Annotated in this window: 46 protein-coding genes and 1 pseudogene; 32 read left to right on the top strand and 15 right to left on the bottom strand. The window is 71.4% G+C overall.

The genetic code is table 11. The annotated features are described in order from the left end of the window. Window positions 1-393: 393 nt before the first annotated feature. Window positions 394-1593, bottom strand: coding sequence for a PQQ-dependent sugar dehydrogenase (locus ACZ5PB_RS35695; protein WP_468697048.1), 1200 nt, complete (start codon window positions 1591-1593; stop codon window positions 394-396). 105 nt (window positions 1594-1698) lie between these two features. Beyond that, window positions 1699-2721: an aldo/keto reductase gene (locus tag ACZ5PB_RS35690; RefSeq protein WP_468697046.1), complete on the bottom strand. Its 1023-nt coding sequence runs from the start codon at window positions 2719-2721 to the stop codon at window positions 1699-1701. Window positions 2722-2813: 92 nt separating this feature from the next. Between ACZ5PB_RS35690 and ACZ5PB_RS35685 the strand changes: the two genes are divergently transcribed. The 10 genes from ACZ5PB_RS35685 to ACZ5PB_RS35640 all read left to right on the top strand — a co-directional run bounded on the left by ACZ5PB_RS35685 (window position 2814) and on the right by ACZ5PB_RS35640 (window position 17236). Then, the gene (locus ACZ5PB_RS35685) at window positions 2814-3767 is read left to right on the top strand and encodes a 2-hydroxyacid dehydrogenase (protein ID WP_468697044.1); all 954 of its coding nucleotides are present in this window, start codon (window positions 2814-2816) and stop codon (window positions 3765-3767) included. 339 nt (window positions 3768-4106) lie between these two features. Further along, window positions 4107-7064, top strand: coding sequence for a putative bifunctional diguanylate cyclase/phosphodiesterase (locus ACZ5PB_RS35680; protein ID WP_468697042.1), 2958 nt, complete (start codon window positions 4107-4109; stop codon window positions 7062-7064). Between the two features lie 252 nt (window positions 7065-7316). Then, window positions 7317-9173, top strand: coding sequence for an acetolactate synthase large subunit (locus tag ACZ5PB_RS35675; RefSeq protein ID WP_468697040.1), 1857 nt, complete (start codon window positions 7317-7319; stop codon window positions 9171-9173). A 26-nt stretch (window positions 9174-9199) separates the two neighbouring features. After that, the gene (gene ilvN / locus ACZ5PB_RS35670) at window positions 9200-9727 is read left to right on the top strand and encodes an acetolactate synthase small subunit (protein ID WP_362416045.1); all 528 of its coding nucleotides are present in this window, start codon (window positions 9200-9202) and stop codon (window positions 9725-9727) included. Window positions 9728-9833: 106 nt separating this feature from the next. Further along, a complete protein-coding gene (gene ilvC / locus ACZ5PB_RS35665) occupies window positions 9834-10835 on the top strand; it encodes a ketol-acid reductoisomerase (RefSeq protein ID WP_468697038.1) in 1002 nt (333 codons plus the stop codon). Window positions 10836-11097: 262 nt separating this feature from the next. Further along, the gene (gene serA, locus ACZ5PB_RS35660; RefSeq protein WP_468697036.1) at window positions 11098-12693 is read left to right on the top strand and encodes a phosphoglycerate dehydrogenase; all 1596 of its coding nucleotides are present in this window, start codon (window positions 11098-11100) and stop codon (window positions 12691-12693) included. 79 nt (window positions 12694-12772) lie between these two features. Then, window positions 12773-13345, top strand: a complete 573-nt coding sequence (locus ACZ5PB_RS35655) for a TetR/AcrR family transcriptional regulator (RefSeq protein ID WP_468697035.1) — start codon at window positions 12773-12775, stop codon at window positions 13343-13345. Between the two features lie 143 nt (window positions 13346-13488). After that, on the top strand, window positions 13489-15921 hold the full coding sequence (locus ACZ5PB_RS35650; protein ID WP_468697033.1) for a Tox-REase-5 domain-containing protein: 2433 nt from the start codon (window positions 13489-13491) through the stop codon (window positions 15919-15921). A gap of 92 nt (window positions 15922-16013) precedes the next feature. Next, entirely contained in the window at window positions 16014-16709 is a 696-nt protein-coding gene (locus ACZ5PB_RS35645; RefSeq protein ID WP_468697031.1) for an Imm52 family immunity protein, read from the top strand. Beyond that, window positions 16706-17236, top strand: a complete 531-nt coding sequence (locus ACZ5PB_RS35640) for a hypothetical protein (protein ID WP_468697029.1) — start codon at window positions 16706-16708, stop codon at window positions 17234-17236. Before ACZ5PB_RS35645 ends, ACZ5PB_RS35640 begins: the two co-directional genes overlap by 4 nt. Window positions 17237-17271: 35 nt before the next feature. On the opposite strand, the gene ACZ5PB_RS35635 is transcribed toward ACZ5PB_RS35640, so the two are convergent. Beyond that, window positions 17272-18444 carry a PucR family transcriptional regulator gene (locus tag ACZ5PB_RS35635; RefSeq protein WP_468697027.1) on the bottom strand — a complete coding sequence of 391 codons (1173 nt, stop codon included), beginning with the start codon at window positions 18442-18444 and terminating at the stop codon, window positions 17272-17274. 174 nt (window positions 18445-18618) lie between these two features. On the opposite strand from ACZ5PB_RS35635, the gene ACZ5PB_RS35630 reads away from it, so the two are divergent. Both ACZ5PB_RS35630 and pruA read left to right on the top strand, forming a co-directional pair. Then, window positions 18619-19545: a proline dehydrogenase family protein gene (locus ACZ5PB_RS35630; protein WP_468697025.1), complete on the top strand. Its 927-nt coding sequence runs from the start codon at window positions 18619-18621 to the stop codon at window positions 19543-19545. A gap of 75 nt (window positions 19546-19620) precedes the next feature. Continuing rightward, entirely contained in the window at window positions 19621-21252 is a 1632-nt protein-coding gene (pruA, locus tag ACZ5PB_RS35625; protein WP_468697023.1) for an L-glutamate gamma-semialdehyde dehydrogenase, read from the top strand. 245 nt (window positions 21253-21497) lie between these two features. Here pruA and ACZ5PB_RS35620 read toward each other — a convergent pair whose 3' ends face one another. Beyond that, window positions 21498-22325: a DUF1206 domain-containing protein gene (locus ACZ5PB_RS35620; protein ID WP_468697020.1), complete on the bottom strand. Its 828-nt coding sequence runs from the start codon at window positions 22323-22325 to the stop codon at window positions 21498-21500. Window positions 22326-22541: 216 nt separating this feature from the next. On the opposite strand from ACZ5PB_RS35620, the gene ACZ5PB_RS35615 reads away from it, so the two are divergent. Then, entirely contained in the window at window positions 22542-23597 is a 1056-nt protein-coding gene (locus ACZ5PB_RS35615; RefSeq protein WP_468697018.1) for a S1 family peptidase, read from the top strand. A 62-nt stretch (window positions 23598-23659) separates the two neighbouring features. Here ACZ5PB_RS35615 and ACZ5PB_RS35610 read toward each other — a convergent pair whose 3' ends face one another. Beyond that, complete coding sequence (locus ACZ5PB_RS35610) at window positions 23660-24601, bottom strand: NADP-dependent oxidoreductase (RefSeq protein ID WP_468697017.1); 942 nt, start codon at window positions 24599-24601, stop codon at window positions 23660-23662. 62 nt (window positions 24602-24663) lie between these two features. Between ACZ5PB_RS35610 and ACZ5PB_RS35605 the strand changes: the two genes are divergently transcribed. Next, window positions 24664-25086, top strand: a complete 423-nt coding sequence (locus tag ACZ5PB_RS35605; protein WP_468697016.1) for a hypothetical protein — start codon at window positions 24664-24666, stop codon at window positions 25084-25086. On the opposite strand, the gene ACZ5PB_RS35600 is transcribed toward ACZ5PB_RS35605, so the two are convergent. Genes ACZ5PB_RS35600 through ACZ5PB_RS35590 form a run of 3 tightly spaced genes read right to left on the bottom strand, consistent with a single transcriptional unit; the run spans window position 25064 to window position 27815 of the window. Continuing rightward, entirely contained in the window at window positions 25064-26287 is a 1224-nt protein-coding gene (locus ACZ5PB_RS35600; protein ID WP_468697015.1) for a lysophospholipid acyltransferase family protein, read from the bottom strand. The two genes, ACZ5PB_RS35605 and ACZ5PB_RS35600, sit on opposite strands and share 23 nt — an antisense overlap. After that, window positions 26284-27213 (bottom strand): phosphatidate cytidylyltransferase, encoded by a 930-nt coding sequence (locus ACZ5PB_RS35595; RefSeq protein WP_468697013.1) that lies wholly within the window; start codon window positions 27211-27213, stop codon window positions 26284-26286. Before ACZ5PB_RS35595 ends, ACZ5PB_RS35600 begins: the two co-directional genes overlap by 4 nt. Continuing rightward, window positions 27210-27815, bottom strand: a complete 606-nt coding sequence (locus ACZ5PB_RS35590) for a CDP-alcohol phosphatidyltransferase family protein (RefSeq protein ID WP_468697012.1) — start codon at window positions 27813-27815, stop codon at window positions 27210-27212. The genes ACZ5PB_RS35595 and ACZ5PB_RS35590 overlap by 4 nt, the downstream gene beginning before the upstream one ends. Before the next feature lie 100 nt (window positions 27816-27915). Between ACZ5PB_RS35590 and ACZ5PB_RS35585 the strand changes: the two genes are divergently transcribed. Further along, complete coding sequence (locus ACZ5PB_RS35585; RefSeq protein ID WP_468697010.1) at window positions 27916-28506, top strand: GNAT family N-acetyltransferase; 591 nt, start codon at window positions 27916-27918, stop codon at window positions 28504-28506. A 13-nt stretch (window positions 28507-28519) separates the two neighbouring features. On the opposite strand, the gene ACZ5PB_RS35580 is transcribed toward ACZ5PB_RS35585, so the two are convergent. Both ACZ5PB_RS35580 and ACZ5PB_RS35575 read right to left on the bottom strand, forming a co-directional pair. After that, window positions 28520-29269 carry a hypothetical protein gene (locus ACZ5PB_RS35580; RefSeq protein ID WP_468697009.1) on the bottom strand — a complete coding sequence of 250 codons (750 nt, stop codon included), beginning with the start codon at window positions 29267-29269 and terminating at the stop codon, window positions 28520-28522. Next, window positions 29266-29613 (bottom strand): PadR family transcriptional regulator, encoded by a 348-nt coding sequence (locus tag ACZ5PB_RS35575; RefSeq protein ID WP_468697008.1) that lies wholly within the window; start codon window positions 29611-29613, stop codon window positions 29266-29268. The genes ACZ5PB_RS35580 and ACZ5PB_RS35575 overlap by 4 nt, the downstream gene beginning before the upstream one ends. Before the next feature lie 340 nt (window positions 29614-29953). On the opposite strand from ACZ5PB_RS35575, the gene ACZ5PB_RS35570 reads away from it, so the two are divergent. The 3 genes from ACZ5PB_RS35570 (at window position 29954) to ACZ5PB_RS35560 (ending at window position 32604) form a co-directional block, all read left to right on the top strand. Continuing rightward, entirely contained in the window at window positions 29954-30109 is a 156-nt protein-coding gene (locus tag ACZ5PB_RS35570; RefSeq protein ID WP_468697062.1) for a hypothetical protein, read from the top strand. A 103-nt stretch (window positions 30110-30212) separates the two neighbouring features. Next, window positions 30213-31256, top strand: a complete 1044-nt coding sequence (locus tag ACZ5PB_RS35565; RefSeq protein ID WP_468697007.1) for a 3-isopropylmalate dehydrogenase — start codon at window positions 30213-30215, stop codon at window positions 31254-31256. Between the two features lie 256 nt (window positions 31257-31512). Continuing rightward, window positions 31513-32604: a branched-chain amino acid aminotransferase gene (locus ACZ5PB_RS35560; RefSeq protein ID WP_468697006.1), complete on the top strand. Its 1092-nt coding sequence runs from the start codon at window positions 31513-31515 to the stop codon at window positions 32602-32604. A gap of 159 nt (window positions 32605-32763) precedes the next feature. Here the strand turns inward: ACZ5PB_RS35560 and ACZ5PB_RS35555 are convergent, their stop codons facing one another. Together ACZ5PB_RS35555 and ACZ5PB_RS35550 are read right to left on the bottom strand one after the other, a co-directional pair. After that, window positions 32764-33960 (bottom strand): amidase, encoded by a 1197-nt coding sequence (locus ACZ5PB_RS35555; protein WP_468697004.1) that lies wholly within the window; start codon window positions 33958-33960, stop codon window positions 32764-32766. Then, on the bottom strand, window positions 33960-34799 hold the full coding sequence (locus tag ACZ5PB_RS35550; protein WP_468697002.1) for an endonuclease/exonuclease/phosphatase family protein: 840 nt from the start codon (window positions 34797-34799) through the stop codon (window positions 33960-33962). The genes ACZ5PB_RS35555 and ACZ5PB_RS35550 overlap by 1 nt, the downstream gene beginning before the upstream one ends. A gap of 191 nt (window positions 34800-34990) precedes the next feature. On the opposite strand from ACZ5PB_RS35550, the gene ACZ5PB_RS35545 reads away from it, so the two are divergent. The 9 genes from ACZ5PB_RS35545 to ACZ5PB_RS35505 all read left to right on the top strand — a co-directional run bounded on the left by ACZ5PB_RS35545 (window position 34991) and on the right by ACZ5PB_RS35505 (window position 46009). Then, window positions 34991-36265, top strand: a complete 1275-nt coding sequence (locus ACZ5PB_RS35545) for a hypothetical protein (RefSeq protein ID WP_468697001.1) — start codon at window positions 34991-34993, stop codon at window positions 36263-36265. A gap of 83 nt (window positions 36266-36348) precedes the next feature. Beyond that, a complete protein-coding gene (locus ACZ5PB_RS35540; protein ID WP_468696999.1) occupies window positions 36349-37605 on the top strand; it encodes a TolB family protein in 1257 nt (418 codons plus the stop codon). A gap of 376 nt (window positions 37606-37981) precedes the next feature. Further along, window positions 37982-39592 carry a citramalate synthase gene (gene cimA, locus ACZ5PB_RS35535; RefSeq protein ID WP_468696998.1) on the top strand — a complete coding sequence of 537 codons (1611 nt, stop codon included), beginning with the start codon at window positions 37982-37984 and terminating at the stop codon, window positions 39590-39592. A 306-nt stretch (window positions 39593-39898) separates the two neighbouring features. Continuing rightward, window positions 39899-40015 carry a keywimysin-related RiPP gene (locus ACZ5PB_RS35530; RefSeq protein WP_380837121.1) on the top strand — a complete coding sequence of 39 codons (117 nt, stop codon included), beginning with the start codon at window positions 39899-39901 and terminating at the stop codon, window positions 40013-40015. An 18-nt stretch (window positions 40016-40033) separates the two neighbouring features. Next, window positions 40034-42016, top strand: a complete 1983-nt coding sequence (locus tag ACZ5PB_RS35525) for an asparagine synthase-related protein (RefSeq protein ID WP_468696996.1) — start codon at window positions 40034-40036, stop codon at window positions 42014-42016. Further along, window positions 42013-42306, top strand: a complete 294-nt coding sequence (locus tag ACZ5PB_RS35520) for a lasso peptide biosynthesis PqqD family chaperone (RefSeq protein WP_468696995.1) — start codon at window positions 42013-42015, stop codon at window positions 42304-42306. Before ACZ5PB_RS35525 ends, ACZ5PB_RS35520 begins: the two co-directional genes overlap by 4 nt. After that, window positions 42303-42719: a lasso peptide biosynthesis B2 protein gene (locus tag ACZ5PB_RS35515; RefSeq protein ID WP_468696993.1), complete on the top strand. Its 417-nt coding sequence runs from the start codon at window positions 42303-42305 to the stop codon at window positions 42717-42719. The genes ACZ5PB_RS35520 and ACZ5PB_RS35515 overlap by 4 nt, the downstream gene beginning before the upstream one ends. Further along, window positions 42712-44586: an ABC transporter ATP-binding protein gene (locus tag ACZ5PB_RS35510; RefSeq protein ID WP_468696991.1), complete on the top strand. Its 1875-nt coding sequence runs from the start codon at window positions 42712-42714 to the stop codon at window positions 44584-44586. Before ACZ5PB_RS35515 ends, ACZ5PB_RS35510 begins: the two co-directional genes overlap by 8 nt. A gap of 58 nt (window positions 44587-44644) precedes the next feature. Further along, window positions 44645-46009 (top strand): hypothetical protein, encoded by a 1365-nt coding sequence (locus ACZ5PB_RS35505; protein ID WP_468696989.1) that lies wholly within the window; start codon window positions 44645-44647, stop codon window positions 46007-46009. 17 nt (window positions 46010-46026) lie between these two features. Here ACZ5PB_RS35505 and ACZ5PB_RS35500 read toward each other — a convergent pair whose 3' ends face one another. Together ACZ5PB_RS35500 and ACZ5PB_RS35495 are read right to left on the bottom strand one after the other, a co-directional pair. Continuing rightward, on the bottom strand, window positions 46027-46293 hold the full coding sequence (locus ACZ5PB_RS35500) for a DUF397 domain-containing protein (RefSeq protein ID WP_468696988.1): 267 nt from the start codon (window positions 46291-46293) through the stop codon (window positions 46027-46029). Continuing rightward, a complete protein-coding gene (locus tag ACZ5PB_RS35495; RefSeq protein WP_468696986.1) occupies window positions 46290-47108 on the bottom strand; it encodes a helix-turn-helix domain-containing protein in 819 nt (272 codons plus the stop codon). Before ACZ5PB_RS35495 ends, ACZ5PB_RS35500 begins: the two co-directional genes overlap by 4 nt. Here ACZ5PB_RS35495 and ACZ5PB_RS35490 point away from each other — a divergent pair. Continuing rightward, window positions 47073-47582 (top strand): annotated as a pseudogene (locus tag ACZ5PB_RS35490) (ATP-binding protein); the annotation flags it as partial. The gene ACZ5PB_RS35495 and the pseudogene ACZ5PB_RS35490 sit on opposite strands and share 36 nt — an antisense overlap. Before the next feature lie 63 nt (window positions 47583-47645). On the opposite strand, the gene ACZ5PB_RS35485 reads toward ACZ5PB_RS35490, so the two are convergent. Beyond that, window positions 47646-48257, bottom strand: a complete 612-nt coding sequence (locus ACZ5PB_RS35485) for a YceI family protein (RefSeq protein WP_468696985.1) — start codon at window positions 48255-48257, stop codon at window positions 47646-47648. A 239-nt stretch (window positions 48258-48496) separates the two neighbouring features. On the opposite strand from ACZ5PB_RS35485, the gene ACZ5PB_RS35480 reads away from it, so the two are divergent. The 4 genes from ACZ5PB_RS35480 (at window position 48497) to ACZ5PB_RS35465 (ending at window position 57145) form a co-directional block, all read left to right on the top strand. Further along, window positions 48497-52417, top strand: coding sequence for an endo-alpha-N-acetylgalactosaminidase family protein (locus ACZ5PB_RS35480; RefSeq protein ID WP_468696983.1), 3921 nt, complete (start codon window positions 48497-48499; stop codon window positions 52415-52417). Between the two features lie 294 nt (window positions 52418-52711). Next, window positions 52712-55123: a polysaccharide lyase 8 family protein gene (locus tag ACZ5PB_RS35475; protein ID WP_468696982.1), complete on the top strand. Its 2412-nt coding sequence runs from the start codon at window positions 52712-52714 to the stop codon at window positions 55121-55123. A 183-nt stretch (window positions 55124-55306) separates the two neighbouring features. Then, the gene (locus tag ACZ5PB_RS35470; RefSeq protein WP_468696980.1) at window positions 55307-56890 is read left to right on the top strand and encodes an acyl-CoA carboxylase subunit beta; all 1584 of its coding nucleotides are present in this window, start codon (window positions 55307-55309) and stop codon (window positions 56888-56890) included. 45 nt (window positions 56891-56935) lie between these two features. Further along, window positions 56936-57145 carry an acyl-CoA carboxylase subunit epsilon gene (locus ACZ5PB_RS35465; RefSeq protein ID WP_468696978.1) on the top strand — a complete coding sequence of 70 codons (210 nt, stop codon included), beginning with the start codon at window positions 56936-56938 and terminating at the stop codon, window positions 57143-57145. Window positions 57146-57564 lie beyond the last annotated feature (419 nt).

Below are 57564 nucleotides of genomic sequence, written 5' to 3'. Positions count from 1 at the left end.
AAACTGGAGCCCCCTCCCAGAACCCCCTGTGGTGGGTGGGGGGTTTTTGGGGCCCCCCCCCCAGGCCCCGGACCGTGCGGCCGGACGTGGTGGGCGGGTTGCCGGCCCTCGGGGTGGGGCTGAGGTGGCGGGCCCGGCCGCGGCCGGTGGCCATGTGCGGCTCCGCCGTGGCTGGCCGCGCAGTTCCCCGCGCCCCTAAATGCCCCCGCCCACGCCCTGGCCCCGTGGGCGGGCGGGGCCGCCCCTGCCCCCTGCCCCCTGCCCCCGAGCCCCCTTGGGCGGCGGGGCCGCCCCCCGGGGGCGGGACGGGCGGGCAAGGGGGCGGCCCCCGGCGGAGCCGAGCCCCTCGCCCCGGCTCCGCCTCCGCCATGGCCCCCCAGCCCACCTCACCCCCTACCGCACCCTCACCCTCAGCACCCTGTCGTCCCCCGCCCCCGGCGACCCCCGAGAGTCCGTCTCGTTCGTGACGACGAGGAGTTGGTCACCTCCCACCGCCAGTACCGTCCTCAGCCGTCCGTACTTCCCCGTGAAGAAGGCCTCCGGCTCCGCCACCACCTTCGTCCCCGCCAGCGGCACCCGCCACAGCCGTTCCCCCCTCAGGCCCGCCACCCACACGGACCCCTCCGCCACCGCGATCCCGCTCGGGGATGCGTCCGACGTCTTCCACTGGGCGACCGGGTCGACGAAGCCCTCCCGGCCCGCCCTGCCCTCCACCGTCGGCCAGCCGTAGTTCTTGCCCGGCTCGATCAGGTTCAGTTCGTCCCAGGTGTTCTGGCCGAACTCCGCCGCCCACAGCCGGCGCTCCTCGTCCCAGGCGAGACCCTGCACATTGCGGTGGCCGAGCGAGTAGACGACCGAGTCGGCGGACGGGTTGCCGTGCACCGGCCGGCCGTCCGGGGTCATCCGCAGGATCTTGCCCGCGAGCGATGCCGGGTCCTGGGCGAGACCGCGCTCGCCCGTCTCACCCGTACCCGCGTACAGCATCTTGTCGGGGCCGAACGCGATCCGCCCGCCGTTGTGCACGGTCCCCTTCGGGATGCCCCTGAACACCGTGTTCGGCGCGCCCAGTTGCTGCCCCGCCGGGCGCTTCTCGTCGTAGATCATGCGGGCGATGCGGTTGTCGGACTCGGTCGTGAAGTACGCGTAGACCTGGCGGTCGGAGGCGTACGAGGGGGAGAGGGCCAGGCCCATCAGACCGCCCTCGCCCGCCGGGGACGCGCCGACCACACTGCCGACGACCGTCTGCTTGCCGGTCTTGGCGTCGACCCGGGTGATCGTCCCCTCGTCACGGGAGGAGACCAGCACGTCGCCGTCCGGCAGCACCGCCATGCCCCAGGGGGACTTGAGGTCCTTGGTGAGCGTGCCCGTCACCTGGGCCGAGCCCTTCGCGGGTGCCCCCTGCGGACCGGGGCTCGCCGACGGGGCCGCGCTGCCGGTCGGCTCGGCGTGGCCGGAGGCGGAACTGCCGGTTCTGGCAGGGGGTTTGGGGCCGCCGCCAGGACCCTCGCCGGGGCCGTTGCCGGCGCATCCCGCCGTGAGCAGGAGCGCCGCGGCGGCCAGTACGGCCGTCAGGGCAGGAGCAGGGCGTCGCACGATGTGGTCCCCTTCGGTCGGTTCGATCGCGAAAGCTCACACCAGTTCATACACCGACGGCGTCCGGGGAGCCCTCGGTTCCTCCGCTGACTCCTTTCAAAACCCTCAGTCCCACGAGCCCTGCGCGGCGGGCAGCGCGGCGATCTCCGCCAGGTCCCGTTCCGTCAGGGTCAGTTCGGCGGCCGACGCGTTGTCCTCGACCCATCGTGCGTGCTTCGTGCCCGGCACCGGGATCACGTGCCGGCCCCGCGTCAGCACCCACGCCAGGGCGACCTGCGCCGGGGTCACCGCCGGGCCGTGCCGCTCCGCGATCCGCCGCAGGCCCACGACCAGCGGCTGGTTCGCGGCCATCATCTCCGCCGTGAAGCGCGGATGACGGGCGCGTACGTCGTCCGGCTCGAAGCCCTGACCAGGCGTCAGGGTGCCGCTCAGAAAGCCGTTGCCCAGCGGCATCGCCGCCACGAAGCCCACCCCGCGCGCCTCGCACCACGGCAGCAGCCGCTCCAGGGCCTCCGGCGACCACACCGACAGCTCCGCCTCCACCGCCGCCACCGGGAACACCTGCTGCACCCGCTCCAGCTGGCGGACCGTACCGTCGTGCAGCCCGCCCGACACCGGCCTCCCGATGCCCGTGCCCGAGCGGCGCGAGGCCCGCGCCCCGACCGCGCACAGGCCCAGCGCACGTACCTTTCCGGCCCGTACCAGCTCGGCCATCGCGCCCCAGGTCTCCTCGACGGGTATCTCCGGGTCCGCGCGGTGCAGTTGGTAGAGGTCGATGACATCGGTCTGGAGGCGGCGCAGCGAGGCGTCGCAGGCCCGCTTGATGTAGCCGGGCCGCCCGTTGGCGACGATGTGCTGCTCGCCGACCAGCAGACCGGCCTTCGTCGACACGAAGGCGTCCCGCCGCCGCTCCCGCAGCACCCGCCCGATCAGCAGCTCATTGGTGAACGGGCCGTACATGTCGGCGGTGTCGAGGAGGTTCATCCCCCGGTCGAGCGCCGTGTGCAGGGCCCGTACCGACTCCTCGCCGCGCTGCCTGGAGCCGGTGTACGCCCAGCTCATCGGCATGCAGCCGAGCCCGACCGCGCCCACTTCGAGCGCTGTCGCCCCGATCGTCCTGCGCTCCACCTTGCCCGTACCCCTCCGTCTGCCGCGCCCCCCGGCCGCACCCCACCAAACTAACCGCTGCTGGTCAGAGCAGTTCGCATAGCCTCCTGGGCATGACTGCTGACGTATGGCTGCCCCTGCCGCCCGCCGAGTTCGAAGGCCTCCCCGACGCCGCTTCCGCCTCTCTCGCCTACCGGGTCTGGGACGGCGGGGACGAATTCCCCGCCGATCCCGCCGACTGCGTCTTCTACGTCGTCCCCTACATGAAGGGCCGCAAGGTCTCGCTGCGGCCGCTGGAGCGGATGACCTCGCTGAGCGTCGTCCAGACCCAGACCGCCGGGGTCGACGAATTCCTGGACGGGCTGCGCCCCGGCCTCCACACCGGGGTGCGGCTCTGCAACGCCCGTGGCGTCCACGAGGCCAGCACCGCCGAGCTCGCCCTCGCCCTGACCCTCGCCCAACTGCGCGGCATCCCCGGCTTCGTCGAGGGCCAGCAGCGCGAGGAGTGGCGCTCCGGTTTCTACCCGGCACTCGCCGACAAATCCGTACTGATCGTGGGATACGGGTCGATCGGTGCGGCCATTGAGGACCGGCTCACTCCGTTCGAGTGCGCGCGGGTGGCGCGCGTCGCGCGCTCCGCACGCACCACGGAGCGCGGCGCCGTGCACGCGTTCACCGATCTGCCCGCGCTGCTGCCGGACGCGGACGTGGTGATCCTCTCGACGCCGCTCACCGAGGGCACCCGGGGGATGGCCGACGCCGCCTTCCTGTCCCGGATGAAGGACGGCGCGCTCCTGGTGAACGTCTCGCGCGGGCCGGTCGTCGACACCAAGGCCCTGCTCGCGGAGACCGCGACGGGCCGGCTGCGGGCCGCGCTCGATGTCACCGACCCGGAGCCGCTGCCCCCGGGCCATCCGCTGTGGCACGCGCCCGGTGTGCTGATCAGCCCGCACGTGGGCGGCAGCAGCTCCGCGTTCCTGCCCCGCGCCAAACGTCTGGTGGCCGCCCAGCTGACCCGGTTCGCGGCGGGCGAACCCCTCGCGAACGTGGTCAGGACGGTGGACTGAGGGCGGGCCGGGTGACCTCCCCGACGCCCGAAAAGTCCCCCGCCGGACACTCTCCGGAGCGGTCCGAACGCACCCAGTTCCCGTAATCCTGCTGGTAGTTACGGAGAGTAGAGCAACTATGTCCCTGAGTGACGATCCTGGTGTATCGTCCCGACCTAGGGGCTTGCGCCATGCACCACCATCACGGCGCTGGGGAGCACGACGGACACCGCAAGGGGGGCGACGGACCATGCACTGCCCATGGAGAGACGATCCGACGCGGCTCGGTCACCGGCTCGCGGGCCGGTGGCCGGGGCGCCGTCCGAAACCTCCGTGCGGGGAGGCCCGGTGAGCGCCCCGGTGAGTACCCCGGGGGCCCTGATGGCCCCCCACCCGCCCGTCGAGGAGACCGAAGACGGCGGCAGCGGATCGAGCCTGCTGACCCAACTTCTCCTCGCGGTGGTCTGCGGAGGATACGCCGCCGGATCGGCCCTCGGCTGGGGATCACCCCAACTCGCGCTGATCATGGGCGACTTCGGACTCGCCGCCGCCGCACTCGCCGCCGCCGTCTCCTGTTTCCTGTACGCCCGGTCCAGGGAGAGCCGCTTCCGGCCCGCCTGGCTGCTGTTCTCGGTCTCCTCGCTGATGGCGGCCGGCGGGAACGCGGTCTGGGGCTGGTACGAAGTGGTGCTCAAGCGCCCGGTACCGGCCCCTTCGTTCGCCGACTTCTTCTTCCTCTGCTTCGGCCCGCCCGCCATCGTGGGCCTGCTGGTCCTCGCCAAGCGCCCCGTCACCAGGGCGGGCTGGCTCTGTCTGGCCCTCGACTCCTGGCTGATCGCGGGCTCCCTGCTCACCCTCTCCTGGAGCCTGGCCCTCGCGCACTCGGCCGCCTTCCAGGGCGCCAGCGTGGCGCACGCCGCACTCTCCCTGGCGTACCCGCTCCTGGACATCGCACTGGTCAGCATGGTGCTGGCACTGCACTTCCGGCGCTCGTCGGCGAACCGGGCCGCGATCAACACCGCCATCGCGGCCCTCGCGATGACCGTGCTCTGCGACGCACTGTTCACCTCGCCGCTGCTGCGCGACACCTACCACTCGGGGCAGATCCTGGACGCGGGCTGGTTCGCGGGCTCCCTGCTGCTCGCGTACGCCCCCTGGGGGGCCCGCCTGGCAGGCAGGCGGGCGGGCGGGCCCACGGGCCGGACGGGGCAGCACGCACCCCACCCCTCCCGGCCGCCGGTGCCCGGAGCGGCCGGCCGCGCACCCCGGAACCGGGCCACAGGACGCGGCACCAGCCGCCCCATCGCCGGTTCGCTCGCCGCCCTCACCCCGTACCTCGCCGCCGCGGTCTGCGTGCTGGGGATCCTCTACAACGTCATGGACGGCCACAAGCTCGACCGGGTGGTGCTCTTCACCGGCTGCACGGTCGTCCTCGCCCTGGTCGTCCGCCAGGGCATCATGCTCGTCGACAACATCTCCCTCACCCAGGAACTGGCCCAGAAGGAGAACCACTTCCGCTCCCTGGTCCAGGGCTCCAGCGACGTCATCATGATCGCCGCCCCGACCGGCATACTGCGCTACGTCAGCCCGGCCGCCTCCGGTGTGTACGGGCGCGACGCCGAGGAGCTGGTCGGCTCCGAACTGGCCTCGATCATCCACCCCGCCGACCTCGGCTCCGTCGTCCACGAGGTCCGCCGCTTCCTCGCCGCGTCCCCCCTCGAAGAGCCCACCACCCGCATCGAGTGCCGCGTCAAGTCCGGCACCGGCGACTGGCTGAACGTGGAGTCGACCGTCAACCGGCACCAGGGCGGCCTCATCTTCAACAGCCGCGACGTCACCGAACGGGTCCGCCTCCAGGCCCAGTTGCAGCACAACGCGGAACACGACCCCCTCACCGACCTGCCCAACCGCGCCCTGTTCACCAAACGGGTCCGCCAGGCGCTCGTCGGCCGCCGCGCCACCGACCTCGGCACCGCGGTCCTCTTCATCGACCTGGACGGCTTCAAGGCGGTGAACGACCGGTTGGGCCATCAGGCCGGCGACGAGCTGCTCATCCAGGCGGCCCGCCGGCTCCAGGACTCGGTACGGATCGGGGACACCGCCGCCCGCCTCGGCGGCGACGAGTTCGCGGCCCTCATCCTGGGCGACGGCACCCGCGACCAGACCGCCCGCGAGTACCAGGTGCACGAGATCGCCGACCGGCTGCGGCTCACGCTCTCCCAGCCGTACCAGGTGGACGGCAACGATGTCCGGGTCGCCGCCTCCATCGGCGTCGCCTTCGCGGAACCCGGCATCACCCCCACCGACCTCATGCGCAACGCGGACCTCGCCATGTACCGCGCCAAGGCGGCCGGCAAGGACCGCGTCGAGCTCTACGCCCCCCAGATGCAGGCGGAGGTGGTGCGCCGCACGGAGCTAGCGGCGCGACTCCGATCCGCCCTGCACGACGGCGAGTTCGCCCTGCTCCACCAGCCCGTGGTCAGCCTCGCCACCGGGCGCATCGCGGCCGTCGCCGCCCAGGCCCGCTGGCGTTCCGCGCAGGGCATCCTCTTTACCCCCGCCGAGTTCCTGCGGGTCGCCGACGACAGCGACCGGACCGCCGAGCTGGGCCGCTGGCTGCTTGAGGAGGCCGTCGAGCAGGCCGCCGAGCGCAACCGCGCGGGCCACCCCGTCCCCGTCACCGTCCGGATGACCGCCCGCCGCCTCCTGGACCGGTCCCTGCCGCTCGGCTCCGTCGAGGCCCTTCTGACCCGGCACGGGCTGCCCTCGGGGGCGCTGGTGATAGAGATCGCCGACAGCGACCCCCGGGTCTCCTTCGACGACCTGGAACAGCGGCTGTCCGCCCTGCGCAGGCTCGGCGTACGCATCGCGCTGGACGGGTTCGGCAGCGGGTACGCGGCCATCAACGCACTGCGCAGGCTGCCCATCGACGTACTGAAACTGGACCGGGGGCTGGTCGAGGGCGTCGTCGAGTCGGCCCGCCTCTACAAGATCACCAGCGGGTTGCTGCGGATCGCCACCGACCTCGGCATGCAGTCCGTCGCCGACGGGGTCGACCTCCCCGAACAGGTGGTCGCACTGCGCACGATGGGCTGCACCCACGGACAGGGCATGGCCTTCTCGGGACCCCTCGACGAGTACCGGCTGCGACGGGCGCTGGCCCGGGGAGACTTCCCCGTGCCCGGTGGCACCGGCAGTGCGCTGCCGGTCCTGACCGGCGGATCCCTGCCCGTACGGCATACCGGCACCCCCGGCGTCGACTCGTTCACACATCCGCCATTGCGCTCAAATAATGAGACGCCCGTCCCACCCACTTGACACACCCAGTGCGCCGGAGGGAGGGTCAATGCCATGCGCACCCGAATTCTCGTACTTGGAAAGCGCGTCGGCTGAAGCAGGGTTCATCGCTGAACCCGCTTGTCCCGCCCCGACGCGCTCCCCTCGCTTGCCTCACGGCACGGGGGGTTTTTTGTTGCACCAGCACCACCCAAACCCTGGCAAAACACCGCTCACGACGCCGTAAGACCCCGCTTCACCTCAGCAGCTCCCACCCTCAGCTTCGAGAAGAGAATGCCGATGACCGAGCAGGCCACCGGGGCCCACCATCCGCAGCCCCGGCCCCGAAACACCGGACCCCAGAGCAGCCCGATCGAGCACGTGACGGGTGCCAAGTCGCTCATCCGGGCGCTCGAAGAGGTCGGGGCCGACACGGTATTCGGCATTCCGGGCGGTGCGATCCTGCCGGCGTACGACCCGATGATGGACTCCACCCGGGTCCGCCACGTCCTGGTCCGCCACGAGCAGGGCGCGGGCCACGCGGCCACCGGTTACGCCCAGGCCACCGGCAAGGTCGGCGTCTGCATGGCGACCTCGGGCCCCGGCGCCACCAACCTGGTCACCCCGATCGCCGACGCCCACATGGACTCGGTCCCGCTGGTCGCGATCACCGGCCAGGTCGCCTCCAAGGCGATCGGCACGGACGCCTTCCAGGAGGCGGACATCTGCGGCATCACGATGCCGATCACCAAGCACAACTTCCTGGTCACCGACCCGGCCGACATCCCGCGCACCATCGCCGAGGCCTTCCACATCGCCTCCACCGGCCGCCCGGGCCCGGTCCTGGTCGACATCGCCAAGGACGCCCTCCAGGCACAGACCACCTTCTCCTGGCCGCCCGTCAACGACCTGCCCGGCTACCGGCCCGTCACCAAGCCGCACGCCAAGCAGATCCGCGAGGCCGCCAAGCTGATCACCGCCGCCAAGCGGCCCGTCCTGTACGTCGGCGGCGGCGTCCTCAAGGCACGGGCCACCGCAGAGCTGAAGGTCCTCGCAGAGCTCACCGGAGCGCCCGTCACCACCACACTGATGGCGCTCGGCGCATTCCCCGACAGCCACCCGCTGCACGTCGGAATGCCGGGCATGCACGGTGCGGTCACCGCCGTCACCGCGCTCCAGAAGGCCGACCTGATCGTCGCCCTCGGCGCCCGCTTCGACGACCGCGTCACCGGCAAGCTGGACAGCTTCGCCCCCTTCGCGAAGATCGTCCACGCCGACATCGACCCGGCCGAGATCGGCAAGAACCGGGCCGCCGACGTGCCCATCGTGGGCGACGCCCGCGAGGTCATCGCCGACCTGGTGCAGGCCGTCCAGGCCGAGTACACCGAGGGCAACACCTCGGACTACAGCGCCTGGTGGAACGACCTCAGCCGCTGGCGCGAGACCTACCCGCTGGGCTACGACCTGCCGGACAACGGCCAGCTCTCCCCGCAGCAGGTCATCCAGCGGATCGGCGAACTCGCCCCCGAGAACACCATCTACGCGGCCGGCGTCGGCCAGCACCAGATGTGGGCCTCGCACTTCATCCAGTACGAGCAGCCCGCGACCTGGCTCAACTCCGGCGGCGCCGGAACCATGGGCTACGCGGTCCCCGCCGCGATGGGCGCCAAGGCCGGCATGCCGGACCGTACCGTCTGGGCGATCGACGGCGACGGCTGCTTCCAGATGACCAACCAGGAACTCACCACCTGCGCCCTGAACAACATCCCGATCAAGGTCGCCATCATCAACAACGGCGCCCTCGGCATGGTCCGCCAGTGGCAGACGCTGTTCTACAACCAGCGCTACTCCAACACCGTCCTGCACAGCGGGCAGGACTGCGACGGCAACGAGGCCAAGGGCACCCGCGTCCCCGACTTCGTCAAGCTGTCCGAGGCGATGGGCTGCTACGCGATCCGCTGCGAGCGCCCCGAAGACCTCGACAAGTGCATCGAAGAGGCCAACTCCATCAACGACCGCCCGGTCGTCGTCGACTTCATCGTCCACGAGGACGCCATGGTGTGGCCGATGGTCGCCGCCGGCACCTCCAACGACGAGGTCCTGGCCGCCCGGGGCGTCCGCCCCGACTTCGGCGACAACGAAGACGACTAGAGCCAGACAAGAGCAGAGAGAGAATCATGTCCAAGCACACGCTCTCCGTCCTGGTGGAGAACAAGCCCGGCGTCCTCGCCCGCATCACCGCCCTCTTCTCCCGCCGCGGGTTCAACATCGACTCCCTCGCGGTCGGGACCACCGAACACCCCGAGATCTCGCGCATCACCATCGTGGTCAACGTGATCGAGGCCCTGCCGCTGGAGCAGGTGACGAAGCAGCTCAACAAGCTCGTCAACGTACTGAAGATCGTCGAGTTGGAGCCCGCCGCTGCGATCCAGCGGGAGCTCGTCCTGGTGAAGGTCCGCGCGGACAACGAAACGCGCTCCCAGGTGACCGAGATCGTCCAGCTGTTCCGCGCCAAGACCGTGGACGTGTCGCCCGACGCCGTGACCATCGAGGCCACCGGCGGCGCCGACAAGCTGGAGGCCATGCTCAAGATGCTGGAGCAGTTCGGCATCAAGGAGCTCGTGCAGTCCGGCACGATCGCCATAGGGCGCGGCGCCAGGTCCATCACGGACCGCTCGCTGCGCGCGCTGGACCGCAGCGCCTGACCGCAGCGCCCGACCCCCTGGGCTCTCGTATGGCGAGACCCGAAAACTTCCCTTCCCCCGCCCGCCGTACGGTGGGTCGCAACACCGCACACTTAGGAGAAACCCAGTGGCCGAGCTGTTCTACGACGCCGATGCCGACCTGTCCATCATCCAGGGCCGCAAGGTCGCGGTTCTCGGATACGGCAGCCAGGGCCACGCCCACGCGCTGTCGCTCCGTGACTCGGGCGTCGACGTGCGCGTCGGTCTGCACGAGGGCTCCAAGTCCAAGGCCAAGGCCGAGGAGCAGGGCCTGCGCGTCGTCACCCCGGCCGAGGCCTCGGCCGAGGCCGACGTCATCATGATCCTGGTCCCGGACCCGATCCAGGCCCAGGTCTACGAGGAGTCCGTCAAGGACAACCTCAAGGACGGCGACGCCCTCTTCTTCGGTCACGGCCTGAACATCCGCTTCGGCTTCATCAAGGCCCCCGAGGGCGTCGACGTCTGCATGGTCGCCCCCAAGGGCCCCGGCCACCTGGTCCGTCGTCAGTACGAGGAGGGCCGCGGCGTTCCGTGCATCGCGGCCGTCGAGCAGGACGCCACGGGCAAGGGCTTCGAGCTGGCCCTGTCGTACGCCAAGGCCATCGGCGGCACCCGGGCCGGCGTCATCAAGACGACCTTCACCGAGGAGACCGAGACCGACCTCTTCGGCGAGCAGGCCGTTCTCTGCGGTGGCACCGCCGCCCTGGTCAAGGCCGGTTTCGAGACTCTGACCGAGGCCGGTTACCAGCCGGAGATCGCCTACTTCGAGTGCCTCCACGAGCTGAAGCTCATCGTCGACCTGATGTACGAGGGCGGCCTGGAGAAGATGCGCTGGTCGGTCTCCGAGACCGCCGAGTGGGGCGACTACGTCACCGGCCCCCGCATCATCACGGACGCCACCAAGGCCGAGATGAAGAAGGTCCTGGCCGAGATCCAGGACGGCACCTTCGCCAAGCAGTGGATGGACGAGTACCACGGCGGCCTGAAGAAGTACTCCGAGTACAAGAAGGCCGACGAGAACCACCTCCTGGAGACCACCGGCAAGGAGCTCCGCAAGCTCATGAGCTGGGTGAACGACGAAGAGGCGTAAGCCTTACGGAAGAGGGGCCGCGCGCGTTCGACGCCGCGGCCCCTCTGCTCACCCGTAACGCCGCCCGGACCGCACTGGACAGAACGTCCACCACATCCGGGTGACCTTGCCGAAGGGGCGGACACCGGGTCCGCCAACAGCACTACACTGCTGAACCAATACACGCGTCAGGCCCACAGCGTCGTGCGTCTTCCACGCGGCTAGCCCCTCCACCGCTGCGGCCGTCGGGACGGCCGTCCGCAAAGGACCAGTGAGGACTCACGTGAGCACTGCCAAGCCTGTCGTACTCATCGCTGAAGAGCTGTCGCCCGCCACCGTCGATGCCCTGGGGCCGGACTTCGAGATCCGGCACTGCAACGGAGCCGACCGCGCCGAGCTTCTGCCCGCGATCGCCGACGTGGACGCGATCCTCGTCCGCTCCGCGACCAAGGTCGACGCGGAGGCCATCGCCGCCGCGAAGAAACTGCGGGTCGTCGCCCGCGCCGGGGTCGGCCTCGACAACGTCGACGTCTCCGCCGCCACCAAGTCGGGCGTGATGGTCGTCAACGCACCGACCTCCAACATCGTCACCGCCGCCGAACTCGCCTGCGGCCTGATCCTGGCCACCGCGCGCAACATCCCGCAGGCCAACTCCGCGCTGAAGAACGGCGAGTGGAAGCGCTCGAAGTACAGCGGCGTCGAGCTGGCCGAGAAGACCCTCGGCGTCGTGGGTCTCGGGCGGATCGGCGCGCTGGTCGCCCAGCGGATGTCCGCGTTCGGCATGAAGGTCGTCGCCTACGACCCCTACGTGCAGCCCGCGCGGGCCGCCCAGATGGGCGTCAAGGTGCTGACCCTCGACGAGCTGCTCGAAGTCTCCGACTTCATCACGGTGCACCTGCCGAAGACCCCCGAGACGCTGGGTCTGATCGGCGACGAGGCCCTGCACAAGGTCAAGCCGGCGGTACGGATCGTCAACGCGGCCCGCGGCGGGATCGTCGACGAGGCCGCGCTGTACTCCGCCCTCAAGGAGGGCCGCGTCGCGGGCGCCGGTCTCGACGTGTACGCGAAGGAGCCCTGCACGGACTCCCCGCTCTTCGAGCTCGACCAGGTCGTCTGCACCCCGCACCTGGGTGCCTCGACCGACGAGGCGCAGGAGAAGGCGGGTGTCTCCGTCGCCAAGTCGGTGCGCCTGGCGCTCGCCGGTGAGCTGGTCCCCGACGCGGTCAACGTCCAGGGCGGAGTCATCGCCGAGGACGTACGCCCGGGTCTGCCGCTCGCCGAGAAGCTCGGCCGGATCTTCACCGCGCTCGCGGGCGAGGTCGCGGCCCGGCTCGACGTCGAGGTGTACGGCGAGATCACCCAGCACGACGTGAAGGTGCTCGAACTCTCCGCGCTCAAGGGCGTGTTCGAGGACGTCGTCGACGAGACCGTGTCGTACGTGAACGCCCCGCTGTTCGCGCAGGAGCGCGGTGTCGAGGTGCGGCTGACCACCAGCAGCGAGTCCACCGAGCACCGCAACGTGGTCACCGTGCGCGGCACCCTCACCGGCGGCGAGGAGGTCTCGGTCTCCGGCACCCTGGCCGGCCCGAAGAACCTCAAGAAGATCGTCGGCATCGGCGAGTACGACGTGGACGTGGCGCTCGCCGACCACATGGTCGTCCTGCGCTACCAGGACCGTCCTGGCGTCGTCGGCACCGTCGGCCGTGTTCTCGGTGAGGCGGGTCTCAACATCGGCGGCATGCAGGTGGCCCGTGCCGACGTCGGCGGCGAGGCGCTGGCGGTGCTGACCGTGGACGACACGGTTCCGCCGACGGTGCTCGCCGAGCTGGCCGAGGAGATCGGCGCGGCTTCGGCGCGGTCCGTGAACCTGGCCGACTAGGGTTCGTACGCCTCTCTCGGTACCCCCTTCCTATACGCGCGTCTTACACGGGCGTATAGGAAGGGGGTACTCTGCGTTCATGGGACATCGTGAGGATCTGCTCGAAGGCGCCAAGAAGTGCCTGCTGGACAAGGGGTACGCCCGGACCACCGCCCGCGACATCGTCGCCGCGTCCGGCACCAACCTCGCCTCCATCGGCTACCACTACGGCTCCAAGGAGGCCCTGCTCAACCAGGCCTTCCTCGCCGTGACCGAGGAGTGGGGCGACGCGGTGGGGCCGGCCGGGCAGCCGGAGGCGGCGCCGCTGCCGACCGAGCCCTACGCACGGTTCGAGGCGGTCTGGGAACGGTTCATCGCCACCGCCGCGCAGAGCGTGCCGATCTGGAAGCTCCAACTGGAGGTCATCTCCCGGCTCGACACGGACGAGTCGCTGCGCGAGGCGATCCGCGAGCCGCAGAAGGAGGGCCGGGAGGGCCTCGCCGAGGCGTTCCTCGGGCTCGTCCCCGAGGACGACCCCGAAAAGGCCAGGGTGGCGGGCATGTTCACCCAGGCGCTGATGGCGGGCGTGATGATCCAGTGGATGGCCGACCCGGAATCGGCGCCGACCGCGAAGGAGCTGACGGCGGGGCTGCGGGTGGTCCTCGGGGGCTGAGGCCCCTCCTCGTGGCCGAGTCCACTTCTCGTATGGGCCCCGAGTGGGGTCCACGGGCCCATGACGCCCACCCCGGCCCGCCCTAGCGTGGGCCGTTCTCCGCCGGGCATTCCGCTTGCGGAGCACGGCAGTTGGGGTGGTGCATGTCTGCGGTCGGTGGCATACCTGCGGGGCCGGTTCCGGTACGCCCGGGGCGGCCGCCGGGTCCGCCGCTGCCCGGCTCGCTCTTCGCCGCGCGCGGGCTGCTCCTGCTCCTCTTCGGCATCACCCTGCTCGGCGGGCTCGGCCTCGTGGGGTCCGGGCTGGCGGCGGACGGGCCGGTCGCAGGGGTGTTCGGACTGGCGCTGTACGGGGCCGCGCCGGGGGTGGCCGGGCTGCTGCTCGTACGGCGGATGTACGTCGGCGGACGGCGGGTGCTCGGCGGGCTGATCGCCGTACAGGTGTGGCTGATCGTCGGGGGCATCGGCAACATCGGCGGCGGATCGCTGCGGGGCTTCAGTCAGTTGCTGGTGCCGGTGGTGGTGCTGTGGTTACTGACGCGGGCCGAGAGCAGGGCGTGGTTCGACCGCCCCGACAAACCCGAACGGCCCGAACGACCCGTCCGGCGTGGGTGGTTGAGCTTCTCGCTGCCCCGGATGATCACTTGGCGCCGGGACCGGGGCCAGTCCACGGCCGAGTACGCGGGCCTGGTCGTCATCATCGCCGGGATCGTGCTCGCCCTGACCCTGACCGGATTCGGCGGACGCATCGCGGACGGCATCGGCCGGGCGGTCTGCTCGATCACCGGCGGGACGAACTGCGGGGGAGGAGCCGGCCCCGGCGACACGGCCGGCGACCCTGGCGCACCGAAGGCGCCGACGGGGGGAGGGGGTGCCGGGGGCGCGGGCGCGGCGGGTGGTGTCGGCGGTGCCGGAGGTGCGGTCGGCGGAGCTGGTGGCGCCGAGGGTGCTGGAGCGGCGAGTGGTGCCGGTGGTGTCGGTGGTGCCGGTGGTGCCGGGGGCGCTGACGGTGGAGCTGGTGGTGCGGGCGGTGCCGGGGGAGCGGGCGGCGGTGCCGGAGGTACTGCCGGGAGCGGAGGTTCCGGCGAACCTGGTGGGACGCAGAACCAGGCCGGTCCCGAGGCCGAGGCCGAGTACGACGTACAGCCGGAGAAGGACACCGAGGGCGAGCCCCCTCAGGAGGAGGGGGAGGAAGAGGAGGACTGTTCCGGCTGGGGGTTCTTCGGCTGTGCGGGCGACCGCATCGTGCAGGTCGTCAAGGGCGTTGCCGTGGACGGCGTCTGGGGCGATGTCACCGGGTTCTTCGACCTCTTCAAGTCCGAGACCTGGGAAGGGATCGGCGAGTACGGCAAGCAGCTCGGCGGCCAGTGGCTCCAGGACTCCAAGGGTGCGGCCGACAAGTGGGGCGACGGCGACTACCTCGGGGCCATCGGCGACTGGGGCAAGGCGTCCTGGAACACCGCCGTCAAGGTCGGCGACGACCTCTTCGTCGGCGACGAGGTGCGCGACCGCTGGAACAACGGCGAGAAGACCCGCGCCGTCACCGACGTCATCTGGAACGTCGGCTCGCTCTTCATCCCGGGCTACGACGTCGCCAAGGTCGTCGGCAAGTTCTCCCACCTGGGCAAGGCCGCCAAGGAAGTGGCCGAGGCGGCGGACAGGGCGGGCGACGCGGCGGGCCGTGCCCGGAAGGCGGCGGACGCGGGAGACGTCGACGGCGCCCGCAAGGCGGCCAAGGAGGCCGACGAGGCGGCGGACCAGGCGGAGGAACGGGCCCGCAACACGGGCTGCTCGATCGCGAGCGGCCCGGGTGCGGGCGCCGGTCTCGGCGGGGTCCCAGGACCGGGTACGGGGCTCATCGCGGCGGGCCCCGCCCCCAGGGTCCGCTACCTGGCCGACGAGGGCTGCGACAAGACCGCCAAGGCCGAGGCGGAGAAGGCCCGCAAGGAGGAGCGGGACGCCCACCTGGCGCAGAAGCGCGCGGAGGAGCCCGCCCGCGCCGCCAAGGCGCTGAAGGACAAGAAGCAGTGGCCCGAGCCGAAGCACGGCGACACCAAGGACCCGCGCAACTACGAGAAGCCGGAGTGGGCCAAGGACCTCGGCACCCCGACCCTGGGCGACGCCGACAAGGGCGACGGCTACTGGGCCGGCCGCGACCGCAACCCCGAGCCCGTCTGGGCCAACGAGTCCTGGCTCCGCTACCAGGAACAGGTGACCGGCCAGGTCCGTGGCCACGAGTACGTCGTGCCGCACCCGGAGAAGGGCAAACCGGCGGTCGAGTACGACGGTTGGGACTCCTCGCGGCAGACCTACCTGGAGGCCAAGAACGGCTACGACAGCTACCTCTCGGAGCCCGGCAGGACCACGCTCACCGAGTCCGGCGAGGCGAAGTTCCTGAAGGAGGCGCGGGCACAGGTGAAGGCGGCCGGAGGACGCGCCGTCGAATGGCACTTCTCCAACGCGGACGTCGCCAAGGCCGCTCAACGGGCGTTCGACGACGCCGGGCTGAAGATCAAGGTCGTTCCGACCCCGCAGATCCATACAGTGGATCCGCGAAAGCCCGGGGCGTTCGACTGACCCCACTACCGTGACGACCGACAGCCGCCGCGTCCCGGCCCGCACACCGGCGGGCCGGAACGCGCACGCCACAGGAACGGAAGCGACGACGCATGCGACGAGTGGTACGAGCCTTCTGGGGCCCCCGCGAGGAAACGTACGACGAGCTGGCAGCCCGCTGGATCACCATGCTGGACCGGGTGGCGGCCCTCCTCCCGCAGGTGCGCCCGGCGGGCCCGGGCGCACCCTTGACCTGGAACCGCGTCACCGAGGACCGGACCTTCCCGCTGCCGCCGACCCCCGAGGCGCTGGCCGAGGCGCTCCGGGAGGAAGGGGAGAGCGACGGCAGCCTGTTCCTCGTGCTCGTGGGCCCTTCGGGCTGGAAGGCCGACCTGCGGGGCGTGGGCGGCCACGAGTCGGCGTACACGGAGAACTCGATGCTCATCACCGTCGTGTCACCGGCCGACGCCGCCGTGCCCGAGGCCGAACTGCTCACGACGGTGGTCGAGTTGTGGAACCCGGACCACGGCAACGTCATCGACCACGATGTCTTCGACCTCCTGCGGGAGCACGCCGGTTACGAGAGCGGCGACCTGGCCACCGGGTGGCTGACCTACCTCTCCCCGGCCCGCGCCGCCCTCGTTCCCGACGACCTCAAGGCCGGGCGCACCGCCCTGTCCACCGGCGGCGTACTCCTCGACGTCGCCCGGCCCGGCGACCCGGAGACCGTGCTCGCCGCCCATCTGCGGCTGCGTGACGCGGGCGCCCTGCAGTCCCTTCCCGTGCCCATGGACCGGAGCATGCTGTGAACGCGCGCAGCGGCGAAGCCTTCGAGGCGGCCCGCGCCCTCGCGGAGGTCGACGCCCTGCTCACGGGGCGGATCCCGGTGGACGGACCCGCCGAGTACGAGCTGCGGCCCGTCACCGAGGAAGTGCTCTCGGTGCGGGGCGAGGGGTACGCCCTCGCCGAACTCTGGGCCGGGCGCAGCCTGTCGGGCGTGTACGACGAGGAGTGGAACGCCGCCCAGGACCTGGCATCGGGGCACCTCGACGAGCTGACCCGGGCGCTCGACGCCCGCTGGGGCGCACACCGGGAGGTCGGTACGAAAGTGGCGGTGTGCTGGGCCGACGGGGACCCGCCGTTGCCGCCGCTGTACCGGGAGCTGCGCCACCTGGACGCCCTGGGGACGCTGCACGTCTGGGGTCCCGTACCCGCGCCGGGAGAGGGGGCGGACCGCTGGGTCGCGGTCTCACTGAACCAGATCGACGGCGACTGCCCGTTCTGGCTCGCCGCGATGGTCACCGACAGCCCCATCGAGGAACTGCCGGACCAATAAGGGTAGTTGACCTCTCGGCGGCCCTGCGGCCGGTGTCAGAGTCGCGCCGCTTTCAGCGACATGTGCAGCAGCAGCCGGTCCTCGCCCTCGTGGAGGTCGAGGCCGGTGAGCTGCTCCACCCGGGAGAGCCGGTAGTAGAGGGTCTGCCGGTGGATGTTGAGGGCCGTCGCGGTGCGGCCCGCCTGGCCCGCGCAGTCGAGGAACACCTCGGCGGTACGGGCCAGTTCGGTGTGCGCGGGGGTCAGGAGCGGGCCGACGGCCGGGTCCACGGGATGGCCGGGGCCACTGTCCGGGAGGGCCGCCAGCAGCCGGTACGGGCCGATCGCCGACCATTCCGCGACCGGACCCAGGTGCGGCCTGGCCAGCGCCGCACGCGCCGCCGCCGAGGCCTCGCGCCAGGCGGCGGGCAGGTCCGCGAGCGCACGGACGGCCCTGCCGATGCCGACGGCGGCGGGGGCCCCGGGATGGCCCGCCGCCGTGCTCGTCGCCAGAAGCGCCTTGCCCGCCTGGCGCCCGGGGCCGAGGTCCGCGGCGGCGCCCAGCCGTACGAGGGCGGCCAGCCGGGGGCCGGACGCACCGGGCACCGGGACGAGGGTGAGTGCCGAGGCGCCCGGCACCGTACGCAGACCGGGGGCGGGGGCCGGCCAGGGGGCGACGCACAGCAGCGCGTACGGGCCGCCGGACGTGCCCAGGGCGCCGGTCAGGGCGGTGAGGGAGGCCTCCCTGCGGTTCTCGGACTCCGTGGTGAGGAGGGTGAGGAGGTGGGGGCCCAGATCGGCGCGGGCCCTGGCCTCGTCGGCGAGCTGGGCGCCGATCCGGCCGCACACCGCCATCGCCGCGTCGAGCACGGAGTCGTCGGCCGTGTCGTCGGCCGCCAGCAGCCACACGTAGCCGTACACCTGCCCCCGATGGCGCACCGGCAGGCACAGCCGCCCCCGCAGCACCCCGGCCGCCGGGTCCGCCGGGATGTGCACGGGGTCGGTGGCGGTCGCGATGCCGAAGCGCTCGAACCAGGCGCGGACCTCCGCCGTGGAGCGGCGGGTCAGGATCGAGCGGGTGCGGACCGGGTCCATCGCGCCCGCGTCCTCACTGTCGTGGGCGCCGAACGCGATCAGCCGGAAATCGCGGTCCTCCAGGGTCGCGGGGGCGCCCAGGAGGGCGGAGATCTCATCGACCAGGTCTTGGTAATCGGCGTTCACGAGACCCATTCTCGCATCGCTTCAGACATCTGTATGAGGCGAGGCGCGCGGATGCGTGACAGCTGTCGATAGTCCAGGCTCAGCGCGATACCTAGATTTCACCGTGGTTATCCGTGCCGTCCCAGTTCTGTCACAAAAGAGCTGGTCACGGCCCCTTCGATTAATTTTTTGTGGAGGTGCCCCGTGCTGGGTCCCGTGATCCTCGCCGCATCGCGCAGCGACCAGATGCGCCGTTTCGTCTCGGCTGCTCCGGGCACCAAACAGGTCGTGAGCCGGTTCATCGCCGGTGAGTCCGTCGACCAGGTCGTGCCGATCGTCGTGGACGCCGCCGCCAAGGGCCTGGAAGTCACCCTCGACGTCGTCGGCGAGGACATCACGACGCGCGAGCAGTCGTACGCCGCCCGCGACGCGTACCTCGACCTGATCGCGCACCTGAAGGACCTGGGTCTGGGCACCAAGGCCGAGATGTCCGTGAAGCTGTCGATGTTCGGACAGGCGCTGGAGGGCGGCCACGAGCTCGCCCTCGCGAATGTCCGCCCGGTCGTCGAGGCCGCCGCCGCCATCGGCACCACCGTCACCCTGGACGCCGAGGACCACACCACCCTCGACTCGATGTTCGCCATCCACGAGGAGCTCCGGAAGGACTTCCCGCAGACCGGCTGCGTCATCCAGGCGTACCTCTTCCGCACCGAGGACGACGCCCGCCGCCTGGCCGCCAATGGCAGCCGCGTGCGCATCGTGAAGGGCGCCTACAAGGAGCCCGCCTCCGTCGCGTTCCAGGACAAGGCCGAGATCGACAAGGCGTACGTCCGGATCATGCGGATCCTGATGGAGGGCGACGGCTACCCGATGATCGGGTCCCACGACCCGCGGCTGATCGCCATCGCACAGGAGCTCGGCCGCGTCGCCGGGCGCAAGCTGGACGAGTACGAGTTCCAGATGCTGTACGGGATCCGCAGCGAGGAGCACATCCGGCTCGCCGCCGAGGGACACCGGATGCGCGTGTACACCGCGTACGGCACCGACTGGTACGGATACTTCATGCGCCGCCTCGCGGAGAAGCCGGCCAACCTGCTCTTCTTCGGCCGCTCGATCATCACCAAGAACTGACGATCCTCCGCGCCACCACCGACCGCCAGTCCGCACCCCAGGACTGAACCCTTGACGCAAGGAGCTATGGAAACCATGGACGCCGTAACCCAGGTCCCCGCCCCGGTCAACGAGCCGGTGCACTCCTACGCCCCCGGTTCGCCGGAGCGCGCCCGCCTCGAAGCCCAGCTCAAGCAGCTGGCCGAGAACCCGATCGACCTCCCGATGACCATCAACGGCGAGAAGCGGATGGGTGGTGGCGAGACCTTCACCGTCGTACAGCCGCACAACCACAAGGCCGTGCTCGGCACCGGCGCCCACGCCACCAAGCAGGACGCCCAGGACGCCGTCGACGCCGCGCTCGCCGCAGCTCCGGCCTGGCGCGCGATGTCCTTCGACGACCGCGCCGCGATCATCCTGCGCGCGGCCGAGCTCCTGTCGGGCCCGTGGCGCGAGAAGCTGGCCGCCTCCACGATGCTCGGCCAGTCGAAGACCGCCCAGCAGGCCGAGATCGACACCCCGTGCGAGCTCATCGACTTCTGGCGCTTCAACGTCAAGTACGCCCGCGACATCCTCGCCGAGCAGCCCCCGGCGAACGCTCCCGGCGTGTGGAACCGCATGGACCACCGCCCGCTTGAGGGCTTCGTCTACGCGATCACCCCGTTCAACTTCACGGCCATCGCGGGCAACCTGCCCACCGCCCCGGCACTGATGGGCAACGTCGTCGTCTGGAAGCCGTCCCCGACGCAGACGCACGCCGCCGTCCTGCTGATGGAGCTCCTGGAGGAGGCCGGTCTCCCCAAGGGCGTCATCAACCTGGTCACCGGTGACGGTATCGCCGTCTCCGAGGTCGCCCTCACCCACCGCGACCTGGCGGGCATCCACTTCACCGGCTCCACCCCGACCTTCCAGCACCTGTGGAAGACGGTCGGCGAGAACATCGCCAACTACCGCACGTACCCGCGTCTGGTCGGCGAGACCGGCGGCAAGGACTTCGTCGTCGCGCACCCCAGCGCCGACCGCGCCATCCTGAAGACCGCGCTGACCCGCGGCTCCTTCGAGTTCCAGGGCCAGAAGTGCTCCGCGTCCTCGCGCGCCTACATCCCGGCGTCCATCTGGAACGACGGCTTCAAGGAAGAGTTCGCGGCCGAGGTCGACGGCATCACCATGGGTGACGTCACCGACCTGGACAACTTCATCGGTGCCGTCATCGACGAGCGCTCGTTCGCCAAGAACAAGGCCGCGATCGACCGTGCCAAGGCGGACTCCTCCTGCACGATCGTCGCCGGTGGCACGTACGACGACTCGGTCGGCTACTTCGTCCGCCCGACCGTCATCGAGTGCACGGACCCGGCCAACGAGGTCTTCACGACCGAGTACTTCGGCCCGATCCTCGCCGTCCACGTGTACGAGGACGACAAGTACGACGCCATGCTGGAGCAGATGGAGTCGGCCTCCGACTACGCGCTGACCGGCTCGGTCATCTCCGGCGACCGTGCCGCCGCCGCGTACACGATGGAGAAGCTGCGCTACGCCGCGGGCAACTTCTACATCAACGACAAGTCGACGGGCGCCGTCGTCGGCCAGCAGCCGTTCGGCGGAGGCCGCGCCTCCGGTACGAACGACAAGGCCGGCGCCCCCCAGAACCTCCAGCGCTGGACCCTGACCCGCGCCATCAAGGAGACCCTGGTCCCGCCGACCGACTACCGCTACCCGCACCAGGGCTGAGCCCTCCGGTAGCCCCCTGATCCCCGCCCCCGTCCGACCCCACATCGGACGGGGGCGGTGTTGTGTCCGGGCCCTGGTCCGTTACGGGTGCGGTGGAAGCGGTGCGCGGGGCGGGTGCGGCGGTCTGTGGAGGGCGGCGGTCAGGCGGTCCGCGGGCGGGCGGTGCCGGGCCGGGAGAGCGGCCAGTTCGAGGGTCGTCGCGGGTGTCGTCACGGTGAGGAGGTGGCCGTCCCGGAAGGCGGAACCTACAGCTTGCGCCAGCGGGCCATCGCGAACGAGAAGACGCCGAACAGCATCAGGCCGACCGCCAGCACGACCAGCAGCCACGGGCCCGTCCCGGTCTCCTGGAAGGAGCGGATCGTGTCGTCCATGCCCTTGGCCTTGTCCGGGTCGTACGTCACCGCCGCCGCCACAGCGAAACCGCCCGCCACCGCGAAGACGAGGCCCCGGGACGTACCGCCGCCGACCCCCGCCACGTCCACCAGCCGCTCCGTACGGTGCGACATCTCGTGCGTCTTCAGATGCTTGCGGTACTTGCGCATGACCGCGCGGACGGCGATCCACACACCTGCGCCCGCCACCACCACTCCGGCCGCGCCGACCAGCCACTGACCGGCCGGGAGCTCCATCGCCCGCGCCGTGGCGTCCTGCGACTGCTTGTCGCTGGAGCCGCTGCCGCTGCCGCTGCCACCGGCCGCGAAGGCCAGCACCGAGTAGGCGACGAAACCGTAGAAGACGAAGCGGGCCGCCGAGAGCAGCCGCTTCTTCGCCTCGTGGCCCTCGGGGCCGGCCGCGCCGAACACCGCCTCCGAGAGCCGCCACAGCGCCATGCCCACCAGACCGATGCCCAGCGCCCACAGCAGGAACTTCCCGAACGGCTGCTCGGCGATCTCCGCCAGTGCCCCGCCCCGGTCGGCGGACTTCTCGTCGCCGCCCAGGGCGATGTTCAGGGCGAGCAGGCCGACGAGGAGGTAGATGACCCCGCGGGCCACGAAACCCGCCCTGGCCGCGTGCTTCAAGGTGTCGCTGCGGGCCGCCCGTCGGGCCGAACCCGTGGCGCTCGTGGCGTCCATCCGCCTCGCCTCCTCCTTCGTCGGCCGGTCCTTCGCGCCGGTAGGTCGGCGTGTGCCCCGGGTGGAGGTACGGAAACGAGGCAGCGGGGCAGGGAAGTTGGGGCGGGCCGAGCGGAGTGCGGTCTTGTGGGTTCGTGATGGGCATGTCAAATTCGGTGCGGGTGTCCCCACCGGACCCACCTCCGTGCACTCCTCCCTCCAGAAGGAGCTCCCCCCATGAGACGCACCGCCACCGCCGGACTCTCCGCCCTCCTCCTGCTCACCGGCCTCGGCTTCGGGGCCACCCCCGCCGGGGCCCAGCCGACCCCCGCGCCCGACCCCACCCCGCGCGCGGGCCTCTACGCCCTGGACCGCACCGCCCGTGCCGAGCTGGGCGCCGAGAGCGCCGGGACGTACCTGGACGCCAGGACCGGCGGACTCGTCGTCACCGTCACCACCGAGCGGGCCGCCGCCAAGGTCCGCGCCACCGGTGCGACCCCGAAGATCGTCAGCCGAAGCGCCGACCAACTCGCCCTCGTCGTCAGCGAGTTGGAGCGTACGGCGAAGATCACCGGTACCTCCTGGGGTATCGACCCGCGCAGCAACAAGGTCGCCGTCGAGGCCGACCAGTCGGTGTCCGCCCGGGACATGGCACGGCTGCGGGCCGTCGCCGCCGCGTCCGGCGGCGCCGTGAGCATCAGCCGCGTCCCCGGCACCTTCCACCGCGAGTGGGCGGGCGGCGACGCCATCTACGGCGGCGGCTACCGCTGCTCCTCCGCGTTCAACGTCACCAAGGGCGGCGCCCGCTACTTCCTGACCGCAGGACACTGCACCAACTCCGCCACCGACTGGTCGGCCACCTCGGGCGGCCCGGTCATCGGCAAGCGCGAGGGCACCAGCTTCCCGACCAACGACTACGGCATCGTCAAGTACCTCAACGGCTCCGCCGCGACCGGCGACGTCAACCTCTACAACGGCAGCCGCCAGGACATCAGCTCGGCCGCCGACGCCGTGGTCGGCCAGGCACTCAAGAAGAGCGGCTCCACCACCAAGCTCACCAGCGGCACCGTCACCGCCGTCAACGTCACCGTGAACTACGGCGACGGACCGGTCTACAACATGGTCCGCACCACCGCCTGCTCGGCCGGCGGCGACAGCGGCGGCGCCCACTTCGCGGGCTCGGTCGCACTCGGCATCCACTCCGGCAGCTCCGGCTGCACGGGCACGTCGGGCTCGGCGATCCACCAGCCGGTGAAGGAAGCCCTGTCGGCGTACGGGGTGACCGTCTACTGACGTGGGTGCGCCGGGTGGGAGGGGCGGACCCCCTGCCCGGCGCCCCTCGCACTGCCGCAGGCCTAGGCGGTCACGTCCAGCACGATCTTCCCCGACGTCCGCTTCGTCTCCAGCAGCTCCGCCGCCTTCGCCGCCTCCCCGAACGGCAGCACCGCGTCGATCCGCACCTTCATCCGCCCGTCAGCCAACAGCGCGGCAAGCTCGCCGAGTTGGTCCCCATTCGGCTGTACGAGAAGCGGTGCGAAGCGCACCCCGGTCAGCTTCGGTACGTCCTCCCCGAAGCCCGGATTCCACACGATCGCCGACACCAGAAGACCGCCCGGACGCAGCGTGGCCAGGGTGCGCGGGCCGTACTCGCCGCCGATCAGGTCCAGCGCGATGTCCACGTCCCTGGCGACCGCCACGAAGTCGTCCGTCGTGTAGTCGATCGGCTCGTCCACCCCCAGTGAGCGCAGGAAACCGTGCTTGGCGGCACGGGCCGTCCCGTACACGAACGCCCCCCGCGCCTTCGCGATCTGTACGGCGAGGTGCCCGACACCGCCCGCCGCCGCGTGCACCAACACCTTCTGGCCCGGCTGGAGTTGCCCGAGGGTGACCAGTGCCTGCCAGGCCGTGAGCGCGGCCGCCGGGACCCCGGCGGCCTCTACATGGGAGAGCCGCTCCGGCTTCCGCGCGAAGGCGTCGGCGGGCGCGGTCAGGTACTCGGCGTACGCTCCGCCGGGGAACATCCCGAAGACCTCGTCGCCGGTACGGAACCGGGTGACGCCCGCCCCGACCGCCTCGACCGTGCCGGAGGAGTCCCAGCCCGGGAAGTAGGGCGGATCGCCGGGCAGCGGCGCCGCGCCCAGCCGGGTCAGGGAGTCCACCGGGTTGACGCCCGCCGCGCGGACCCGGACGAGGATCTCGCCGTCGGCGGGCTCGGGGCGGTCCCCCTCGACCAGTTCGAGGACTTCGGGGCCGCCGAAAGTGCGGTGCAGATAGTGCCGCATGCGTGGTGGAGTCATGGGCCGAGTATGGGTGTGGGGCGAGCGGCCGGAGAAGGTACGGGGGGAGGGGAGGGGTTACGGTGTTCGAAGTATTGCCGGGTCGCGGACTGGTGCTGCCGCACGGCGTGGGGACCCTCGCCCTCGGCATGGGGGAGCGCGCCGCCCAGTGGGCCGTCGCCACCCTCTGCGACGTACGCGAGTCCTGGGTGTGCGGGCTCGAATGGTCCTTCGGCGCGACGTACGAGGGGCTCTGTCTGCTGGTGGGCGGGGAGCACGAGGGCGGTCTCGACACCGTCTACCTGGAGCGGGCGGCGGGCCTGCCGGACGCACCGGCCGCCGTGCCCGTGGTCCTGGCCGGGGTGGACGTGCTCGGTTACCCGCAGGACGAGGTGGTAGACGCCCTGGGTGGCCAACTGCCCTGTGAGGGAGTGAAGTTGTGGCGCGGCCACCTCCCCGGCGGCTACCTCCACTCCGTACACCTCACCGCCAGGACAGCACGATGAGCGTCAGCCCCGCCGCGAACCCCGACCCCAGCAGCACCAGATACCCCGGGTAGAGCCTGCGCCAGCGCCGCATCAGCATCCCGAACGCCGCGAAGCCGAGCCCGACCGCGACGGTACGAGTCCCCCGCGCGGTCGCCGCCTCGGCCAGCCAGTCGCCCACCGGGACCTCGGACCGGCCCGCCTCGGCCGCGTACACCTTGAAGGGGATGCCGTTCCACGGCTGGTGACGGACCGCGCGCGCACCCTCGGCGACGAGTTGCACACGCACCTCGGCGCGCATCCGCTCCGTCGTCAGCGGAGCGGGCAACTGCACGCCGGAAGAAGCGAGTTGGAGGGCCAGCAGACTCCCGGCGAGACTGCCTGCCAGGGCGGTCAGGGACAGTTTCAGGGCCGCGCGCGGGGCCGCCACGCACGCCACCGCCAGGAACAGTTCCGGCATCAGCGGCCAGCTCAGCGCCTCCGCGCCCGCCCACACGAAGCCCAGCGCGAGCCCCCAGCGGGAGGCCGCGACCGCCGCCACCCGGCGCCGTACGGACGAATCGCGCAAGGACTCGGCGTTCGTACGGTGATGGAGCGCGGCCACCGCGTCGCGCGCCTGCTCCGGGGTGACCGTCGGGGGCAGCGGGTCGCCGATCCGGATGCGGACCAGCGCGGAACGCAGCCTGCCGTGCTTGGGGAGCAGCCGGTCCGTGCCCGCGATGCCGACCGGGACGACCGGCACCCCGGCCCGCTCGGCGAGCAGCAGCGCACCCCGGTGGAACGAGCCGACCTCGCCACCGCTCCCGCCGCCCCGGGTGCCCTCGGGGAAGAGGACCACGGCGCGGCCCGCGCGCAGTTCACCGCTCATGGCCAGCAGGTCGTCCAGGCCACCGCCCTTGCGGCGCACCGGGAACCCGGCCGCGAGCCGGCGGCAGATCCGGCTGCGCCACGGGGACGAGAACCAGTAGTCGGCCGCCGCCCCGATCGCCGGGGTGTGCCGGGCGTCGAGTCCGGCCAGCAGGGCGGCGGTGTCGGCGTGCGAGGAGTGGTTCGCGACGACGACGCAGCCGCCGCGCGGGAGCCGGCCGCGCCGCTCGACGCCGCCGGTGAGGGTGAGCACGCCCCACCACAGGGCGCGGCGCAGGAGGGAGTGGGTGCGGGAGGGGGCCGGGGCCCGTACCGCTGCGGAAGTCGTCGGCCTGGACGTACGTACGGAAATCACAGGGTCACCACCATCGCGAGCAGCAGGGCGAGGAGCAGGGAGTCGATCCGGTCGAGCAGCCCGCCGAACCCGGGCAGCCAGCTGCCCGCGTCCTTCACCCCGGACTCCCGTTTGACCATCGATTCGAGGAGGTCGCCGAGCAGGCAGCCGAGGAACACGGCGGCCCACAGGACGGGCGAGAAGACCCCGACTGCCGCCAGGGCAAGGGCAGTTGCCGCCGCGCAACCGGCCACCCCCGCCCAGGTCTTGTTCGGCGACAGCGGCGACAGCGGCCGGGCGAGCGGTCCGCGCCGCCCGAACGCGGTCCCGCCGCACCAGGCGCCGACGTCCCCGAGCGCGACGGCCAGCCCGACCGCCATCGCGGTGTCGGGACCCAGCAGCACGAGCCCGGTGAGCGCCACCGGAATCCACACCATCCCGAAGGCGTTGCGTGCGCTGCGGGTGAAACCCCGCTCGGCGTCCCCGCCGAGCAGCGCGGGCAGCGCGGCGACGATCAGCAGCAGCGCGGCGGCCCGCAGATCGAGCATCCCGGGCGCCAGCCAGGCCAGCGCGGGCAGGACGAGGGCGGCGGCGACGAGGACGAGGAGGTCACCGGGGGAGTACCGGCCGGTGGACGGCGCGTCAGGACCCCCGTCCCCCACGCGCACACCGCCCCCCGCGCCCGCCCCGGCCCCCACCCGTACCGCCACCGGCGCCGCCATCCGCGCGTACTCCGCCACGGCGATCCCCCCGAGCCCCGCCGCCAGCGCGAACGCCCCCGCAGCGCCCAGCCACAGCGCACCCAGGTACACCGGCGCCGCCAGCGCCCAGGTCTGCCACCGCTTGCGCAGTTCCGCCCGCATGGCGACCCGGGCGGGAACCGCCGCCACCGCGAGCCCGCTCACCGCCAGCACCCCGGCCACGATCACCGGTACGCGCGCGCTCACAGCGACTTCCACAGGCGTACGCACCGCACGACGCCCGTCAGCGCCGAACCCGCCGCCAGCACGGCCAGCACCGCCACCGCCCACCCGGGCACCGCCGCCGCGACCACCACCAGCAGACACCGCTCCGTCTTGCCGACCGGACCGCCGTTCAGCCGCTCGCCACCCGCCGCCGCGCCCGCCAGGGACATCCAGGACGGGAGTGTCGCGGCCAGCCCCGCCACCGCCACCAGCCACAGCGGGGCCAGCGCCAGGAACCCGGCGAGCACGGTCAAGTCGGCCGCCCGGTCGCCCAGTTCGTTGACCAGTGCGCCGCGCCGGGTGGTGCGCCCGGTGTCGCGGGCCAGTGCCCCGTCCAGGTTGGCGAAGGCGAGCCGCGCCGCGAGGAGCACCGCGACGGGCAGCGCCGCGTACGGCGCGGGCAGCCAGGCCAGCACCGCCGCCGCACCCGCCGCGCACACCACACCGGCGGCGGTCAGCGCGTCCGGCGACACCTGGCGCCGGACCAGCGCGGCACGCACCCCGGACAACCGGGCCGCGTACCAGGGCTTGAGTGCGTACAGTCCGGCCCCGGAAGGGCGGGCGGACGAGGTCTTGGTGGGCATGGGTCCCACTCTGCTGCGGCGCCCGGCAGTCCGACACGGCACAGGTACTCAAAGAGGTACTGAGTACCTGTTACGGCAGGGGACAGCGAGAATGCGGAGCATGACCCCGAGTCCGAACACGCCCTCCAGCCCGGGCACGCCCCCGGCCGTGCGCATCGCCCACACCGCCCAGCTCACCCCCGCCGAACTCACCGGCATCCGCGCCCTCCTCGACGACGCCTTCGACGGCGACTTCTCGGACACGGACTGGGAGCACGGCCTCGGCGGCATGCACGCACTCATCACCGACGGCGCCTCCGACGGCGCCGCACTGATCGCCCACGGCAGCCTGGTCATGCGGCGGGTCCAGCACCGGGGCAGCTCCCTGCGGATCGGGTACGTCGAAGCGGTCGCGGTCCGCGCCGGCCACCGCAGGAAGGGCCACGGGGGCCGGATCATGGCCGCCCTGGAGGAGATCGTCGACCGGGCGTACGTCCTGGGGGCCCTGTCGGCATCCGACGCGGGAGCCGCGCTCTACGCGTCCCGCGGCTGGCAGGTGTGGCCGGGCGGCCTCGCGGCGCTCGGCCCGCTGGGCGCCGTACCACTGCCGGAGGAGGAGGGCACGACGTACGTACGCCCTGCGGCGGGCCGGACCCTGCCGGACCCGGAGGCGGCCCTCTTCTTCGACTGGCGGGACGGGGACGTGCTGTGACGCGGTGCGCCGTCTAGTCCTCGATCCCCCTGGCTACGTCCCGCTTGGTCCCGTACCACCCGGCCAGGCCGCCCACCAGGCCCGCGACCCCGAACACCGCCCAGAGCAACGGGTGTTCGGCGACGAACGTGCCGTACCCGAGGACCACGGCCACCGCGCCCGCCAGCAGCATCAGCCCCACCGCCAGCAGCATCCGGCTCACCCGCCCGCCGAACATCACCTGCTTCTCGGGCACTTCCGCCAGCTCGGACAGCTCCGCCGCCGGTCCGGCGCTGGCCGCCTTCGGCCTGCGGAAGTACATGTAGAAAACCCAGTGCCCGCAGGGTTCCCAGGCGTCCGGCGCCAGTTCGGCGGTCCGTGCCGCCCGCTCGGCCGCGTTGTTCGCCATCTCGCGCCGGTACTCCCAGCGCAGCGCGGCCGACGGGTCGCGGCGGCAGACGAACCGGCCGAGCCGGTCGATCCGCTCGACCTCCCAGCCCTCGTCGCCGTACCGGGCGAGCAGCCGACGGTCGTTGTAGACGTCGGTGGTCCACTTCCAGGTCTCGGCCTCCGCCACCGGTTCCTCGACCGGCTCGGCACCGGTCAGCCGGGCCGCGAACTCCTCGGGCGTCCCGAACTCCTCGGCCGGATCGGTCCCTTCGCCGTCGTTCACGTACGCCGTGAGATCAGCGACGGTCGCGGCGACCGCGTCCTCGGCCATCCCGGTGGCGCGCAGTGCGGTGGTCAGCCGAGCGAAGTAGGTGGTGTCCTCGGCAGTCATCATGATTCCCCCGTGCTGAGTGATGCGGTGAGTGTGGTCCTTACGGACGTGTGGAAGTCCAGCCAGGCATCCGTCTGTTCGGCGAGGGCCGTGCGGCCCTGACCGGTCAGCCGGTAGTAGCGGCGGCCGGGGCCGCGCTCTGCGGCGCGGAACTCCCCGACGACGTAACCGGCTTCCTCCAGCCGGTTGAGCACCGGATAGAGCGTGCCGCCCTTGATGTCGCCGAGGCCCGCCCCGGCCAGTGCCTTGGAGATCTCGTAGCCGTAGCTCTCACCGCCGGTGAGGCAGGAGAGGACGAGGAGGTCAAGGACACCCTTGAGCCAGCTGGATCTGCGGTCTGCGGCCATGACTCAACTTCACCACTACCTAGATAGGAATGCAACCTAGGTGGCGAAGTTGATTCCAGTCCACGCAAGGGATCCGCGAGGGATCCGCAAAGGGCCCCGCAAGATCGCGTCTCAGATAGTAGGAAGTCCGAGTAATTGTGGAGACAGTCGCGCCGACCTGTCCTAGCTTTGTAGGAGCCGAACGTCTCGCTCCATCAGCGAACGGCGGTCGCGAGCCGGTGCCCCGAAGCAGGCAACCCCTGCGGCATCCCGCTCCCCGCCACTTTCCGGCGCCTCACAGATGCAGCGCTCCCGCCTTTCGCGCGGCGCTTTCCCTCATGCTCTGAAGGAGTCGATTTCCGTGTCCGAGACGACGATGAACCGCCCGGCAGCCCCGCACGCCCGCCGGGTCCGCCACGCTTCCCGCAGCACCGAGGCCGCCGACCGCCGCCTGGCCGCCGCCGCACTCCAGCGCGCCCTGGACCGCCGCGACAACGGCGGCGAGACGGGTCACTGAGGCCACCGCGACCACCGCGGAAACCATCGAGGCAATCACCGAGGCGCGTCCACATGGCGGACGCGACGTGTCATGGGCTGGGACGCGGAGTAGGGTCCCAGCCATGTCTCGCAGCATCAATCTCGCAGTGATCCCCGGTGACGGCATCGGCCAGGAGGTCGTGGCCCAGGGCCTCAAGGTCCTCAACTCCGTCCTTCCGCAGGACGTGAAGCTGGAGACCAAGGAGTACGACCTCGGCGCCAAGCGCTGGCACCGCACCGGGGAGACCCTCCCGGACGCGGAGATGGCCGCGCTGAAGCAGCACGACGCGATCCTCCTCGGAGCGATCGGCGACCCGTCCGTGCCGTCGGGCGTACTGGAGCGCGGGCTGCTGCTCAAGCTCCGCTTCGCCTTCGACCACTTCATCAACCTCCGCCCGTCGAAGCTGTTCCCGAACACCTCGACCCCCCTCGCGGGCAGCCCCGACATCGACTTCGTCGTCGTACGGGAAGGCACCGAGGGCCCGTACACCGGCAACGGCGGCAGCCTCCGCACCGGCACCCCCGCCGAGGTGGCCACCGAGGTCTCCCTCAACACGGCGTACGGCGTGGAGCGCGTGGTCCGCGACGCCTTCGAGCGCGCGGCGGCCCGCCCCCGCAAGAAGCTCACCCTCGTGCACAAGAACAACGTGCTCGTCTACGCCGGCCACCTGTGGAAGAACACCTTCGACCGCATCGCCGCCGAGTACCCGTCCGTCACCACGGACTACCTGCACGTCGACGCCGCGACGATCTTCTTCGTCACCCAGCCGGAGCGCTTCGACGTCATCGTCACCGACAACCTCTTCGGCGACATCCTGACCGACCTGGCCGCCGCCGTCTCCGGCGGAATCGGCCTGGCCGCCTCCGGCAACATCAATCCGACGGGCGCGTTCCCGTCCATGTTCGAGCCCGTGCACGGCTCCGCGCCCGACATCGCGGGCCAGGGCAAGGCGGACCCGACGGCCACCGTCCTGTCCGTCGCGCTCCTCCTCCGTCACCTCGGTCACGAAGCCGAGGCCGAGCGCATCGAGGAGGCCGTCTCGGCCGACCTCGCCGAGCGCGACCCCGCAGAAGTCCGTACGACGGACGAGATCGGCGACGCGCTCGCCCTGCGAGTAGCGGGCTGACCCGACGACTCTCCGTACATCCGTACACACGACAGCCGCCGGGTTTCTCCGACACCCGGCGGCTGTTCCTGTGCGGCTGCCGGGTGCGACCATCGACCCCTGGGCCGCACCCCGCACCTGACGTCAAAGCCACCATTTCGTACCAGCCACCCCGCGCGCGATAATCGAACTCAGGGTCGCGGTATGAGAGGAAGCTCGGACGTCCTACAAGGCGTGACGCGGCCCTTCCCAGACAACCGGTGAAGGACACGCACTCATGACGACGCCCCTGACGATCGAGCTCAAGCCCTCTTCCAGCCCGCTGGCCGACGCGGAGCGCGAGGCGAACATGACCAACCCCGGTTTCGGCCGCTACTTCACCGACCACATGGTGACCATCAAGTGGACCGAGGGCCGCGGCTGGCACGACGCGCAGCTCGTCCCGTACGCACCGCTCTCCATCGACCCGGCGAACATGACCCTGCACTACGCGCAGGAGATCTTCGAGGGCCTCAAGGCCTACCGCCGCCCCGACGGCTCGGTGGCCACCTTCCGCCCCGAGGCCAACGCAGAGCGCTTCCAGCGGTCCGCGAAGCGGCTCGCGATGCCGGAGCTGCCGGTCGAGACGTTCATCGCGGCGTGCGACGCCCTGGTCAAGCAGGACGAGGCCTGGGTCCCGCCGCACGGCGGCGAGGAGTCCCTCTACCTGCGCCCCTTCATGATCGCCACGGAGATCGGGCTCGGCGTCCGCCCGGCCAACGAGTACCTCTTCCTGGTCATCGCCTCCCCGGCCGGCGCCTACTTCCCCGGCGGCGTGAAGCCGGTGTCGGTCTGGCTCTCGGAGAACTACGTCCGCGCCGTCCCCGGCGGCATGGGCTACGCCAAGACCGGCGGCAACTACGCGGCCTCGCTGCTCGCCCAGGCCGAAGCCGCCGAGAAGGGCTGCGACCAGGTCGTCTGGCTGGACGCGCTCGACCACAAGTGGGTCGAGGAGATGGGCGGCATGAACCTGTACTTCGTGTACGGCGACAAGATCGTCACCCCGGAGCTCACGGGCTCCCTCCTCGCGGGCGTCACCCGCGACACCCTCCTCAAGCTGGCCGGTGACCTCGGCTACACCGCCGAGGAGGGCCGCATCTCCACCGACCAGTGGCGCGCGGACGCCGAGTCCGGCGCCCTGACGGAGGTCTTCGCCTGCGGCACGGCGGCGGTCATCACCCCCGTCGGCCACGTGAAGTCCGCCTCGGCGGAGTGGACCACGGCAGACGGCGAACCGGGACACGTCACCATGTCCCTCCGCAAGGCCCTCCTCGAAATCCAGACGGGCAAGGCCCCCGACACCCACCACTGGATGCACAACCTGGCGTAACCCAAAGCCCCCTCGGGCGGCGGGGCCGCCTATGCCCCAGCCCCCTCGGGCGCGGGGCTACGCCCCCGCCCCCTTGGGCGGCGGGGCCGCCCCCCGGGGGCGGAACGGGCGGGCAAGGGGGCGGCCCCCGACGGAGTCGCCCCCTCACCCCGGCCCCACCTACGCCATGGCCCCCGCTCCGCAGGACACCACCCGCTCCACCCCTCCCGCCCACCCAAGAACCCCCTCGTCCTCCCCACCCCGCCCCACACACTGAATCCCCAACGGCATCCCACCCCCCGCCCTCCCCGCCGGCAGCGAAACCGACGGCCACCCCGCATTGCTCCAAGGCACGCACATCACCGAAGACCCGGTAGTGGAAAGATCCCGCGGAGCCGCCCCCGTGGCCGCCGGAGTGATCCACAGATCGACCCCGGCCCCCACCATGACCTCGGTCAACTGCTCGACGAACACGTCCCGTCGGGCCCGCGCCCGCGCGTACTCCGAGTGCTCGATCGCCGCCCCCTCCCGCAGCACCGCCACCGTCTCCGCCCGGTAGAGATGCCCGTACGCCCCGAACCACGGCTCGTGCGACCGCACCACCTCGTACCGGTTCATGGTGAACAGCTGCCGCCGGACCTCCTCGAAGTCCGCCATCACCGGCACCCGCCGCACCTCGTACCCGGCCGCCCGCAAGGCCTCCACCTGCGACTCGAACGCCGCGAGCGCCTCCGCCCCGGCCTGCGCCAGATAGGGCCCCTCGGGCACACCGAGCACGGGCAGCCGCAGCCCCTCCGGCCCGGCCTCCCGCCAGTCGTCGCAGACCACCGCCGCCGCCGGTACGACCCCCGCCACGTCACGCGCGTAGAGCCCCAGCGTGTCGAAGGACGGCGCGTTCGGAATGACCCCGTCGACCGGGATGCGCCCGAAGCTGGGCCTGAAGCCGACCACCCCGCAGTACGCTGCGGGCCGGATCATCGAGCCGACCGTCTGCGTGCCCACCGCCAACGGCACCATCCCCGCCGCGACCGCCGCCGCCGAGCCGCTGCTCGAACCCCCGGGCGTGTGGGCCAGGCCGTGCGGGTTACGGGTCGGCCCCGGCGCCAGGATCGCGAACTCCGCCGTCACCGTCTTGCCCGCGACGTACGCCCCGGCCGCCAGCAACCGCGAGACCACCGTGGCCTGTTGACCGGCGAGCGCCTCCACCGGCAGTGCCGAGCCGCCGCCGGTCGGCAGCCCGTCGACCCGGATGATGTCCTTCACCGCGACCGCGACCCCGCTCAGCGGTCCGTCCTCGAACGGCCCGGCCGGATCCTCCGCGAGCGTGACGAACGCCCGTATCTCCACGTCCAGTCGAGCGATCTCCGCAGCGCGCATCACTCTGCCCCCTCGGCTCTCCCCGTCCCCTCCGACAGGTCCACCCGTACACCCGCGTGGTCCGAGGGCCACACCCCGTCCACCGCGCCGTGCCCGAACCGGGCCACGCCCCGCACCTCGCCCTCGCCGCGCCGGCCGGGACGTCCCAGGTGGATGTAGTCGATGCGGACCGTCGGACCGGGCGTGTGGTACGCGTTCGAGGAGTCCCAAGTCGCCGAAGGGGCACCGGGATCGGCGTACTCCCAGGCGTCGATGAAGCACTGCCCCGGGACCGGCGGCGCGGTCTTGTAACCGCCGAGCAGCCGGATCTCGTCCGAGTCGGGCCAGGCGTTGAAGTCCCCGGTGATCACCGGCGGGAAGTCGCAGTCCCAGCCCTTCTCCTTGACGAAGTGCGCCAGCGCCGTGACCTGCCCGCACCGCACACCCGAGTCGTACGGCGGGGAGTTGAGGTGCGTGGTGAAGACCGGGACGGTCCCGCTGGGCGCGTCGATACGTGCGTACAGCGCCACCCGCCCGTTGTCGGCTCCGCCCTCGGCGGGCAGCGGCAGCACCGCCTCCGCGCTGATCGGCCACCGGCTCAGGACCGCGACCCCGATGTCCGAGACGTCGCCGTCGGTACGCCGCTGCCAGTGCCCGGGACGGGCGAAGGGGGCCCAGGCCCAGTGCGCCAGCCCCAGCTCCTGCGCGAGCCAACCGGCCAGGTTCTCCTCGTCGTTGCCCCACACCTCCTGCAGCGTCACCACGTCGGGACGCTGCTCCCGCAGCACGGCGAGGATCGCCTTGCGACGGGCGTCCCAGGGGCCGAACCGCCACCACACATTCCATGTCAGTACGCGCATGAGCCGAACCTACCGGCACCCCACAGGCCCGGACTGCGGAGTCCGACTTCCGTAGAACGGACGGGGGTTGTACCTCACTTGTGGGCAATCCGCATCGCCGGAATGCGTTGACCTGCGTGGTTGCGATGGGCTTCGATCGAGGTGCGTCCGGCGGCCGCCGGACGGCCGCACGTTCCATGGGGGGAACCGAAATGCGCTCCACCACCCGAAGATCCGCCGCGACCGCCGTGGCGCTGGCTGCCGCACTCGCCGCACTCGCTCCGCCCGCCGCATCCGCCGCAGCCGGCGCTCCCGCCGGGCCCGCCCCGCTCACCGAGCGTGTCAGCGTGAGCGAGGCCGGCCTACAGGGTGACGGCTATGCCACGGATGGGCTGATCAGCGAGGACGGCCGGTACGTGGCGTTCAGCTCGACCTCGACCCAACTGCTGCCGGAGGCACTGGAGTTCCCGGGCCGGCAGCTGTACGTGCGCGACAACAGCACCGGCAAGGTCCAGCTGGCGTCGGCCACACCCGACGGCTCCCCGGGCAACGGCCCGGTCTTCGACGTGGCGCTGAGCCCCGGCGGCCGGTACGCCGCCTTCGCCACCGGCTCCACCGACATGGGGCAGGGCGCGCCGGGCGGCATCAGCATCTACCTGCGCGACATGGAGAAGGGGGTCACCGAGCTGGTGAGCGTCGGAGTGGCCGAGGGGTACGCGGGCCAGACCGGCGGGATCTCGGTCAGCGCCGACGGACGCCACGTCGCCTTCGTCGCCGACGTACAGCCCACCCACCCCTACCGGCCCACCGAGAACCGCCGCGTGTACGTGCGCGACCGCGTCAAGAAGACCACCACGCAAGTGAACCCCGCGCTCCCGCAAGGCACTTGGGCCACCCGCCCGGAGCTGAGCGACAGCGGCAGGTACGTCTCGTACCTCACCACAGGGAAGGGCCCCGGGCCGGACGCCCCGGAGCGGAACTCGCTCTTCCGCCGCGACCTGTGGACCGGCGCACTCCAGCAGGTGGACGTCACGCCACAAGGAGAGCCGTCCACCACCGCCTCCGTGTACCCGGTCAAGGACGCCCTCAGTGCCGACGGCCGTCACCTCGTCTTCACCTCTCCGGACTCCGACCTGGTCGCGGGTGACACCAACGGCAGGGACGACGTCTTCGTGCGTGACCTGCGGACCGGCAGGACCCGGCTGGTCGACCTCTCGGCACAGGGCGGTACCGCCCACGCCCCGGTGCTCAGCCCGGACGGCCGCAAGCTGGCGTTCTCCACTCCTGCCGGGCTCAACTGGCTCCTGGACCTGCCGACCGGCCAGGGCCGGGTGCTCGACATCGGACCGCAGGGCCCGGACGTGCTCGTACCACGTCTGACCTCGCTCGACCTGCACGGCCGCCGGGCGGCGCTGGAGAGCTTCTCGCCGCTGGTGCCCGACGACACCAACGGTGAGCTGGACGTCTTCGTCAGCCACCTGAAGTAGCTCCGGCCCCGCGAACCGAACCACACCCTTTCGCGTCTCTCGTTACGTACGTCAACCACCGCACCAACAGGGGGAGTCACACCTTGCGCACCACGATCCGCACCACCACCCGCACCGCCCTGGGCACGGCGCTCGTCGCCACGCTCACCGCACTGACCCTGCCCGCCGCCGCCCAGGCCGCATCCGCACCCGCGGCCGCGCCCCGTACCGAGAAGGTCAGCACCGCACCCGACGGGGGACAGGCCGACAACTCGTCCGGCGAGCCGGTGCTGAGCGCCGACGGCAAGGCCGTCGCCTTCCACTCGTACGCCTCCAACCTGGTCGCCGGGGACACCGCGAACACGGGGGACGTCTTCGTCCGGACCGCACCGGGCAAGCCGCTCCAGCGGATCACCGTCGCCGGGGCCACCGGCACCTCGGGCCCGCAGCTCAGCACGTCGGGGCGGTACCTGACGTTCTACGCGGACACCCCGACCGGGTACACCGTGCACGTACGGGACCTGACCACCGGCCGCACCGAACGGATCGCGCCCACCCTGGACGACGCCTACGCCGTGTCGTACGGCATCGCCCCGGTCAGTGCCGACGGCCGGTACGTGGCCTTCACCGCACGGCCCACCGCAGCCACCCCGCAGGCGGCCGACGACGGTTCCCGCGTCTACCTCTACGACCGCACGGAGAAGAAGGCCGTACGGGTCAGCCGCACGCCCGACGACGCCGACGGCGCCCAGGGCTGCTCCGCGCAGTCGATCAGCGCGGACGGCAAGAAGGTCGCGTACCAGGACTCGTACACCAACGGGCCGCGCGGCGACGACTGGGGCGACATCTTCGTGTGGGAGCGCTCCACCAAGAAGATCGTCCACGCGGACGCCACGTACAACGGGGCAGAGGCGGACAAGGCGTCCACCACCGCACACCTGAGCGCCGACGGTTCGACCGTCGCGTTCCAGTCGTACGCCACCAACCTCGTCCCCGGCACCGACCCCAACCGGGGCTGGAACCCCTTCGTCCGAGACCTGCGCACCGGCAAGCTCAGCCGGGTCGACGGGATAGCGCCCACCGACATCTCCGGGCTGAGCGGCATCTCCCGGGACGGCCGCAAGCTGCTGATCACTTCGACCAGCGCCACCACGAGCGAGTCCGGGACCTACGTCCGTGACCTGGTCACCGGGGCGAACACCCTGGCCAGCCCCAGCGTGGACGGAAAGCCGGAGGGGACGGGATCGGCGGCGATGAGCGCGGACGCGTCGACCGTCGCCTTCAGCGGGTACGACGAGAGCCGGTTCGTGGAGGGGGACACCAACTCCCAGTCGGACGTCTTCCTGCGTCACCTGAAGTAACAGGAGCGGAGCCCGGCCCCGAGCCCGGACCTGAACCCCGGACCCGAGCTCGGACCGCACCCGTGCCGACCGCATCCTGAGACGCCCTGAGACGCGGGGGCAGTCGTGTGCCAGACTGCCCCCGTGTTCTCGTTCGCCATGATTATGGGCAGCAGGCGCGCCGGTCCGCAGTGACCGCCCCGTACACCACCACCCCGTACGGCGCGGCCACCCAGCTCCAGACCCGCGCGCAGACCTCTCGCACCCGCGAGAGGTTTTTTCGTTTTCCGCCCCCACCCCGGTCGGACAGCGTGGCGCACGCGAGAATGGAGGCAAGTGGAGCCAGTCATTCCGCAGCCTGGAATTCACCGCCAGGATCCGACAGGAGTCAGACCGCATGACCGCAGAGAGCTTTGACGACAGCTTCCACGTCTTCGACACCACGCTGCGCGACGGAGCGCAGCGCGAGGGCATCAACCTCACCGTCGCCGACAAGCTGGCCATCGCCCGTCATCTGGACGACTTCGGGGTGGGCTTCATCGAGGGCGGCTGGCCGGGCGCCAACCCCCGCGACACCGAGTTCTTCTCCCGTGCGCAGAAGGAGATCACCTTCCGCAACGCCCAGCTGGTGGCCTTCGGCGCCACCCGCCGGCCGGGAGCCAGGGCCGCCGACGACCCGCAGGTCCGCGCCTTGGTCGAGTCCGGCGCCCCCGTCGTCACCCTGGTCGCCAAGTCCCACGACCGGCACGTCGAACTCGCCCTGCGCACCACCCTCGACGAGAACATCGCGATGGTCCGCGACACCGTCGAGCACCTCGTCGCCCAGGGCCGCCGCGTCTTCGTCGACTGCGAGCACTTCTTCGACGGCTACCGTGCCAACCCCGAGTACGCCAAGGCCGTCGTGCGCGCCGCCGACGAGGCCGGGGCGGACGTCGTCATCCTCTGCGACACCAACGGCGGCATGCTCCCCGCCCAGATCCAGGCCACCGTCGCCACCGTCCTCGCGGACACCGGCGCCCGTCTGGGCATCCACGCCCAGGACGACACCGGCTGCGCCGTCGCCAACACCCTCGCCGCCGTCGACGCGGGCGCCACCCACGTCCAGTGCACCGCCAACGGCTACGGCGAGCGCGTCGGCAACGCCAACCTCTTCCCGGTGGTCGCAGCCCTGGAACTGAAGTACGGCAAGCAGGTCCTGCCCGAGGGCTCGCTCCGCGAGATGACCCGCATCTCGCACGCCATCGCCGAGGTCGTCAACCTCACCCCCTCCACCCACCAGCCGTACGTCGGCGTCTCCGCCTTCGCCCACAAGGCCGGACTGCATGCCTCCGCCATCAAGGTGGACCCCGACCTCTACCAGCACATCGACCCCGACCTGGTCGGCAACCGCATCCGCATGCTGGTCTCCGACATGGCGGGCCGCGCCTCCATCGAGCTCAAGGGCAAGGAGCTGGGCGTCGACCTCGGCGACGACCGCGAGCTGGTCGGCCGGGTCGTCGACCGGGTCAAGGAGCGTGAGCTCAAGGGTTATACGTACGAGGCCGCAGACGCCTCCTTCGAACTCCTGCTGCGCGAGGAGGCCGAGGGCCGGGCCCGCCGCTACTTCCGCGTCGAGTCCTGGCGCGCCATCGTCGAGGACCGCCCCGACGGCACCCACGCCAACGAGGCCACCGTGAAGCTGTGGGCCAAGGGCGAGCGCATCGTCGCCACGGCGGAGGGAAACGGCCCGGTCAACGCCCTGGACCGGGCACTGCGCGTCGGCCTTGAGCGGATCTACCCGCAGCTCGCCAAGCTGGAGCTGGTGGACTACAAGGTCCGCATCCTGGAGGGCACCCACGGCACCGAGTCGACCACCCGCGTCCTGATCACCACCGGCGACGGCGGCGGCTCCGACGGCGACTGGTCCACGGTCGGCGTCGCCGAGAACGTCATCGCCGCGTCCTGGCAGGCCCTGGAGGACGCGTACACCTACGGCCTGCTGCGCGCGGGCGTGGAGCCCACGGAGTAGCCCCTGCACGGACGGGGAGAGCGCGGGCGGGTGCGGGGGTCGATCGCGCGCCCGGGGGCATAGTCGGCCCGAATATGTACAACATGCAACGAGTAAGCGCTCGTTCACCCTCCGTCAAGGCCGCTGAATCCGCCAGGTGTGCAGTTGATCAAGCCACAAACCGTGGCCAGGGGTGCACAGGAGTGTGCGGACTGCGATCAACTGTCCCCGGCCGTCAGGGAGTTCACACGAGCAACACCGTGCACTCCCGTATCGGCGCCCATATGTGCTCGGTGTACCCCCAACTACGGAGAGGACGTGACGACGATGAAGAAGACCTACGTCAAGCCGTCGCTGTTCAACCAGGGCGACTTCAGCAAGAAGACCGCGGGCATGTTCTATGCCTCGTGCAAGGAGTTCTGGTCCCGTCGGCTCTGTATCTGAGTCAGCGGGTACTGAGCGATGAAGATGCCCGGTCACCTGCCTCTGCGTGACTTCTTCGTGGTCCTTCCCGACACGGCCGAAGGCGAGGCGGCGGCCGGGCTTCTTCGCTCGGCGGCCGAGGCCGCCGACGCCGCCGAGGCTGCCGGTTCCGCCGGTTCCGGTTCCGGTACGGACAGTGGCGCGCCCCACCGGGGGAGCTGGCAGACGGTCACCCATCCGTCCGGCCGCCCCTGGATCCTGGCCCGCCTTCTCGTACGCAAACTCGTCCAGGTCACCCGCGACGGCGACGCCCTCGTGCTGATCGGACCCCACCACACCCCGGCCGCGACCCTGGACGCCGTCCTCGGCCCCGCCCGCACTACCCTCGACCTGCACCAACGGCTCACCGAGCTGCCCGGTCTCGGGCACGCCGTCTCCCGGCTGGGCGACGAGGTCTGTGTACGGGGGACCGCTTCCGGTCACCGCCGTGTCTACCACGCCGCGTACGCCGGACAGCGCATCGCCGCCGACCGCCCCGCCGTGCTCGCGCACCTCACCGGTGCGGGCATCGACGAAGGCGCGCTCGCGCTGCGGCTGCTGGACTTCGTACCGCACCCGTTGCGGGAACGGCCCGTCTGGCAGGGCGTCGAGGAGATCGACCCGGCGTACGCGCTGCTGCTGCACGGGGGAGCCCTGGGCGCCGGCCCCGGTTTCTCGATACGCCGCTGGTGGCAGCCGCCGGTTCCCCGGCTCACCATGGCGGAGGGTGCGCCACTGGTCGCCGCCGCGCTGGCCGCGTCCGTGGCCGCGCACCTGGAGGGACGTACCCGGATCAGCGGCGAACTCTCCGGCGGCATGGACTCCACCTCGGTCACCTTCCTCGCCCAGCGGGCCGGGGCCCCCGACACCACCCTGCTGACGGTGGCGGCCAGGGACAGCCGGTCGGAGGACGAGATGTGGGCGGAGCGGGGGGTACGGGAGGCCAGGAAGGAGAGCGGTGGTGCGCGGAAGATCGAGCACACCGTCGTCCCCGCCGAGGACGCCCCGCTCTTCTACGCCGACCTGCGCTCCACCGGCGACGAACTCCTCGACGAGCCGTTCCCCGTCGCCCCCGCCCGCGCCCGCGCCGCCATGCTGCTCGGCCGGGCCGCGGCCACCGGCTCCGAGTACCACCTCACCGGGTACGGCGGCGACGAACTCTTCAACGGGCTCGCCTCCGCCTGCCAGGACCTCCTCCCCGGCAAGCCCCTCAAGGCCTGGAACCGCATCAGCGCCCTGCGCCACCAGTCCGGCTGGCCACTGCTGCCCACCCTGCGCGGCATGCTCTTCCCGCCCTCCTTCGGCAACTGGCTGGCCGGTTCGCTGATCGACACCGCGACCGCCGACTCCCGTACCCCGCAGGTCTCCTGGGGGATGCGGCAGGCGATGCGGCCGTGGTTCACGGAGAAGGCCAAGGGGCTGATCAGGGAGGAGTTCCGCAAGGCGGCGGCGAGCGCCCGGCCGATCGCGCCGCGCCCCGGCCGCCACATGGACATCGACACGGTCCGGCTCGGCGCCCGCTACTTCCAGGCCATGGAGGACGTGGGCGCGGGACTCGGGCTGCCGGTCGCCGCGCCCTTCTTCGACGACCGGGTGGTGGAGGCGGTGCTGGCCGTACGGGTCGAGGACCGGGTCGTGCCCTGGCGGTACAAGCCGCTCCTGGTGGAGGCGGTGCGCGGGGTGGTGCCCGACAGTCTGCTCGCCCGTACCACCAAGGACCACATGTCCGCGGACGACATCCAGGGCCTACGTCAACACGCGCCGGAACTGCGGCAGTTGTGGACGGACTCCCTCCTCGCCGAACGCGGACTCATCGACGCCACCCAGCTCCGCCGACTGGCCGACGACCCGTACTCGCCACTCCTCCAGATGCACCCCGTCGACTCGACGGTGTCCTGCGAGGCGTGGCTGCGCACGGCCGAGGACGGCTGGGCCACTTCCACTTCCCCTTCCTCCGACGCGAACAGCGAGGCCCGCCCATGAACGGTCAGCCCGACCCCAGGCCCCCACTCCGGCTCCGCAAGGGGATAGCCGTCACGACCACCGAGTACGGCGGCGTCCTGCTCGACGAGAAGGACGGCACCTACTGGCAGCTCAACGAGTGCGGGACGCTCGTGGTGACCGCGATCTCGGAGGGGCGGGCGCCGGCGGACGCGGTGGAGCAGCTTCTCGCGGAGTACGAGGTGGAGCGCGCGGAGGTGGAGGCGGACGTCGCCGAACTCACCGAGCAGCTCCTCCAGGCGAAGATCGTCGTACGGGGCGCCGCCCGATGACCACCGAGATGACCATGCCGAGACGGGGCGCGGGCCCCGGCGGCCCGAAGATCCGCACGGCCATCGCCCTGGCCCTCCTCCTCGCCAAGCTCAAGCCGGGCAGGCTGCGGAAGCTGCTCACCCGGCTGAGTGCGGGGGCGCGGCCGGCGTCGTACGACCAGACCCTGGAGACGTACGACCGCGTGGTCGCGACCAGCCGCAAGTGCGCGGGCTGGTACGGCTGTCTGCCGCGTTCGATCGCCATCGCGCTGGTCTGCCGCATGTCCGGCACCTGGCCGGACTGGCACGCGGGCGTGCGCAACACCCCGCCCTTCCAGCCGCACGCGTGGGTCGAGGCGGACGGCCGCACCGTCGGCGAACAGAACGTGACGGACTTCCGGCCGCTGATGAAGGTGTCCGTGCGTGGTGAGTAAACCGGGGAACGGGCCCGGGGCCGGGACCGGAAAGGGAGCGGCCCCGGCGGGGGCCACCCCCCTCAACCTTCTCCTGGACCAGATCCGCCCCCACCGCAAACTCCTCCTCCTCGGCAGCCTCCTCTCCCTCTCCGGTTCCGCCGCCGCCCTCGTCATGCCGATGATGGCCAAGTACGCCGTCGACGCCTTCGGCAGCGACCGTCCCACCACCGCCCCGCTCCTCGGCCTCACCGCCGTGGTCGTCCTCGGGGCGCTCCTCGCCGCCGCCGGGCGCTACCTCATGGCCCGTACCGGCGAAGCCGCCGTCCTGCGGGCCCGGCGCCGGCTCGTCGACCGGATACTGCGACTCAAAGTGGCCGCCGTCGACCGCCTCACCCCCGGTGACCTGCTCTCCCGCGCCACCAGCGACACCACCCTCCTGCACACCGTTCTCTCCCGCAGCGTCGTCGAGGCCGCCACCGGCGTGCTCACGCTGATCGGCACCGTCGTGCTCATGGGCGTCGTCGACATCTTCCTGCTCGGCGTCACCGCCCTCGTCCTGCTGCTCAGCATGGGCGTGCTCGCCCTCCTCATGCCCCGCATCCAGCGCGCCCAGCTCCAGGCCCAGGAGGCCGTCGGCAACATGGGCTCGCTGCTCGACCGCTCGCTCCAGGCCTTCCGTACCGTCAAGGCCAGCGGCATCGAGGACCGCGAGGCCGCCGGTATCGGCGCCGCCGCGCGGACCGCGCACGACCAGGGCCTGCGAGTGGCCCGCTGGACCTCGGTGTCCGAAGTGGCGATGTTCCTGGCCACCCAGCTCGCCTTCCTCGCCGTACTCGGTGTCGGCGGCGCACGCGTCGTCTCCGGTGCGATGGAGGTCTCCTCCCTCATCGCCTTCCTGCTGTACGTGTTCGGACTGCTCGGCCCCCTCGGCCAGCTCACCGACGGCTGGACCGGACTCAACACCGGCCTGGCCGCCATCCGCCGCATCACGGAGATCGAATCCCTCCCGGGCGAGGAGCGCGCGGAGACGGCCCCCGCACGTCGCCTCGAACACCCGCCCCTGGGGGTCGAGTTCACCGAAGTGGTCTTCTCGTACGGCGACCAGGGCGAGGGCGGCACGCCGACCGCCCCCGTCCACCAAGGCGTCACCTTCACCGCCCACCCCGGCACTCTCACCGCCCTCGTAGGCCCCTCCGGCGCGGGCAAGACCACCGTCTTCGCCCTCCTGGAGCGCTTCTACGACCACCACTCCGGCACCCTCACCATCGGCGGCCGCGACATCCGCGACTGGCCGCTCGCCGAACTCCGCGCCGCCCTCGCCTACGTCGAGCAGGACGCCCCCGTCCTCGCCGGGACCCTCAAGGACAACCTCCTCCTGGCCGCCCCCGCCGCCACCGCCGCCGAGGTCGCCGACGCCGTCACCCGTACCCGCCTCGACGACCTCGTCGCCCGCCTCCCCGAAGGGCTCGACACCCAGGTCGGCCACCGCGGCGTCATGCTCTCCGGCGGCGAACGCCAGCGCATCGCCCTGGCCCGCGCCCTGCTCCGCAAGCCGAGCCTGCTCCTCCTCGACGAGGTCACCTCCCAGCTCGACGCCGTCAACGAGGAACGCCTGCGCGAAGTCATCCTCGAACTCGCCGCCGACACCACCGTCCTGGTCATCGCCCACCGCCTCTCCACGGTCGTACGGGCGGACCGCATCGTCGTCATGGAGGCGGGCCGCGTCCGCGCCACGGGCTCGCACGCCGAACTCGTCCGCACCGACCGCCTGTACGCGGAACTGGCCGCCACCCAGTTCACCACCGAGTTCGACACCGAAGAAGGTGGCACCGAGGGCGACACTGCTCAACTCGCGTGCACAACAAGCGAGTTCACTGTGCGCTGATCTCTCGCTACTCTCCGTCACTCGTGCATATTCGAACACATCGGGTAGCGTCGATTCCATGAGGACCAGGTCGTTTTCCGTCATATCGGCCCTCGCCGGGTCGACCCTGCTCGCGCTGCTCTCGTTCGCCCCGGCAGCCGTCGCCGCCACCGATGCGACGGATGTGGGTGACGGCCTGAAGGCGAGCCCCGTGTACGTCGCCCCGGAGGCCAGGAGTCAGCTCTCCCAGGCCGACCAGGACTCGATCGCGAAGAAGATCAAGGACGCCGACAAGCCGCTCTTCGTCGCCGTCCTGCCCCGCTCCGCCGAGTTCCCGCCCACCGACGTCCGCCAGAACCTCCGCAACGCCACCGGCGTCACCGGCGTCTACGCGGTCCGCCTCGGCGACTCCTTCGAAGCCGGTGCCGACCCGCGCTCCCTGCCCCGCGCCTCGGTCCGCAACCTGGTGGCAGCGGCCAAGACCCCCGCAGGGGTCGACGCCGCCACCCAGCTCAACACCTTCGTGGACCAGGCCCTCCCGCAGATCAAGGGCCACGGCCCCGCCTCCTGGGACGGCGGCTCGAACGACGGCGTCGGTACGGGAGCCCTGATCGGCATCGGCGCGGCCGTGGTCGCCGCGGGCGCGGGCGGCGTCGTCCTGGTCCGCCGCAGCCGCAAGCGCAAGGAGGAGGAACGACTCGAATCCCTCCGCAAGCTGACGGTCGTCGTCGACGAGGACATCACCGCGTACGGCGAGGAGCTCGACCGCCTCGACTTCCACCCCTCCGAGCCCGGCGCGACGGACGAGATGCGCACCGACTACGAGCGCGCCCTCGACCTGTACGAGACCGCCAAGTCCCGCATGGCAGCGGTACGGGAGCCCAATGACGTGCGCGGCGTGACCGAGGCGCTGGAGGACGGCCGCTACGCCCTCGCCTCCCTGGACGCCCGCCGCACCGGCAACCCCGTCCCCGAGCGCCGCTCGCCCTGCTTCTTCGACCCCCGCCACGGCCCCTCCACCACCGACGCCACCTGGACCCCGGCGGGCGGCGCACCCCGTGAGGTCCCGGTCTGCGCGGCCGACGCGGCCCGCCTCGCCGACGGCCTCGACCCCGACATCCGTACGGTCGACACGGCCGAAGGCCGCCGCCCGTACTACGACGCGGGCCCGGCCTACGGCCCCTGGGCCGGCGGCTACTTCGGCGGCGGAATGCTCCCCGGCCTCCTCATGGGCACCATGCTCGGCTCCATGCTCTCCTCGCCCGCATACGCGTCCGACTACGGCGCGGGCACCGGGTTCGACGACCCGGGCGCGGGCTTCGAGGGCGGCGACGTCTCCGGCTCGGACTTCGACTCGTCGGCGTTCGGCGGCGGCGACTTCGGGGGCGGCGGAGACTTCGGCGGCGGTGGCGGCGGCGGGGACTTCGGCGGCGGCGGCTTCTAGCGGGAACCCGCCCGTCCTCAGACCGCAGCGTTGACGAAAGCCGCCCACGCGTCAGGCGCGACCGTAAGGACCGGACCGTCCGTGACCTTGGAGTCACGGACGTGCACGGCGGTCGGGTGGGCGGCCACCTCGACGCAGGCGCCGCCCTCGTCGCCGCTGTAGCTGGACTTGTGCCAGTGATAGGCGACCTCCAGGCAGGCGCCGCCTTCGCTGCCGCTGTAACTGGACTTGAACCAGGTCAAGTTGGCGGGGGTGGAGGGTGCGGGGGTTGCTGCGTGCGTCATCTCTCTCCCAGCATTCTGTTCAGCAGGCCGAGACTCTCTTCGGGCGTCAGCGCCTGTGACCGCAGCATCCCATATTTGCGCCGGAAGATACTGACCTCGTCCGGATCGTCGATCATGAAGCTGACCCGCTGGCCCTCCACATAGGCCACGTTCTCGTACTCCTCCGTCTCCAGCATGATGAAGGGGCCGTCGAGCCCTGCGTGGTTCTCCTGCTCCATCGGCATGATCTGGAGGGTGACGTGCGGGAGTTGGGCCATCTCGCATAGGTAGCGGAGCTGGTTGCGCATGCACTCCTTGCCGCCGATGTTCCGCCGGAGCGCGGACTCCTCGATGATGCTGCTGAACTCCACCCGGGGGCCGGTGCGATCCAGGACCTCCTTCCGCTCCATCCGGTCCGCGACCTTCTCGTCGATCTCGTCCTCCTCCGGTGCGGGCTGGAGGCACTCGAAGACCGCGCGGGCGTACTCCGGGGTCTGGAGCAGTCCCGGGACGACCTGGTTCTCGTACCACTCGATGGCCAGCGCCCGCTGCTCGTACTCCATGAAGTCCTGCGCGAACAGCGGGAACTTCTCCCGTTTCGGCAGCTTCCTGATGGCGGCCTCCAGCACTCCCTTCGACTCCAGGAGTTGGTCGATCTCCTGGGCCAGGTTCAGCGTCAGCACCCGCCGCCCCTGCTCGATCGATGCCAGCTTGTCCATGCTGACGAGCAGTGCCGCCGCCAGCTCCGGCTGTGTCATTCCGGCCGCCGCGCGCAGCGTGCCGAGCTGGGCACCGATGAGATGCCAGGAGGTGATGCGCTTCTTTCCCCGGTCCATGGGCCGTTCCTTCCCGCCGTACGCCGTGACCGACCCCACACGAGCCGTACAAAACCGATGTACGAACTCGCGCGCTGCACAACGGTAGTGACGGACCGTGACTCTCTTCGTATGAACCAGGAATCCCAACCACCCCTGTACCGCGAGGTGTTCATGCGAAGGGAACGCAAGTCCGTCCCGCTCGCACGCGAGTTCACGCGTACCACCCTGCACGACTGGAAAGTGGCGGCCCGCACCGACGACATCCTCCTGTGCGTGAGCGAGCTGGCCACGAACGCACTCCTGCACGGCGTACCGCCGGGACGCGGCTACCGGCTCCAGCTCTCCCTCCACGAGGCCGAAGGCCGGCTCCGCGTCGAGGTGCACGACAGCGGGGGAGGGGCCGGGGACGTGAACGCGCCCGCCCCCGGACCGGACGGGGATCCGGAACGCGAGGGCGGGAGAGGTCTGGCGCTCGTCGGGCTCGTCGCCGACAAGTGGGGGGTCGGGGAGCGGAGCCCGGGGAAGTTCGTGTGGTGCGAGTTCGTGTGTGTGGCGTCAGCCGGCGTTCTTGATCGCCGAGATGTCGAAGCTCAGCTTGATCTTGTCGCTGACCAGGACGCCGCCGGCCTCCAGGGCCGCGTTCCAGGTCAGGCCCCAGTCGGAGCGCAGCAGGGTGGCGCTGCCCTCGAAGCCCACGCGCTCGTTGCCGAACGGGTCGGTGGCCGTGCCGTTGAACTCCAGGTCGATGGAGAGCGGGCGGGTGACGTCCTTGATGGTCAGGTCGCCGGTGATGCGGTAGTCGGTGCCGCCGAGCTGCTCGGCCTTGGTGGAGCGGAACGTCATCTCGGGGAAGTTCTCCACGTCGAAGAAGTCCGCGCTGCGCAGGTGGTTGTCCCGGTCCTCCGCACCCGTGTCGATGCTGGTCATACGGACGGTGAGGGCGGCCTCGGAGGCGGCCGGGTCCGTGCCGTTCAGCTTCAGGGTGCCCTCGACGTCGGTGAAGGAGCCCCGCACGTTGGTGACCATCGCGTGGCGGGCGGTGAAGCCGACGCGGCTGTGGCTCGCGTCGACCGTGTACTCGCCGGTCAGGGCGGCCAGGGCCGGGTCCACGGCGGCGGGGGTGGCGGTGCTGTCGGTGGTGGCGTCCTTGCGGCCGAAGATACCCATGATCTTTCCTCCTGAGCGAGTGACTGGTCCGTACTGATCGTTGAATGTTCAACGTTCGATGAGAAGAACGATAGCGCAAGGATGTTTAAGTTTCAACCGTTCCGGGATTCCTCGGCGTGTCCTGGCCCACTTCCGGCCGGATCCCGCTTGGACTTCCGGTCGGCGGTTCTTGGACTGGTGCGGCCCGTGGGGTCCGATGCCGTTGACGGGGCCGGAGGGAGACGGCTTACTCACCTCCCATGCCGCGTAGATTCCGAGCGTCGTGCGCACTCGCCGCCGCCTCAGCCGTTCTGTTCGCCCTGGCCGGTCCCGCCCTGCCCGGCGTGGCGGCGCCCGCCGCGCCCGGGGCCCCCGCCGACGAAACCGCCGACAAAGCCAACGCCGCCGACACCCTCCTCCTCCGGTCACCGCAGCTCGCCGTGGCCGTCGCCAAGGACTTCCCCCGGGTCGTCTCGTACACCGACAGGGCCTCCGGGGCCCAGCTCCTCGGCAGCACCCGCCCGGTGACCGAGATCGTCCTGAACGGGACCGCGTACCAGGTCAAGCTCAAGGGCGCCCCGGTCGTCGGGAGTGGCGGGGCCTCGGCCTCGTACACGCTGCTCCTGCCCTCCGTTGCCGGGGTCGAGATCGACGCCACCCTCTCGGTCAGTGGCCGTGCGACCACCTTCAGGGTCACCGCGGTGCGGGACACGGAGGCGCTCCGTGTCGGCACCATCGACATACCCGGGCACGACCTCGTCTCGGTCGGCAGCGGCGAGGCGGGGGCGGCCACCGCCTTCACCCGTCTCGACCCGGACTCCACCCGTACCGCCGACGTGTTCGCCAAGGTCACGGGCGCGACGCCGGTCGACGCCGCGCCCGTCGCCGCCTCGTACGGGATCGTGAACAACGGGGCGCTCGCCGCCGCCGTCGAGTCCAACTCCTCGTACGACAAGCCGGCCGGCGCCACCGCCCGCGACGCCGCCCGCTTCTGGCACCGGGCGACCAAGGCCGACGACGGCAGTGTCCGGGTCGGCGTGTGGTCCGGGCAGTGGACCTACCGGGGCGAGGGCGCCCCGAAGCCGGAGAGCGGCAAGAACCTGCCGTGGGCCAAGGTCGTCGTCACCCCCGACGCCAATGCCGACAAGGCCGTCGACTGGCAGGACGGCGCCATCGCCTTCCGCTCGATCGGGATCCAGGCACCCGGCTCGAAGGAGACCCCGGACCGGGTCATCACCCACATCCCGTTCAACTTCGCCAGCCAGGCCACCCACCCCTTCCTGCGCACCCTCGACGACGTCAAACGCGTCTCGCAGGCCACCGACGGGCTCGGCCAGCTCGCGATCCTCAAGGGGTACGGATCCGAGGGCCACGACTCCGCGCACCCCGACTACGGCGGCAACTACAACAAGCGGGCCGGTGGCCTCACCGACCTCAACAAGCTGCTGAAGTCCGGCAAGAAGTGGGGTGCCACCTTCGGCGTCCACATCAACGCCACCGAGTCGTACCCCGAGGCCAAGGCCTTCAGCGAGAAGCTCGTCGACAGGACCAAGCCCGGCTGGAACTGGCTCAACCAGAGCTACTACATCGACCAGCGCCGTGACATCAACAGCGGTGACCTGGCCCGCCGCACCCAGCAGCTGCGCGACGAGACCGACCGCAACCTCAGCCTGCTGTACATCGACGTGTACTACACGCACGGCTGGATCGCCGACAAGACGATGCAGGCCGTCCAGGGGCAGGGCTGGAACGTCGCCACCGAATGGGCGGAGAAGTTCGAGCACGCCTCGCTCTGGTCGCACTGGGCGAACGACCTCGACTACGGCGGCAAGACCAACAAGGGCCTCAACTCGCAGATCATCCGGTTCATCCGCAACGGCGAGAAGGACATCTGGAACGACGACCCGATCCTCGGCCAGACCGCCCTGGAGGACTTCGAGGGCTGGACCGGCGAGACCGACTGGAACAACTTCTACAACAACATCTGGCAGCGCAACCTCCCCGCCAAGTTCCTCCAGCAGGAGAAGATCCAGCGCTGGAGCAAGGACCGCATCGACTTCACCGGGGGAGTGCGCGGCACCGTCGAGAACGGCAAGCGGACCTTCCACGTCGGCGACGCGAAGGTGCTCGACGGCGCGAACTATCTCCTGCCGTGGGACGGCGGAGACCGTACGGAGAAGAAGCTCTACCACTACAACAAGGCCGGTGGCACGACCACTTGGACCGTCCCTGCCGAGTTCCGGCGCGCCACGTCCTTCACCGTCAGCAAACTCACCGACAACGGCCGGGTGAAGACCGCCACCGTCCCCGTCAAGGACGGCAAGGTCACCCTGGAGGCGACGGCCGGACAGCCGTACGTCCTGCACCCGGCCGACCGCACCCCCGCCGCCCGTGACGCCGCCTGGGGCGAGGGCGGCCCCGTCGCCGACCCGGGCTTCAACTCCGCGAAGCCGGGCGACCACTGGCGTACGACGGGCAAGGTCGTACGGGACACGGACACGCAGGGCCGCAACAGCGCGGCACTCTCCGGCACCGGCGCGGCAGGCGTCTCCCAGCGCATCACCGGGCTGAAGGCGGGCCAGCGCTACACCGCGTCCGCGTGGGTCGAGGTCGAGCCGGGCAAGGAGCGCCGTACGACGATCGGCATCGGCGGCAGGGAGGTCGCCGTCGAACGCTCCACCGCCAAGGAACGGACCGCCGCCAACGACTGGCACGGCACCTATTTCCAGCGCGCCAAGGTCAACTTCACCGCCCCGGCGTCGGGGTCGACGACCCTCAACATCCAGGCGGCGGCGGCCACTTCGGACGTACGCGTGCGCATCGACGACGTACGCCTGGTCGCCAACGCCCCCGCCACCAGGCCCGGCGCCCTCGTGCACGACGACTTCGAGGCCGTCGACCAGGGCTGGGGCCCCTTCTTCAAGGGAGACGCGGGCGGTGACACCGACCCCCGCACCCACGTCGCGCAGAAGAACGCCCCGTACACCCAGGCCGGCTGGAACGGCAAGCGCATCGACGACGTGCTCGGCGGCAAGGAATCGCTGAAGTCCCACGAGGAGAACGACGGCCTCGTCTACCGCACCGCCCCGTGGACCGTCCCGATGAAGGAGGGCCACAATTACCGCGTCGAGTTCGACCACCAGTCGAGCCACGCAGGGGCCTACGAGTGGGTGACCGGCTACGACCGCATCGGGGCGGGCGCGGGGCCGTCCTCCGTCGAGACCCGCCGCACCCCGATCGCCGAACAGCGCACCACCGCCCGCCTCTCCGAGACGGTCACGGCGGGCTGCGGCGACACCTGGGTGGGACTGCGCAAGCGGGCGGGGGCCCCGGACGAGGCCGACTTCGTCCTCGACGACTTCACGGTGACGGACCTCGGCCCGGCCCCCGAGAAGGCGGCCTGCGGCACCCTCTCGGTGGCCGCCACCGAGCCGGTACTCGAACCGGGCAAGCCGAACGAGGTCAAAGCCACCTTCACCAACAACGAATCGGTACCCGCCACCGCCCTCTCCCTCTCCCTGACCACCCCGGAAGGCTGGACGGCCACCCCCGCCGGCCCCATCGAGCACGCCACGGTGGCCCCGGGCGCGAAGGTGACGGGCACCTGGCAGGTCACCCCGCCGGCGGACGCCAAGTACCAGTCGTACCCCCTGAACTCGGCGGCCACTTACCAGGCGTCCAACACCCCCCGCACCCTCACCGCCACCACCTCGGTCCGTACGCTCACCCCGCCGCCCACCGCCGACACCTTCGCCTCCGACCACGACTGGATCAGCGCGGAGAACGGCTGGGGCCCCGCCGAAAAGGACATGAGCAACGGCGAGACCGCCCCCGGCGACGGCACCCCCCTCAAGATCAACGGCAAGTCCTTCGCCAAGGGCCTCGGCACGGCGTCCCCCGGCAAGATCCGCTACTACCTGGGCGGCAAGTGCCGGTCCTTCACGGCGGAGGTCGGCCTGGACGACGCACAGGCGGTGCGCGGCAGCGTGCAGTTCTCGGTCGCTGCCGACGGCACGGAGAAGGTCAAGTCCCCGGTCCTGAAGGCCCCTGACGCGGCCTGGTCCCTGACGGCGGACGTCACCGGCGCCAAGTACGTCGACCTGATCACGGGCGACGGCGGCGACGGGCCGGGCAACGACCATGCGGACTGGGGCACGGCCACCTTCCACTGCGGGGGTTGATCCCACCCCCCGCACTCCCCCCTGGGAGGCCAAAAGCCCGCACCACGTGGGGCGGCGCTGACCTTCGGCATGCCCCCTGCCGCCCGGAACTGCGCCGACCTGCGACCCCACCGCACGGGCATGACCTTGCCTGTCAGGGGCGCGGGGCTGTGCCCCTGTGCGGCTCCGCCGCGCGAGGGGGGTGGGGGCGTAGTGGCGGCTCCGCCGTCCGAAGGGGTGGGGCAACGGGTGGGGGAGGCGCCCCCGTCCCCCAAGGTGGCAAGCGCTTTCTTTTGGGGGTGTCGCGCCCATTGAATGCTCCCCTCCCACCGTGCTAGACCATCGCCCAACCGGTCTACACCACCCGCCCCGGGAGGCCCCGTGCCCCGCTTCACCACCCGCCGCCGCACCTTCCTCGCCGCCGCCACGGCAACCCTCACCGCCCTCTCCCTCCCTCCCCAGGCGCAAGCCGCCACCGCCGCCACCGCCGACGAGTTCGAAACCCTGCGCACCCGCTGGACCGCCCTCCAGCTCGGCGAGGGCTACGACCCCACCGCCGAGCCCTACGCCACCCGCCTGCGCGAGACCGGCACACGCGCCGCCCAGTTCAGGGCGGCCATGGCCCCCACCGACACCTCCCTCTGGCCCGGCTTCCCCTTCGACCCGCCCGCCGGCATCACCCAGAGCTACTCCCGCCTGTGGACCATGTCCCAGGCCTACGCCCAGCCCGGCACCGGCCTCACCGGCGACAAGGCCCTCCTCGCCGACATCCTGCGCGGCCTCGACCACCTCACCGCCCGCGTCTACCACCCGGGCACCACCCGCTACGGCAACTGGTGGGAGTGGCAGATCGGCAGCCCGCGGCTCCTGATGGACATCACGGCCGTCCTGTACGGGGAACTGGGCGAGACCCGCGTCGCCGCCCACTGCGCCGCCGTCGACCACTTCATCCCCGACGCCATGCTCCGCGACTACTCCGGCACCTCCACCGGAGCCAACCGCGTCGACCTCTGCCGCTCGGTGGCCCTGCGCGGCGTCCTCGGCCGGGCCCCGGCCAAACTCGCCCTCGCCCGCGACGCGCTGTCGCCGGTCTTCCCGTACGTGACCAAGGGTGACGGCCTCTACGCGGACGGCTCGTTCATCCAGCACACCACCGTCGCCTACTCCGGTACGTACGGGCAGGTCATGCTCGACGGACTCGGCCGCCTCTTCACCCTCCTCGCGGGCTCGACCTGGGCCGTCACCGACCCCAACCGGCAGATCATCCTCGACTCGGTGGAGAAGGCGTACGCCCCGTTCCTCTACAACGGGCTGATGATGGACAGCGTCAACGGCCGTGCCATCAGCCGGGGTTACCTCAAGAGCGACGACCTCAAGGTCATGCGCAGCGACCACTTCCACGGCCAGGGACTGATCGCCGCCGTCCCGCTCCTCGCGGGCGGCGCCTCCGCCGCCGAACGCGACCGCTGGACCGCCATGGTCAAGGGCTGGATCGAGCGCGACAAGACCACCCCGATCCTGGCCGCCCGCCAGTTCAACGTCGCCGACCTCGCCCGGCTGCACGCCGCCGCCGGCTCACCGCTGCCCGCCGCCCCCGAACCCACCGAGCGCCACCAGCTCTTCTCCGCCATGGACCGCGCCGTGCACCGGGGCCGCGGCTGGGCAGCCGCCCTGTCGATGTCCAGCGAGCGCATCTCCGCGTACGAGTGCGGCAACGGCGAGAACCCGCGCGGCTGGCACACCGGTGCCGGAATGCTCTACTGGTGGCCCGGCACCCAGGCCAACGACCAGTACACGGACTGGTTCTGGCCCACCGTCGACCCCTACCGGCTGCCCGGCACCACCGTCTCCACCAAGCGCCTCCCGGACCGCGCGGGCGGCGAGTGGGGCGCCTGGCGGCCCGCGGTGAAGTGGACGGGCGGCGCCACCGACGGCCGGTACGCCGCCGTCGGCCAGCACCTCAAGGGGCTCGGCTCGACGCTGGAGGCCCGTAAGTCCTGGTTCTGCGTCGGCGACACGATCGTCTGCCTCGGCGCGGGCATCACCGCCACCGACGGCGTCCCAGTCGAAACGGTCGTCGACAACCGCAACCTCGGCCCCACCGCCACCGCCCGCCTCAGCACCGACGGCCGAGACCGCCCCCGCTGGGCCCACCTGGAGGGTCACGGCGGCTGGATCTTCCCCGGCGGTACGAAGCTGAACACGCTCCGCGAGGCCCGCACCGGCTCCTGGAACGACATCAACACCACCAGCACCACCGACCCCCAGACCCGCCACTACCAGACCCTCCTCCTGGACCACGGAACAGACCCCAAGGACGCCACCTACCGCTACCTCCTCATGCCCGGCGCCTCCCGCCGGGCCCTGACCCAGCGCGCCGCAGACCCCCACTGGCTCCGGGTCCTGTCCAACACACCGGCCGCCCAAGCCGTCCGCATCGACTCCTTGGGCCTGCTCGCCGCGAACTTCTTCGCTGCGGGCGCGGCGGGCACGCTGACCGCCTCCGCCCCTTCCAGCGTGCTGATACGCAGCAGCCGGGGCAGCCACACCCTCGCCCTGAGCGGCCCCGACCGCACCGGCACCCCGTACGAACTGACCTGGGACCACCCGGTCCGCCAGGTGGTGAAGGCCGACCCGGGAGTGGAGGTACTGGCCACCGGACGCGGGCTGAAGCTCCGTGTCACCCCGGGGAAGGCGGGCGCCTCACTGCGCTGCGAGGTGCGCTGAGGGCGGGGGTATGCAGCACGCCACACCACCGGCCTTTGTGAGACCTTTACAAAGAGGGGCGCGCGCGACCTGCGGTTGTCGCCTGTGAGCGGTGCGGTTCTGTTCGGCCCTGACAGGAGATCGGCCCGGAGACTGTGCAGAGTCGACGGACCGTTTTCTTGTCGATGTTCGTAGGGTCGGTACATGACCGTTGTGGACCAGACCCCGGGTGAGCCGACCGACGCACGTGGCCGGGTGGCCGAGCTGCACGCACTGCGCGAGCAGGCCGTGCGCGGCCCGAGCGAGCGTGCGACCGAGGCACAGCACGCCAAGGGCAAGCTGACCGCCCGCGAGCGCATCGAGCTGCTGCTCGACCCGGAGTCCTTCCAGGAGGTCGAGCAGCTCCGCCGGCACCGCGCGACCGGCTTCGGCCTGGAGAACAAGAAGCCGTACACCGACGGTGTCATCACCGGCTGGGGCACGGTCGAGGGCCGCACGGTCTTCGTCTACGCGCACGACTTCCGGATCTTCGGCGGCGCGCTGGGCGAGGCCCACGCCACCAAGATCCACAAGATCATGGACATGGCCATCTCGGCCGGCGCCCCCCTGGTCTCCCTCAACGACGGCGCGGGCGCCCGCATCCAGGAGGGCGTCAGCGCGCTCGCCGGATACGGCGGCATCTTCCAGCGCAACACCCGCGCCTCCGGCGTCATCCCGCAGATCTCGGTCATGCTCGGCCCGTGCGCGGGCGGCGCCGCGTACAGCCCGGCGTTGACGGACTTCGTGTTCATGGTCCGCGAGACCTCGCAGATGTTCATCACGGGCCCGGACGTCGTCCGCGCCGTGACCGGCGAGGAGATCACCCAGAACGGCCTCGGCGGCGCGGACGTCCACGCCGAGACGAGCGGCGTCGCACACTTCGCGTACGACGACGAGGAAACCTGCATCGCCGAGGTCCGCTACCTGATCTCGATGCTCCCCTCCAACAACCGCGAGAACCCGCCGACGGTGCCCTCGGAGGACCCGGCGGACCGCCGCGGCGACGTCCTGCTGGACCTGGTCCCGGCCGACGGCAACCGCCCGTACGACATGCGCAAGGTCATCGAGGAACTCGTCGACGACGGGGACTACCTCGAAGTCCACGAGCGCTGGGCCACCAACATCCTGTGCGCCCTGGCCCGCCTGGACGGCCAGGTCGTCGGCATCGTCGCCAACCAGCCGCAGTCGCTCGCCGGTGTCCTGGACATCGAGGCCAGTGAAAAAGCTGCCCGGTTCGTCCAGATGTGCGATGCTTTCAATATCCCCATCGTGACGCTGCTCGACGTGCCCGGGTTCCTCCCCGGCGTGGACCAGGAGCACGGCGGGATCATCCGCCACGGCGCGAAGCTGCTGTACGCGTACTGCAACGCGACGGTGCCGCGCATCTCGCTGATCCTGCGGAAGGCGTACGGCGGTGCGTACATCGTCATGGACTCGCAGTCCATCGGTGCGGACCTGACCTACGCCTGGCCGACGAACGAGATCGCGGTGATGGGCGCGGAGGGCGCGGCCAACGTGATCTTCCGCAAGCAGATCGCGGAGGCATCGGATCCCGAGGCGATGCGGGCGCGCATGGTCAAGGAGTACAAGGCCGAGCTGATGCACCCGTACTACGCGGCCGAGCGCGGACTGGTCGACGACGTGATCGACCCGGCGGAGACCCGCCAGGTCCTCATCTCGTCCCTGGCGATGCTGCGCAACAAGCACGCGGACCTGCCGTCGCGCAAGCACGGCAACCCCCCGCAGTAACACTCTTCTTCACTTCCCGCCCGACGAAACGGAGACCCCGAAGCGATGAGCAACCCTGCCGATACGAACAACCTCCTGCGCGTGGAGAAGGGCGAAGCCGCTCCTGAGGAGCTGGCCGCCATCACCGCGGTACTGCTGGCGCGCGCGGCGTCCCGCCCGGCCGAGGTCTCGGCCCCGCGGGGGCGCTCGGCGGCGGGCTGGCGCCGCTTGGAGCGCACTCCTGGCTTCCGGGCCCCGCACAGCTGGCAGGGCTGACCCCCGCACACGGCACCAGAAAGGCCCGGCCCCCTACGCGGGGGCCGGGCCTTTCGGCGCTGCACGGCTGGGGACGGTGGTGGGGGTGGGGTCCGCTGCGCGGGCGTTTCCCCTCCCCGCCCCTTCCCGGCTGTGACATTTGCGGCTCCGCCGCGTGGGGGGCGCTGCCTCGGGGGTGGGCGGTACGTGGGGTGGGGGTCCGCTGCGCGGGGCCTTTCCCCTCCCCGCCCCTTCCCGAAACTGGGGCGCTGCCCCAGACCCCGGCCCGTACGGGCAAGTGGGTGGGAGGGCAGGTGGCGGGCCCGGCCACGGCCGGTGGTGGTGTGCAGGCAGTTCGTGGCTGGCCGCGGAGGTTCCCCCCCCCCCCCGCCCCCCCAGGGGGGTGGGAACCCTCCGAAAACCCCCCACCCGCTCCCTGG

This window comes from Streptomyces sp. NPDC032721, assembly GCF_055579625.1.
Note: the sequence above shows the minus strand (reverse complement) of the source record. Positions and strands in the feature narration are given on the sequence as shown.

Bases quoted from the DNA above. Each gene is read 5' to 3' on its own strand.
- ACZ5PB_RS35685 (WP_468697044.1), top strand. From the start codon at position 2,814: ATGACTGCTGACGTATGGCTGCCCCTGCCGCCCGCCGAGTTCGAAGGC.
- ACZ5PB_RS35675 (WP_468697040.1), top strand. From the start codon at position 7,317: ATGCCGATGACCGAGCAGGCCACCGGGGCCCACCATCCGCAGCCCCGG.
- ilvN (WP_362416045.1), top strand. From the start codon at position 9,200: ATGTCCAAGCACACGCTCTCCGTCCTGGTGGAGAACAAGCCCGGCGTC.
- ACZ5PB_RS35655 (WP_468697035.1), top strand. From the start codon at position 12,773: ATGGGACATCGTGAGGATCTGCTCGAAGGCGCCAAGAAGTGCCTGCTG.
- ACZ5PB_RS35650 (WP_468697033.1), top strand. From the start codon at position 13,489: ATGTCTGCGGTCGGTGGCATACCTGCGGGGCCGGTTCCGGTACGCCCG.
- ACZ5PB_RS35645 (WP_468697031.1), top strand. From the start codon at position 16,014: ATGCGACGAGTGGTACGAGCCTTCTGGGGCCCCCGCGAGGAAACGTAC.
- ACZ5PB_RS35635 (WP_468697027.1), bottom strand. From the start codon at position 18,444: ATGGGTCTCGTGAACGCCGATTACCAAGACCTGGTCGATGAGATCTCC.
- pruA (WP_468697023.1), top strand. From the start codon at position 19,621: ATGGACGCCGTAACCCAGGTCCCCGCCCCGGTCAACGAGCCGGTGCAC.
- ACZ5PB_RS35620 (WP_468697020.1), bottom strand. From the start codon at position 22,325: ATGGACGCCACGAGCGCCACGGGTTCGGCCCGACGGGCGGCCCGCAGC.
- ACZ5PB_RS35615 (WP_468697018.1), top strand. From the start codon at position 22,542: ATGAGACGCACCGCCACCGCCGGACTCTCCGCCCTCCTCCTGCTCACC.
- ACZ5PB_RS35610 (WP_468697017.1), bottom strand. From the start codon at position 24,601: ATGACTCCACCACGCATGCGGCACTATCTGCACCGCACTTTCGGCGGC.
- ACZ5PB_RS35590 (WP_468697012.1), bottom strand. From the start codon at position 27,815: ATGCCCACCAAGACCTCGTCCGCCCGCCCTTCCGGGGCCGGACTGTAC.
- ACZ5PB_RS35585 (WP_468697010.1), top strand. From the start codon at position 27,916: ATGACCCCGAGTCCGAACACGCCCTCCAGCCCGGGCACGCCCCCGGCC.
- ACZ5PB_RS35580 (WP_468697009.1), bottom strand. From the start codon at position 29,269: ATGATGACTGCCGAGGACACCACCTACTTCGCTCGGCTGACCACCGCA.
- ACZ5PB_RS35575 (WP_468697008.1), bottom strand. From the start codon at position 29,613: ATGGCCGCAGACCGCAGATCCAGCTGGCTCAAGGGTGTCCTTGACCTC.
- ACZ5PB_RS35565 (WP_468697007.1), top strand. From the start codon at position 30,213: ATGTCTCGCAGCATCAATCTCGCAGTGATCCCCGGTGACGGCATCGGC.
- ACZ5PB_RS35560 (WP_468697006.1), top strand. From the start codon at position 31,513: ATGACGACGCCCCTGACGATCGAGCTCAAGCCCTCTTCCAGCCCGCTG.
- ACZ5PB_RS35555 (WP_468697004.1), bottom strand. From the start codon at position 33,960: ATGCGCGCTGCGGAGATCGCTCGACTGGACGTGGAGATACGGGCGTTC.
- ACZ5PB_RS35550 (WP_468697002.1), bottom strand. From the start codon at position 34,799: ATGCGCGTACTGACATGGAATGTGTGGTGGCGGTTCGGCCCCTGGGAC.
- ACZ5PB_RS35545 (WP_468697001.1), top strand. From the start codon at position 34,991: ATGCGCTCCACCACCCGAAGATCCGCCGCGACCGCCGTGGCGCTGGCT.
- cimA (WP_468696998.1), top strand. From the start codon at position 37,982: ATGACCGCAGAGAGCTTTGACGACAGCTTCCACGTCTTCGACACCACG.
- ACZ5PB_RS35530 (WP_380837121.1), top strand. From the start codon at position 39,899: ATGAAGAAGACCTACGTCAAGCCGTCGCTGTTCAACCAGGGCGACTTC.
- ACZ5PB_RS35525 (WP_468696996.1), top strand. From the start codon at position 40,034: ATGAAGATGCCCGGTCACCTGCCTCTGCGTGACTTCTTCGTGGTCCTT.
- ACZ5PB_RS35520 (WP_468696995.1), top strand. From the start codon at position 42,013: ATGAACGGTCAGCCCGACCCCAGGCCCCCACTCCGGCTCCGCAAGGGG.
- ACZ5PB_RS35515 (WP_468696993.1), top strand. From the start codon at position 42,303: ATGACCACCGAGATGACCATGCCGAGACGGGGCGCGGGCCCCGGCGGC.
- ACZ5PB_RS35505 (WP_468696989.1), top strand. From the start codon at position 44,645: ATGAGGACCAGGTCGTTTTCCGTCATATCGGCCCTCGCCGGGTCGACC.
- ACZ5PB_RS35500 (WP_468696988.1), bottom strand. From the start codon at position 46,293: ATGACGCACGCAGCAACCCCCGCACCCTCCACCCCCGCCAACTTGACC.
- ACZ5PB_RS35495 (WP_468696986.1), bottom strand. From the start codon at position 47,108: ATGGACCGGGGAAAGAAGCGCATCACCTCCTGGCATCTCATCGGTGCC.
- ACZ5PB_RS35485 (WP_468696985.1), bottom strand. From the start codon at position 48,257: ATGGGTATCTTCGGCCGCAAGGACGCCACCACCGACAGCACCGCCACC.
- ACZ5PB_RS35480 (WP_468696983.1), top strand. From the start codon at position 48,497: ATGCCGCGTAGATTCCGAGCGTCGTGCGCACTCGCCGCCGCCTCAGCC.
- ACZ5PB_RS35475 (WP_468696982.1), top strand. From the start codon at position 52,712: ATGCTCCCCTCCCACCGTGCTAGACCATCGCCCAACCGGTCTACACCA.
- ACZ5PB_RS35470 (WP_468696980.1), top strand. From the start codon at position 55,307: ATGACCGTTGTGGACCAGACCCCGGGTGAGCCGACCGACGCACGTGGC.
- ACZ5PB_RS35465 (WP_468696978.1), top strand. From the start codon at position 56,936: ATGAGCAACCCTGCCGATACGAACAACCTCCTGCGCGTGGAGAAGGGC.